Source organism: Paenibacillus eucommiae, from assembly GCF_017874215.1.
Lineage (GTDB): Bacteria > Bacillota > Bacilli > Paenibacillales > NBRC-103111 > Paenibacillus_AI > Paenibacillus_AI eucommiae.
On the sequence record NZ_JAGGLB010000045.1, the window covers coordinates 1 to 57,671 of the forward strand.

The following is a 57,671-nucleotide window of genomic DNA, read 5'->3' on the forward strand; positions in this document are numbered from 1 at the left end:
TGTTCCCGAAGGAACAAATCCGCTCGACTTGCATGTATTAGGCACGCCGCCAGCGTTCGTCCTGAGCCAGGATCAAACTCTCCAATAAAGTTGCGTATGCTGCCGAGGCAACACACGACTTTTTATTCTCAAGCTTAACAGCTCAAAATTCGAAACTGACGAGATTTACATCTCATTTTAAAACTTTTGTGATCACTTGTGCGCTTCATTTCCGTTGGGATCTGAGGCCTCATCAGGCGATCTCTTCTTCACTCGTTGTTCAGTTTTCAAAGAGCAATTTCTCTAGCAGTCTCACTTCTTGTCCAACTCTCTCTCGAAAGCCGGAAGACTAATATACCATATTCATTTCTCTTTTGCAACTAAAATGTTTTGACCGGAAAAACTAACCGATTTTTCATTTTTGTTACTGTCGGGCTTGTTTTAGCGGCGACTTTTTTAATATAACACAGGTACTAAATAAAATGCAAGCTTTTATTTTAAAATTTCTAATCCTTTTTCCTTTATAACGAGTTCACTCTCGCAGCAGCGCCCCCTTGCTGCAACGAAGTACATATCGCTACAGCTGCGGAGCCCAAACTACAAGCCGCCATCCCAACTCAAACATGCAGCTCACAGAGGTTCATAGCATGTCTGAATAGGGATAACTAGCTGATATTATTCGCCTTGTCGTTCACGCATTAACGGGAATAATAAAACATCCCGAATCGACGGTGCATTAGTAAGCAGCATAACCAACCGGTCAATACCAATACCCAGCCCCCCTGTAGGCGGCATTCCATATTCAAGCGCTCTGATGAAATCTTCGTCCATCTCGTGTGCTTCATCATTCCCATGCTCACGCTCAACAATTTGTGCCTCAAAACGCTCCCTCTGATCAATAGGGTCATTCAGCTCGGTAAAGGCATTTGCATGCTCACGAGCCACTATAAACAGCTCAAACCGATCCGTAAATCTGGGATCCAGCGGATTTTTCTTGGCAAGTGGTGAAATCTCCAGTGGATGCCCATAAATAAAGGTTGGCTGAATCAGCGTTTCCTCAACAAAGGTCTCAAAAAATTGGTTAACAATGTGGCCAAAGGTCATATGAGGCTCTACAGGAACCCTATGTTCCTTGGCCAGGCGGTGCGCTTCCTCATCCGTCATCTGAACGCTGAAATCTACACCTTTCACTTCCCTGATTGATTCGACCATCGAGACACGGCGCCATCCCGGAGCAAGATTAACCTCATGCTCTTGGTAAGCAATAGTCGTTGTACCCAGCACCTCTTGTGCAATATGAGCAACCAGTTGTTCAGTGAGCTCCATAATATCTTTGTAGTCTGCATACGCCTCATAAAGCTCAATCATGGTGAATTCGGGATTGTGCCGGGTTGAAATACCTTCATTCCTGTATACCCGTCCAATTTCGTATACCTTCTCAAGTCCTCCAACGATCAGGCGCTTCAAATGAAGCTCGATAGCTATGCGCATGTAGAGCTGCATATCGAGCGCATTATGATGAGTAATGAAAGGACGTGCAGATGCTCCACCCGCAATCGAGTGCAGTGTAGGCGTCTCTACTTCTAAGTAACCACGCGAATCCAGGTAGCGGCGCATCGATTGGATGATCTTAGAACGCAGAATAAAAGTTTCTTGCACATCCTTATTAATAATTAAATCAACATACCTCTGGCGATAACGAAGCTCAACATCCTTAAGACCATGAAATTTCTCAGGAAGAGGGAGCAGCGATTTCGTGAGAACCTCAAGAGAATCGACCTTAATCGAGGTTTCACCTGTTTTCGTCAGGAAAACAACCCCTTTTATGCCAATCATATCTCCTAAATCAAGAATTTTAAAAGCCTTGTACAGATTTTCTCCGACCGCATCTTCCCTGACATAAATTTGAATCTTTCCAGAAAGGTCCTGAAGATGGGCAAAACCAGCCTTCCCCATTCCTCTTTTCTGCATAATTCTTCCAGCAATGCTTACACGCGGCTCCGCTGCATCCAACTCTTCCTGACTTTGTCCCTGATAAGTATCCAGAATCTCTTTCGCCGAATGAGTTCTTTCATATTTCCCGCCAAAAGGGTCGATCCCGAGTGAGCGGAGCTCGTCCAGCTTATTCCTGCGGATAACGAGCAATTCGTTCAATTCCTGATCTTGACTCATGCTTTCATCTCCTAACAAAGTTTGTTTCAGACTGCACAGCTGTATAAAGAGACAAGTAATTTTGAAGACCTATGTTATAAAAAAAGCTTCCCGAAGGAAGCTTTCCCAATATAAGCGGCTGCACTTTACTTCTTAATATCTATAATCTGATATTGGATAATGCCCGCGGGCACGGTAACGTCTACGTTAACGCCCTTTTGCTTGCCAAGAATGGCTCTGCCTACAGGGCTTTCATTGGAAATTTTATTTTGAAAAGGGTCCGATTCAGCTGTACCTACAATATTGTACTCAACTAACTCGCCAAACTCCAAATCCTTCAAAGTAACAATAGAGCCTACACTTACAGTATCTGTATTCACATCGTCGTTGTTAATGATACGCGCGTTACGAAGCATCTTCTCAAGTGTCATAATGCGGCCTTCGATAAATGCTTGTTCGTTTTTGGCATCTTCGTACTCGGAATTTTCGCTAATATCTCCGTATCCGATAGCAACCTTGATTCTTTCCGCAACTTCACGCCGCTTTACAGATTTCAGATGCTCAAGCTCATCCTCCAGCTTTCTCAAACCTTGCTGCGTCAGAATGACTTCCTTTTCGCTCATTCCCTGCTATCTCCCGTCGTGTGAAAAATTTTCATATCGTTGAATCAATACTCACTAGTTCTGTCCGATTCCAAGACGTGCTGATTCAAAGCAGTATGAATTCACTATTACTTACTATATTACCCTCGCAGCTTAATATTGACTGATTATATGGCAACGATATGGAAATGTCAATCTGCACAAGCCTTTTACCAAGCCCTTTTTGCAATTAATGAACAACAACCGATTCCTCACCATCAGGAACTAAAGATTGCTCTTCCATTTGCACCACATATTGAGTCAAAATTGAAACCATTTCTTCCCGTTTCGTGGATTCCATGATAACATCCTTGATTCTGGCAGCCCCTTGCATGCCTTTCAGATACCAAGACAAATGCTTGCGCATTTCTCTTACAGCAACATGCTCTCCCTTAAGATCAATAAGACGGTCCATATGCAAAATGGCAATACGGATCTTCTCTGAGGCCGAAGGCTCAGGCATAAGCTCACCGTGCTCCAGATATTGAACCGTGCGGTAAAGCATCCAAGGATTGCCTAAAGCACCACGGCCTATCATCACACCGTCCACACCTGTCAGGTCCAGCATCCGCTTGGCATCTTCAGGAGTCAATATATCACCGTTCCCGATAACGGGAATCGAGACAGCTTGCTTCACATCACGGATTATATCCCAATCCGCCTTACCCGTATACAATTGCTCACGAGTACGGCCATGCACACTGACTGCACTTCCGCCGCCTCTTTCCACCGCCTTGGCATTCTCAACAGCATATACATGCTCCGAATCCCAACCAATTCTCATCTTAACCGTAACCGGTTTATTCACAGCCGCTACAACTGCCGCTATCATCCCTTCGATCTTATCGGGGCGAAGCAGCCAGCGTGCTCCCGCATCACATTTGGTGATTTTGGGAACTGGGCAGCCCATATTGATGTCGATAATATCAGCATTCGTGTAACGGTCCACCACTTTAGCCGCTTCCACGAGCGTATCTGTGTCGCCGCCAAAGATTTGCAAACTTAACGGCTTCTCACGGTCATCCACATAAAGCATCTCCATACTGCGTGTATTACCATGAACGATCGCTTTATCACTCACCATTTCAGCGCATACAAGTCCTGTTCCAAACTCCTTGGCTATAAGCCTGAAGGCCGGATTGCATACTCCAGCCATCGGGGCAAGAACTACTTTGTTAGGCGCCTCTACATTTCCTATTTTCAACACTGGGCATTCTCTCCTTTCATTGAGCCTTGACTGCTAACAATTCTTCCGGTTGGATGCCTAGTACATTCGAAATCTGATTAATAATTTTACTGTCCGGCGTGCGCGTTCCCCGCTCCAGAGAGCCAAGAACTGCTATCGATATGCCAAGCAAATCAGCAAGCTCATTTTGTGTATGTCCCTTTAATTTGCGGAATGCCCGAATGCGATGCGCTACGGTGCTTTTTTCCATAGGGTGACACCCTCCTTTCCTTCCACCTGCTCCAGCTGCTGCGAGATGGAAGCCATCGTAAGACCTTGCATACGTAAGACTTCAGCTAACGGAACCAGCACAAATGCCCTCTCGGACATTCGCGGATGTGGAATCATCAGGTCTGCACTAGCTATATGCTCATTGCCAAAAAACAACATATCCAGATCTATAGTTCTGGGTCCAAACCGCACATCACGGATCCTGCCCAAGCGGCTCTCAATCGCAAGCATGGTCTTAAGCAATTGATCAGCCGGGAGGCTGGTAGCAACCGCAATCACCATGTTCAGAAACGGGGCCTGCTCCAGGTACCCGACAGGCTCGGTCTCATATATACTGGAACACATCTTCACCTTGATATTGGCATCATCGTTTAATGCAGCTATAGCCTGCAGCAAATAACTTTCACGGTTTTCTATATTGGAACCTAGCGCTATATAAGCTAGTGTATCTTGATGCTGCTGTGCATTCATTCACATTGCCCGCTTTCGATGAATCTCAATAGTCACCCCGTCAAAATGAACGTTGAACGGCGGATGGGGTTTAATAACGCGAACTGTTACTTCGCTGATACTAGTATAAGTAAGTAAAAGCTCAGATGCAATATTCTCCGCTAAAGCCTCAAGTAATTTATAAGTTCGCCCTTCGACGATTTTTTGTATTAAAAAGAAGGCTTCGGCGTAATTGATAGTATCCTCCAGCTCATCCGAACGACCTGGCTTGTCCAGGGGAAGGAAGAGCTCTGCATCTACATAAAACCGCTGCCCAAGCTTGTTTTCCTCAGGAAAAACACCGTGATTTCCAAAAAACTGCATACGGGTGAGCACTATTTTATCCATAACAGCTAAACCCCTTTATTTTATCCTTGAAAATTTGATCTTACGATAGCATCCGTCATCACAGCCACCCGCTTCATTGCTTTCACATCGTGCACGCGCATAATGTCGCAGCCTTGGGCAATCCCTAGAGCCACTGTCGCAGCAGTTCCTTCCAAGACATCATCAGCAGGTAGCTGCAGTGTCTTCTGTATCATGCTTTTACGCGAAGTACCCAGCAGAACGGGATAGCCAAGCTTAACAAGCGTATCCAAATGATTCATCAGCCATACATTATGCTCCAGCGTTTTGGCGAATCCAATGCCTGGATCAAGAATAATATTATCTTGTCGCACACCTGACCGAATGGCCAGCGTAACGCTTTCCTGCAAATCGGCAATGACATCCTCAAGAAAACTTCCATACTGCATATCCAAACGATTGTGCATCAATATAAGAGGACAATCCCACTCCACAGCTGCTTGCAGCAAAGCAGACTCCGCCTTGCCGCCCCATATATCATTTAGAATATGAGCCCCTGCTTCCAGTGCCTGTCTTGCCACCTCACCTTTGTAAGTGTCCACGGATATCGGAACATTCACTTCCCGGCTAACAGCCTGAATCACAGGAATAACCCGCTGCAGTTCTTCTTCGAGGGTAACCTTGGCCGCCCCCGGCCGCGTGGACTCTCCCCCGATATCGATAATATCTGCGCCTTCCTCGACCATTTGCTTCGCTCTATACACAGCGGCAGCAGGATCCACGTAGTCTCCTCCATCGGAAAAGGAGTCAGGCGTTACATTCAAGATACCCATAATCAAAGTTCGCTTGCCCAGCTCAAGCTCATAACCTCTGCATGCTAATTTGCGCTTCATAATCCACTTCCAGTGCTATTTTGATAAAGCTGCATCAATTTGCGTGTACATTCACCAGGAACTCCGTCTCCAACTTGAATGCTCTCCCCGTCCGGTGTGAAAAGCTTAACTACAGGCACGATCTCCTGAATGGAATTCACGAAAAAAATCTCATCAGCAGCCAGCAAATCTTCCCAAGTGAATAAGCCCTGTTTACTGTGAAAATCACTCTGTTCAGCCAGCTTTAAAAGAAAAGCTCTAGTAATGCCAGGCAAAATCCCTGTGTCCAAGGAAGGTGTGCAGCAGCTGTTATTCTTAATGAAAAATAAATTGCTGACAATACCCTCGGCAATAAAGCCTTGTTCTGTCAGCATCAAACCTTCAGCCCCTGCAGCCCAGCCGTAACTTTGGAGTTCCCTTTTGGCCAATATATTATTCATGTAGTGGAAGGATTTAAGGCGATAAGGTCCTTCAGGAGTGTTCCTCCTAAGCTTGAGCAGCTGCAGCGGTTTACCTTTAAGATAGGCAGACTCGTCTCTTTTAGGCAGTGCTTTGACATACACAATCTCTGTAGGATTCTTGTAGCTCGTGGCAGGAAGCCCTAGCAAGTCTACACCAGCCGAAACACTAAACCGAAAGTATGCGTCTTCCAAATGATTTTCTTGGAGTAGACGCGTGGCAAGCTGCCTTACATACGGTTCACTCGTCTGAAATTCAATACCCAATTCCTCGCAGCCTTCCGCAAGGCGGGCGAGATGCTCTGAAAGTAAAAAGGGCTCTCCTCCATACGTACGGAACGTTTCGAATAAGCCCAAGCCATACAAAAAACCATGATCATAAACAGATACGACGGCTTCCTGTTCCTCATATATGCTGCCATTGACGCTAATTTTCATAGCCTAGGCTCCTTGAAACACCTGCCGCGCGATAAAATTGCGGAGCATTTGGTGCCCATGATCGGTAATAATCGATTCTGGATGGAACTGTACACCTTCTATGAGATATTCTTTATGACGAAGTCCCATGATCTCGCCTTCTGCGGTACGGGCGCTGACTTCCAAGCATTCCGGAAGGGTCTCCGCCTTCACAATCAGGGAATGATAACGCGTAGCCGTAAAAGGAGAAGGCAGTCCTTCGAATAAAGTTTTGCCATCATGATAAATAGGGGATGTTTTCCCGTGCATAAGCCGTTCTGCTTTGATCACATCACCGCCAAATGCTTGCCCTATAGCCTGATGACCCAAGCAAACGCCCAGAATGGGGATGCGCCCCTTGAAATGCTCGATCAGCGCAAGGCTGATGCCGGCTTCATTAGGTGTACAAGGGCCTGGCGAAATAAGTATATGATCAGGCTTCATATCTTCAATCCCGACCAGATCGATTTCATCGTTGCGGCGAACCTCTACCTGCTGCCCGATTTCTCCTAAATATTGCACCAAATTGTAGGTAAACGAATCATAATTATCGACAACCAGAATCATTTCAATGCTCCCCTTTCGTTTGCTGCATCAAGCCCTATGCTCGGCTCATGCTGCGCTCACTATGTTCTATTGCTTTCCACATCGCCTTTGCTTTGTTCAAAGACTCCGTGTATTCCTTATCAGGCACCGAATCGATGACAATGCCGGCTCCAGCTTGAATATAACCCACTCCCTGAGCAGCTACCAAGGTACGTATAATAATATTAAATTCCATATTGCCATTATAGTCAATCCAGCCCATGGAGCCCGTATACGGGCCGCGTCTGACTGGCTCAAGCTCTTCAATGATTTCCATCGTTCTTATTTTCGGAGCTCCAGTTATCGTTCCTCCAGGGAAGGCTGCGGCTATCACATCATAGGCATCCTTGTCTTCTCCCAGCTCTCCGACGACCTCTGATACGATATGCATCACATGAGAGTAATACTCGATAACCATGAAGTCCTTAACTTTAACGGTTCCATATTTAGCTATGCGGCCAAGATCGTTGCGTTCCAGGTCCACCAGCATAACATGCTCAGCGCGCTCTTTCTCGTTATCAATCAGCTCTCCGGCTAGCTGCCTGTCTTCCTGCTCATTCTGCCCCCTTGGCCTTGTACCGGCAAGCGGCCGGGTTCTGAGTATACGATCCTCCAGTTGGACAAGCAGCTCCGGGGAGCCCGATACTAGAGAAAAGTCAGAGAAGCGCAGCAATCCCATGTAGGGAGACGGATTTACAGACCTTAAGGACTCATATATTTCCTCAGGTGAAGTTTCCAGCTTCCGACTTTGCCTCACCGAAAGATTAACCTGAAAAACGTCGCCTTCGCTTATATAGGATTGAATCTGTTCTACGGCGCGGATGAAATCCTCTTTCTTGAACGCAGCGCCAATTCCCTTTATAGCTTCAACGTCAATGTTCAACTGATCCCTGGATATAGGATGCGCAGTTTGAGACAGGGGACCAGCCTTATAGACATTCTGTGTGCCGGAACAAATATACTGCCAAGTTTGAAGCATTGCCTGCGCTTTTAACTGCGCCTGCTCATATTTTTGAAGCAATTCCTGCTCATCTAATGATGCTGTATAAGCCAGCGGCATATGAACTGCCACGTACAGATTCTTCTGTTCATGATCGATAATCCACATTTGGTCATACATGCCGAAGCTGTAATCTGGAATGTCCAGGTCGCGATCCGCCACATCGGGAAGCTTCTCAATAGAACGGATGACATCATATCCCCAGAAGCCCACACAGCCGCCCAGGAATTTAGGCGCCCCTTCTACCTTGGGAGACCGATATGGGAGCATCCAATCTTTCACAACCTGAAGGGCTTTGCCACTGACAGTTTTGCAGAAGGCTGCGGCATGCATCTCATCCACTTGGGAAATTTCCGCCTCTTCCCCAGTCCCACGGATGGTTGACCTTGGATTTAACCCCAGAAATGTGTAGCGTCCATCCTTGCCGCTCTCCAGAACGAAGGAATCGGGGGATGCTGATTGCCAGGCAGCTTGCCAGGAATGAACCCGATCCTCCTGCAGCTCAAGCTTAATGACATAAGGGAGCATTGTGTAAGCTGAAGACCAGCTCCGCCAATGCTCCAAAGTTGTAATGATCACCGGGGCTCCCCCCTTATATTATTGTTCCTTAGTATACTCCAACAGCCCCCAAATAAAAAGCCCCCAGCTTGAACGCTGAAGGGCTTCCTCACATGAAACAAGGTATGCAGCAAAGCATGCAATAAAGCATGCAATAAAGCTTGGAACAAAGCATGCAACAAGCTGATTCTTATTGCTCGTCGAATTGATAAAGCGGAGTACTCAGGTAACGCTCGCCGTTGCTTGGGATGATGGCTACAACACGCTTGCCGGCTCCCAGTTCCTTAGCTACCTTCAGTGCTGCGAAAATAGCTGCTCCTGAAGAAATACCGCTCAGGATTCCTTCTTCTTTAGCTACGCGGCGCGCAGTTTCGAAAGCATCATCATTTTCAACAGTAATGACTTCGTCGTAAATATCGGTATTCAGGATGTCAGGTACAAAGCCTGCACCGATACCTTGAATTTTGTGAGGTCCTGGCTTTCCGCCGGATAAAACCGGGGAAGCTGCGGGCTCAATCGCATAAATTTTGATGCCTGGGAAGTTTTCTTTCAGAACGCTTCCTGCACCTGTAATGGTTCCGCCTGTTCCGATTCCGGAAATGAAGGCATCCAGCTTGCCGTCGTGAGCATTAATTGCCTCTACAATTTCAGGGCCAGTAGTTTCACGATGGATTTTTACATTGGCTTGGTTCTTGAACTGCTGTGGGATGAAATAGGAAGGATTTTCCGCTTGAAGCTCCTCCGCACGACGAATCGCCCCTTTCATTCCCTCCGCTCCTGGTGTCAGCACCAGCTGCGCCCCATAAGCACGCAGCAGGTTGCGTCTTTCCAAGCTCATGGTTTCCGGCATTACAAGGATCGCTTTGTATCCCTTAGCAGCTGCTACCAGTGCTAGCCCGATTCCTGTATTACCGCTCGTAGGCTCAACAATTGTATCGCCAGGCTTAATCTTGCCTTCTTGCTCAGCTACTTCAATCATGCTAATAGCAATACGGTCTTTTACACTGGATCCAGGATTCTGATATTCCAGTTTCACATATATTTCCGCGCTGCCTTCCGGAACTACCCGATTTAAACGAACTAGAGGAGTATCCCCAATTAACTGAGTGATGCTTTGAACTAATCTTGCCATAATTCTTTCCCTCCCGAATACATAAAGGTATAATTCCCGAGTGTTTTAGTCGGCATTAATACACTCATCTTATCAAGGCGTGCCTTGGTTGTCAACCAGAAAATGATCAGTCAACGGAAAAATATGACTATTTCATTTCCGGGTCCTTGATGTCAGCATTCCACTTATTACGCAGCTGGACCACAATATCTTTCAACGGAAGGGCATCATGCAGCGCCAGCTCTCTCCTCACATTTTCACGAACAAAGGGAGCTTCCGGATTAGGAACGGTCTTGCGGTCCTTAAGCCTGACGATGAGGAACCCTTGTTCGATAGCAATAGGCTTGCTAAATTCATTCACTTCAAGCTGCTTAGCCGCATTCATAACAGCATCCATAACGAAAGGATCATCTTCAAGTACCCATCCCAGCTCGCCGCCATTGTTAGCCGTAGCATCATCTAGAGAACGGTCTCTCGCCAGAATGGCAAAATCCTCCCCTTTATTGAGCTCCGCTATAACTTTGTTGGCCTGCTCCCGGCTCGACAAAATGATTTGTTGAATATACAGTTCCACATCCGGTTTGAATTCATCGGAATGTTCTGCAATATAGGTGTCAACTTCCTCATCTGATATGAAAATATTCTTAGTAGCAATTCGTTCAAGCAGCAGTTTATAACGAACATCTGCTTTTAAAGCTGTCTCTGACATTCCCAGCTGCTGCTTCATGGATTCGTAGAACTGTTCCTCACTCTCGTAGCCTTGCTGCATACGTTTTAATTCACGTTCTATTTCAGCATCCGTAATTTCAATGCCCGCTTCTATTCCTTCAAGATGCACCGCTTCGCGATCCACCATTTGCCCCAGCAATTCTCTTCCGTATTGACTTACGAGAGCAGTGTGCAGCTCAGACAGGGTAATCTGGCGATTCCCGATAATAGCCATCACTCGCTCGTCTTTCTTCTCATTCTGCTGGTCAGGCGAACTTGACGGAACCGGTGTTTCTGGTTGAATGGGGGAACGGGCGATCAGCAGAATGGCGAGCAAGAGAATACACACGGACAAGCAGCCGATGACTCCCCACAATCGCTTAACGTTCCTCATCCTGTCCCCTACTTTATCTATAAAATGATATTCATTGGATGGCTAAGAAGGATTAATCATCCCTTGGAGGTCATTACTGTCAAAGCGATAGGCTTCATTGCAAAAATGACACACAACTTCAGCTGAACCTTCCTCATCCAGCATCTCTTGCAGCTCTTGCCCTCCCAGGCTAAGCAGCGCTGCTTCGACCCGTTCTCTGGAGCACTTGCAGCGGAAGCTTACTTCCGATTTTTCCATAATTTGAATGGAGGGTAAAATACTTTGTAAAATTTGTTCCACGTTTTTGCCGCTATCAAGCAATGAAGTCACAGAAGGAAGCTTTGCCAGAACCTCCTCCAACTCCCCGATCTCACGATTAGTCAGCCCAGGCAGTAGTTGGATAATAAAACCTCCGGCTACCTTCACAGTATAATCGATGTCAACCAGGACCCCTAAGGCAACTGCAGATGGCGTTTGTTCGGATTGGGCGAAATAGTAGGTAAAGTCTTCAGCGAGCTCCCCCGAATGGATTGGAACACTGCCTCGGTAAGGTTCTTTTAAGCCAAGGTCTTTGACCACATACAGGAAGCCGTCTGTTCCCACCGCACCGGATACGTCCAGCTTGCCACTAGCTTTAAGTGGGAGATCCACATCCGGATGATCAGCATAGCCTCTTACTTCACCCTTGGCATTGGCATCCACCACGATTTGTCCGATAGGGCCTCCGCCTTTCACCTGAAGTGTCAGCTTCTCTTCTCCCTTAAGCATAGCGCCCATCATCAATCCAGCTGCCACTGTTCTGCCTAAAGCCGCTGTTGCCGTTGGTGTAGTTCCATGACGCTGCCTTAACTCTTCCGTAATAGCAGTTGAAATAACTGCAAAAGCTCTGACTTTTCCCTCCAGGGCAGTACCGCGAACTAAATAATCATTCATGTTATGTAAGCCCCCTATACCTATCCTTTATGCATTCTTCTCATAGATCATTTGCAGCCCCTGAAGAGTAAGCAATGGATTTACCACTTGAATCATTTTCGATTCACTTGCTATAAGCTCAGCTAATCCTCCGGTAGCAATAACCGTCGGGCTTATTTCAAACTCAGCCTTTATGCGGCTTACGATTCCATCCACTTGTGCTGAAAAGCCGAATATGATGCCGGACTGCATCGCAGAAACGGTGTTGCGGCCAATGACGCTTTTGGGCTTAATGAGTTCTATTCTTGGCAGCTTGGCGGCCTTCTGATATAAAGCCTCCGTAGAAATGCCAATCCCAGGCGCAATGGCGCAACCAACTAGGTGTCCGGAAGGATCGATGTAATCATAGGTACTAGCCGTGCCGAAATCAACAATGATGCAAGGAGCCCCATAGAGCTCTAATGCAGCAACCGCATTGACGATTCGGTCGGCCCCCACCTCTTTGGGATTGTCTACCTTGACATGAAGCCCCGTTTTGATACCAGGACCCACGATAAAAGCAGTCTTCTTTATATATTTTAAACAAAGGTTCTCCATTACAAACACTAAGGGAGGAACTACTGAAGAAATAATGACGCCATCTACCTGCTGGAAGGAAATCCCTGAATGCTCGAATAAATTTTGAAACATCATTCCGTATTCATCTACAGTAGCGGATCGGTTCGTGCTAACTCTCCAATGGTGAAGCAGCGTCCTGTCCCGGTAGAGACCCAGTACAATATTAGTATTTCCCACATCCACCGCAAGGATCACAATCCGCTCTCCTTCCGCTCGTTAAGATCCAAGCTGATGTCCAGAGCAGAGACCGAATAAGTTAACCTGCCAACAGAAATAACGTCAATACCCGTCTGTGCCAGCGCTTTAATGGTTTGCAGCGTAACTGAGCCCGAACCCTCTACTACAATATGCGGCGCTTTGCTTTTAATTATCACAACAGCTTCGGTCATCGCTTCCGGACTCATATTGTCCAGCATAATAATGTCCGGCATTGCCGATAATGCTTCATTCAACTGAGTGAAATTCTCGACTTCGACCTCAATCTTCATGGTGTGAGGAATTTGTGAGCGGGCCGCTTGAATCGCCTTGACTATTCCGCCAGCGCCTTTGATGTGGTTGTCTTTGATCATCACGGCATCGTACAGACCGAACCGGTGATTATAGCCGCCGCCGACCCGAACCGCATACTTCTCCAGCAGCCGGTGTCCTGGCGTTGTTTTCCTAGTGTCTACCAGGCGCGTAGGGAGCCCTTCAAGGGCGTCTACATATTCCCTCGTCCTAGTGGCTATTCCGGATAAACGCTGCATTAGATTCAAGCTCAGGCGCTCTCCGAGAAGGATGCTGCGCGTGCTTCCTTCGACAACAGCAAGAATGTCCCCTTTCTTAACAGACGTTCCTTCCTGCACTTTTGGTTCAAATAAAAGATCCGGGTCCACTTCGGCAAATACAGCCGCGGCAATTGGCAAGCCAGCGACAATGCCATCTTCTTTAACGTGAACAATACCTTTAGATCTTTGATCTAAAGGTATTGTGGTCATGGTCGTCACATCGCCGCTGCCGATATCTTCTTCCAGCCAAAGCTTGATATTTTTGCGTACAAGTTCTCCATTCCACTCAAACATCCAGAATCCACTCCTCAACCCTATCTTCCCCACGTTGGAACACAATATGCTTCTTCCAATGCAGGTCGTCCCGTTCCGGGAAATCCTCGCGGTAATGCCCTCCACGACTTTCCTCGCGGCCAAGAGCCGCCCTAGCTGTCAGCAGTGCGCACGTTAACAAATTAGCGAACTCGTATTCCTCGCGCTTAGCCATATGAGTTTCATAAAAGGGAAGCTGCCTGGAAAGCTCCTCCAGACCTTTTTGCAATCCTTTTCCTGACCGCTTGAGTCCTACATAACGGAGCATGATCTTTTGCAGCTTTAATCTTTTTTCAACAACAGCTTGTTTAGGATTGCTCATTTTCTTCGTTATCTGCTTCAACAGCGGCTGCTTGTCCTGCGGAGGAAGCTTCATAACACGCTCGATAATTCTTCTGCCGAACACGATCGCTTCTGATAAAGAATTGCTGGCAAGCCGGTTGGCGCCATGCACACCTGTTGAGGTTACTTCTCCACAGGCAAACAGCCGGCGCACGCTGGTCTCTCCGTAAAGATCGGTTTTAACTCCGCCCATCATATAATGAGCAGCCGGGGCAACCGGGACCCAGTCCGTGCATAGATCAAGGCCATAATTCAGACAGTATTCATAAATAGTAGGAAAACGATGTTTAATGAGTTCATCCTTCTCATGGGTAATATCAATGTAAACAAAGGTGGACTTCGTATTTTCCATTTCGCTGACGATTGCTCTGGCTACGACATCCCGCGGAGCTAGTTCAAGCTGAGGGTGATATTTCTCCATGAAACGCTCCCCTTTAATGTTCCTCAGGTAAGCGCCCTCGCCCCTTACTGCCTCTGAAATTAGAAACCGCGGCGCTCCCGGGTAACAAAGCGCAGTTGGATGGAACTGAATGAACTCCACATCCTGAATGTGAGCTCCAGCCCGGTAAGCAATGGCAATACCATCACCAGTAGCAATGTCTGGATTTGTCGTATAGCGAAAGAGCTGCCCCGCTCCTCCTGAGCATAGGATCGTCGCATTTCCCCGGACAAATACCTTCTGCCCGTCGGGCTTTTGCACAAGCGCTCCATAGCATTCCCCATCATCCGTAACCAAATCAATCACAAAATGGTCATCCCATAGCTCAATATTAGGATCCAGCTTCGTCCTCTCAGAAAGAGCTCTGACAATTTCCGCACCTGTGGCATCGCCATGGGCATGCAAAATCCGACGCTGACTATGTGCGCCTTCCTTGGTTAAAGCAAATACACCATCTTCCAGATCGAATTTGGTCCCCATCCGGATTAAATCGTTAACCCCATTGGGCCCTTCGTGGACAAGAAGATCAACAGCATCAGGAGAACACAATCCCGCTCCCGCAATGAGTGTATCCTGCTTGTGGTATTCCGGCAGATCCTCATCCGAGATAACTGCAGCAATCCCACCCTGTGCATAGCGGGTATTGCTATCGAGCAGCGACTTCTTCGTAATCATTATAACCTTCTTGCTTTCACTGGCCTGGATCGCGGAGAATAGACCTGCTATTCCCGCTCCGATCACGATAACATCTGTATGTACGTGAGGAATAGAATGGAGGTCCACATCTACGAGATATCTGGGAATCATGGCATTGTCACCTGTTCTTTACAAAAGAGAGTAGCGCACGCTACTTAACTTGTAGCATGCGCTCTAAGGATAGTCTTGCTTTGTCTGCCACATCTGTAGGAACGTATATTTCAGGCTGCATGGTTTCCAAACAGCGAACTACCTTTTTCAAGTTATTCACTTTCATGTTTGGACAAACCAGGTACTTAGTGGCAAAGTGAAACTTCTTGTCGGGGCTGTCCAGACGCAGCTGATAACCAGTCCCGTCCTCTGTACCCACGATGAATTCCTGACAATCCGATTCCTTGCAATATTTAATAATTGCAGTAGTGCTGCCGATGAAATCCCCTAGTTTAGCAACCTCCGGCCGGCATTCCGGATGAACGACAAACTGGGCATTAGGATACTGAGCCTTCATCTCTTCTACATCTTTGACGGTCAACATATCGTGAGTGTTGCAGTAGCCTTCCCAAATAATCATTTTTTTGTTTGTGAATTTTGACACATAATCTCCCAAATTTTTATCCGGAACCCAGATGATTTCGTCCGATTCAACGGATTCTATCACCTTTACCGCATTAGCGGATGTGCAGCAAATATCTGTCTCCGACTTTACATCAGCTGAAGTATTGATATACGCAACCACTGTAGCCCCAGGATGCTGCTTCTTTAATGCGCGAAGCCCTTCGACATTGACCATGTCGGCCATTGGACAGCCTGCCCGCTCATCGGGAATAATTACCCTTTTGGTCGGAGCCAGAATTTTGGCGCTTTCACCCATAAAATGCACACCACAGAAAACAATGACATCAGCGTCAGTTTGTGCAGCCTTCTGGGCAAGCAGGAACGAATCCCCACGGAAATCAGCTACTTCCTGTATCTCGTCCCGTTGATAATAGTGGGCCAAAATAATAGCGTTGCGCTCCTTCTTCAGCTGAAGCAGCCGTTCTTTCAATTCGCGGTTCTGTTCGGCTTTTCTTTCTAGTGCTAGAGCTTCCACCCGAGGCACCTCCTTGGTGAATTGTGTAAAATCTCGTTACATGTACGACCCCTTAAACAAACAAGTTTTACAACTAATTTACACAACCTCAACCCCCCTGTCAATGTTCAAATCAGCCGGAAAATAGAGAAAATCCGGGTACACCAGAGGTGCTACCCGGATTTACATACTATATGGGAATTACTCTTCGATTTTGTCCGATTCAGGATTTCTTTTCTTTTCTAGGCTCAGCTTATTGCTGCCATTGTCCTGATCTTGCCCTTGAATGGTTACTTTCACTTCTTCTTCAGGAGCTTGTAAAAAGCCCTTTTCAAGAAGATGAATGATTTCATCCTTATCAAGTGTTTCTTTTTCAAGTAATACCTTGGCAATCAGATGGATCTGATCCGCATGCTCGGTAAGAATTTCCTTGGCCCGATCATAACAGCTGCGGATAATGCTCTGCATCTCTTGATCAATCTCATAAGCAATCGCATCACTATAGTTCTGCTCATGCCCGATATCTCTACCCAGGAACACCTGACCCTGACTGCTTCCGAATTGCAAAGGTCCCAGCTTGTCGCTCATCCCGTATTCCATAATCATTCTACGTACAATACCCGTAGCCTTCTGGAAATCACTATAAGCACCTGTTCCAATTTCTCCGATAAACAGTTCTTCAGAAACGCGTCCACCCAACAGTCCGGTAATTTTATCCAACAGCTCATTCTTAGTTTGCATCATCCGGTCTTCGCCTTCTTTAGGCAACATCATTACATAACCGCCAGCACGTCCTCTTGGCACGATTGTGACTTTATGTACCATGTCCGCATTCTCGGCGTAGTATCCGATGATTGCGTGTCCTGCTTCGTGGTAAGCAACAATCCGCTTCTCACGCTCGCTGATAACACGGCTTTTCTTCTGAGTACCTACAACGATCCGGTCAAAAGCTTCTTCAACCTCACTCATCGATATATCCTTGCGGTTACGACGGGCAGCAATTAAAGCTGCTTCGTTCAATAAGTTCTCCAAATCGGCTCCAGTAAATCCGATTGTATAGCGGGAAAGTGATTCCAGCTTCACATCCTTGTTCAAAGGCTTGTTGCGTGCATGTACCTTAAGCACAGCTTCACGGCCCTTAACATCAGGACGGTCTACAGTAATCTGACGGTCAAACCGGCCTGGACGCAATAGCGCAGGATCAAGAATATCCGGGCGGTTCGTTGCTGCAACGATAATAATACCTTCGTTAGCACCGAAACCATCCATCTCTACAAGCAATTGATTGAGCGTTTGCTCACGCTCATCATGACCGCCACCTAAACCGGCTCCACGTTGGCGTCCAACAGCATCGATCTCATCAATAAAAATGATACAAGGCGAATTCTTCTTCGCATTCTCAAACAAGTCACGTACACGAGACGCACCAACACCGACAAACATTTCTACGAAGTCGGAGCCGCTGATACTGAAGAATGGAACTCCTGCTTCTCCAGCAACCGCTCTTGCAAGCAGCGTCTTACCTGTTCCTGGAGGACCTACTAGAAGCACACCCTTAGGAATTCTTGCGCCTACAGCTGCAAACTTACGAGGGTCCTTCAAGAATTCAACGACCTCTATAAGTTCCTGCTTCTCTTCATCCGCGCCCGCTACATCCTCGAAGGTAACGCGCTTCTTCTCTTCATTATATAATCTGGCGCGGCTCTTACCAAAGTTCATCACTTTGCCGCCGCCACCTTGAGCCTGATTAAGCAGGAAGAAGAACAGAATGAAGATAATAACAAACGGAATAATGGAGGTAAGGAAGCTGATCCAAACGCTGTCAGTCTCCATTTTCTCATAAATTTCCGTTGGTACGGCATTGGCCTCAATAAGCCCGATAACCCTTGTGTCAAAAGGAGCATGTGTCACAAAGTTCTTCTTGTCGGCACTTGGGGGATTGAGGTATTTACCATTGACTAAATAGGTGTATCCGTCAAACTTCAAGGCTACGGATTCGACATTCTTATTCAAGACTGCTTGGCGGAACTTGTCGTAGGAAATTACATCCTTTTGGTCGTTCTGGGTGCTAATAAAATGAACTATACCCACAGTAACCAAAAATATAAGTAAATAAAAACCGGTATTCCGGATAATTCTATTCATCCCCGCGCCTCCTCTCTAACAGAACACTTTTTTCATTCTAACATACCTGACTCAAGCATCACAACAAATGGCCCCCGGCAAACACATCATAAAAAATATCTAGCGGGTATAAATCGCTGGCTTTAATACACCGATAAAAGGCAGATTCCGATATTTCTCCGCATAATCAAGCCCATAACCGACAACGAACTCATCCGGCAGAGCGTAGCCTAAGTAATCGGCTTCAAGCTCCACTACCTTGCGCGCCGGCTTGTGAAACAAAGCAACAACCGATATGGATAAAGCGTTTCGCCGCTCCAAAACATCGATTAAGTAGCTCAAAGTCAATCCGCTGTCGATAATATCCTCGACAATCAGGATATGGCGTCCCTCAACGGAAACATCCAGGTCCTTTACAATCTTGACAATACCTGAAGACTTTGTAGATTGACCATAGCTCGATACTGCCATAAAATCCAACTCAAGCGGAACCGTAATTCGTTTAACCAAGTCCGCCATAAAAACAAATGCCCCTTTAAGCACACAAATCACAAGTGGATTACGCCCTTCATAATCACTAGAGATTATTTCCCCTAGCTCCTTAATTTTGGCTTGAATCTCCTCTTCGCTGTAAAGAATTTCTTGAATGTCACTGTGCAAGGATGAACCCCCTAGATTATATTATGAAACCTTATAAATTTACATTCTAAAGAATGAAATTTACGCTATTAAGAAAGCAGCTTCATATGCACTACATGTACGGTATCCGGGCCGACTGGGGCGTGCTTCGAAATGCGCAGCCTTGGAATCCAGATTACCCGCCCCTTGGCGTCTACCACCAAAGGCACTGCATCACGCTTGCTAGGAGGAATCTTGGCATCAATGAACATATCTTTTACCTTTTTGGTCCCGTTTAAACCGTGCGGCTGTATACGGTCTCCTTCAGCCCTGTTCCTGACTGTAAGCGGAAGCTCGAGCAGATCAAGATCGAAGAAGGCCTCTATGCATGAATTAGCAGAAGGAGATATGGACTGGCGGCCAGCCTCTGAAGGCTTATAAATCGCAAAGTCAATCTTCACATCCGCTGATGGAACATAGAGTTGTTCGTCATTCAGCAGCATAACCGGATATGAATAAGCAGCAGTTCCCACGGACGGCATTTGAAAGCGAATCTCGTCGTATTCCCTGACCAAACAAAGATGTTCCATAATGTCCAATTTCAAATTGGAGGTTTGCTCTTGCAGGATGGCTGCACGAAGCTGCTCGACCCTTGCATAGTCAACATTTTCCAACCCTAAAGCGAGATAGTTTAATATTAGTTTAATCAAACGCCTTTGTAAAGCGACATGCAGACGGGCAAATTCAACTCTGGAGAATCGCAAAAAGAGGGAGCTGGCGGTAACTATCCCGGAAAAAGCCTGTTTGGCTGCTTCCTCCATGTAATCGTCCTCAGCACGCATCATTTCAGCCAGCCGATTTAATGATTCCGGCAATTGCTCATTATAAGATCTGAGCATAGGCATGATGTCCAGCCTGACCTTGTTGCGAAAATATTTGCGCTGTTCGTTACTGCTATCCTCACAATAGGCAAGACCGTGATGCAGACAGTGTTCTATGATATCTGATTTGTATATACGTATAAAAGGACGGATGAGTTCCACTTTTTTTTCAGTTCTTCGTTCGGGCATACCTTTAAGACCAGATGGCCCTGTTCCACGGATGATTCTCATCATAATGGTTTCGGCCTGATCATCAGCGTGATGCGCTAAAGCAATCCGCTGGGCGGCGTATTTTTTAGCCACTGTGTGCAGAAATTCATATCTTTTTTCTCTGGCTGCAACCTGTGAGTTCATCGCCATCTCTGAAATATACGCTGGAACGTCAATTACGCCTATCTCGCAAGGAAGTCCCCATCCCTTCGCAAGCCGGGCTACAAAGTCGGCCTCATCATCGGATTCCTCTCCCCGAAACTGATGATTCACATGGGCTACAACCAGCCTCCACCTATAACGCTCAGAAAGCAAAAAAAGGATGTGCAGCAGCGCAACCGAATCAGGTCCCCCCGATACCGCTACGACTACAACATTTCCTTCATCCAGGAGCTGTTCTGTTTCGATGTTGTGATGCACTTTCTCTATCAGGCTCATTGGACGTTCTTTCCCTTCCATTCCTTCTCAGCTAGTATAACAAATACCTGTAAACGGTAATTCCAAAAAGCAGTAAGGAAGCTGCCAGGCTGACCTTCAGCCATGGTGTTCGGACCGGGTGCAGGCCAGAACGGCCTCTACTCTGCACAATCAGCGATTTCCACAGGCGAAACGCTTCCCTGGAGGAAGAAATTTCACCTGTTAAGGCTTTAGTTAAAAAAAGTGACACGGTTCTCGCGTGCGGATTCCCCCGAATCATTTCCAGCAAGTCGTCCTTGTTCCTATTCTGAGGAAGTGAGTTCCGATAGGAAGCAAATCGGTTTTGCTTATCCAGCGCATTAAGAATAAGAATGGCAAAAGCAAACAAATCATAGCTTTCCTCAGCAACCCTACTGCCCATTCCCCAATATCCACGATCGTACACTTCCGTCAGCTGCTTGATGCTATTCCCTTTGGGGGTAACTCCCCCGAAATCGATGAGCTCCACGTCCCCATAGCCTGAAATCAGCATATTCTCCAGCTTCAGATCGCCAAAAACAAAACCGGCCCCATGAAGCTCAGTAAGCTTCTTAAGGAGCTTGGTGCCAATTACAAATATCCAATCAGGACCATTCTTTTGCAAAAATGTCGAAAGCGTAGCCCCGTCGATGTAACGCAGAACACTAAAAGGAATCGTTTTTCCTTGGTAAACAAAATCATCGACATCCACTAAATAATGTCGAAAGGAGGTTTCGCCACCCGACAAAGTCTTCAGCACATTAATCTCCGATTGATGATCGATTGTCTCAAACCCTGCTTTTAAAGCATACTGCGACCTGCCTCTGCTTACAAGCATTACCAGTCCATTGGCGCCAGCGCCCAGTTGTCGTTCTACGATGTACACTCGCCCGTTCCATTTCCCTTCAATGCGAGAACCAGTACGGAATGCATTTTCATACAACGTAGTCACTTAGCATCCCATCCTTGACATTCTGTGAAAAGGGTTCCCCTGCTACAAATCTTACTGTTCGAAGCAATGCGGGACCTGTTGGTGTTGTACCCTTCATGTTTATTTTATAGAACATCTTGTCCAAATTTGCAAGTTCATTGGTCCAATCCAGATCCATGACAAGCTCTTCCTCACCATTTATGGATCCCGGAAAATGAAAAGCGGCAAGCTCGCTTTTACCTGAGCGCGCTCTTAAACTTAGCAGCAGATCGGATATCGCTTCTTTGACGGCTGCCAGCTTAGGCTTCATACTCGCGCTTGTATCTATTAATAAAGCCACTCTCAAAGTGGTCGTTTCACTCATCTGATCAATAACCCTGACAACTTCAGCACGCTGTGTAGGAGGCAGCTGCTCCAGCTGGGAATGCCCAAGAATTTGCTGCAGCTCTTGTCCTACTGCTTGCTGAATCGTGTGTGCAACTGTTTTGCGGGTCATCATTTGTACAGTATGTGAAAGCTGCTGTGAATTAACAATACGGCTCATGCCCCCACCCGCTTCGGCAATTTCACGAATTTCCTCAGTGCCGAGCAGTCCAAGCTCGCCTTGATCAATTACGCCTATCACATTTACGATGATTCCCTCTGTCTTCGCCTCGGCAGCAGCTATAACGGGACTAAGCCCGACATTTGAACAACCATCAGTAATTAACAAAACCTGCTTCATCATAAAGAACAGCCTCCCTGGCATTCGTAATAGGCCATAGGCCCTCTATTAGCGTTCTCTTCTAGTTTCGCCAAGATTAAGAGAGTCTAACCGTGATCATGCCAGGTAGCTACAATCGCACGAACACCACGCTCAACAGACTGCCAGCAGAAGTTTCATTCCTGAGGCAAAGGGATAGTGAACATAAGACTGCATTAGTCTCACCTGTTCCGAATACGCTATATCCCTAACGCTTTACCGCTGCAATGCAATTAAAATTTCTAAATTGTCAAAAAAGACCATCCGGATAAATGGATAGTCTTCACCCTTGCAAATTGCATAGCTGCACCCTGATCACTGCCCACCTTTCCAAACCTTCTACACGCTAACTTACCGTCTTCGGACGCTCAATCCGGCTTATTCCCGGCCAATGGAAGGTTGCCCATTCCGGCTGACGCTTGTCCACTCTTGCCACTACAACCGTCATATCATCCCCTATATGGCCGTGCATGTTACGAAAGATTCTCTCGAGCAGGCATTCAGCGAAATCCTGAGGCTGGGTAACTTCAATTTCCTGAATGATCCGCTTCATCCACATCTCCTTATTGACCGCATGTCCTGGGGCATCGTAGATGCCATCAGTCATCATAATCAGCATGTCTCCAGACTCTAAGCTCGCCGAAACAAGATCCACATCAATCTCCTGTAAAATTCCGACCGGCAAATTATTCGCCATAACAGAGAATACTTCGTTGCCACGCTTAATAAAGCTCGGTGACGAACCTATTTTCATAAAGGTTGTATCAGCACTGTAGAGATCAATAAGCGCCATATCGACCGTTGCATACATCTCATCGGGAGACCGGAGCATAAGCACGGAATTCAGTGATTTCACCGCAAGCTTCTCGTCCATTCCGGACTGCAGAAGCTGCTGAAGAATAGCAAGCGCAGACGAGCTTTCCTCACGGGCACGGCCGCCGTTGCCCATTCCATCGCTTAACGCTACGGCGAACTTGCCGTTTCCTAGCTCTACCATACTGTAGCTATCCCCAGATAGCAGATCTCCTCCTTTAGCCACCGCAGCGACACCGGTTTCAATATCATATTCTTTGGCTGAGCCAAAGCTTACCGTACTGTAGCCATCCCCTTTCGCAAGCATTTTCTCATTTTTCACTGCGACGTTTTCTCCAAGAATTTCGCTGAGCAAGGGAGCGATAACCTTGCGGCACTCATCAAATCCTCTCGTATATTGATGGATAATTTCTATTTCAATATTCCCCTCGTCCAGACTAATAATATCGATACTGTGGATCGATAAGCCTAATTCCTCAAGCGTAGAGCGAATTTGCTCCTCCTGTATAAACATCTCCTGTCCTTCCCGCTTTATTTCTGTTGCAAGGTCCTCCATCACCTGAGAAACGCCGGATAGCTGTTCAGCAACCAGCTGGCGGCTGTCCATAATTTGCCTTTTCCAATGCCTGTCATTCTTATGCAAGCCATACTGCTGCTTCATCACCTCCAGCACCAGGTCTGTTCGGACACAAACCTTCTTCCACTCCTGCGGAATATCCTTCTTCGCCATGTTCTCTTTCTGTTCAATCGCCCCCATCATATCTGTCATATAGGTATAAGTTTGATATAGCCGCGTGTCCCAGCATTGTGTCTTTTTCCAGCAGCCATCACAGGTCTTATTCGCCACCGCATTTACAAAATGCTGAGCCTCCTCTTCCTTGCGGTTACCCTGGGTTTCGCTCGTCAGCTGCTTAAAGCTTTGCGAAAGCTGCTGGAACACCTCAGAGAACTGCTGTACTCTGCTGGCCGTGATATCCCTGACACGCTTTGCATAATCCTGCTGAGATTTCAGATTTTCCTGAGTACCTGGCACGTATTTGGCCAAGGTTTCTATGAAACTGCGGGGAGTGAGCAGGAACAGCGCTACTGCCGCGAGAGACTCCCAGGTAGAATTCATAATATCGGTCTGACTGCCCATATATATAGATAAAATGGAGGAACCCAGCAGCATCCCGAGGGCGACAGCCAGCCGGTTGCCTTCTTTCAGCAGGCCTGCAAGCATTCCTGAAAAAGCGAGCAAGCTCATTTGATAAATGGCATTCGAATTAGCCAGGCTGAGAATGAGCCCTGTTATGACACCTACTGAAGCTCCCAAAGGCGCCCCGCCTACTAATGCAAACAATAGAATCATATAACGGGATAACACATGCTCCATCGTAACGGGTCCGATTAACCAGCCTACCGTCCCTGTCATCACAGATCCAAGTAAAATAATGAGACATATGATCTCCTCATTTTTTAAGTGATAATTTTTGCGGGTAAGAGTAAAGACCGGGATCGCCTGAATGAAGATCAGTGTTAATATCAAGCTGAGGAAGGACTCTACAGAAATCATCATGATAGAGTACCAATTCAGGTTCGCCTTCACCAGTACCGCAAACAGCTGAACCAGAAAGGTCACTCCAAATACAATCCACGGAGCCATTGACAGCTCTGTTCGTCCATACCTCCCAAGTGCTTTATGGATTAGGAGGAACACCAAAATTTCCGCGACAATATAGCCGGTATTCGGAGTCACAGCGAGCAAGCTTCCTGCAAAAATCGCCACACCTACCCATGGGATCAAATCCTTGCGCAAAGCATATACAACTGCAAAATAGGCAAGCGCAAACGGAGAAAGCTGCTCTAATATCATGGCCCTCCCAAGCAGAAACCCCATAATCACAAGAAGAAGCGCCCACTTCCTTACCAAAAAGGCTTGTACGACTTTATTTTCTGACGTCTTGCCCCAAGCACTTGCACTTGTTTTTTGCCATACGTGCAGCCAGCTTCCTCCGAACATTGCGACTATGCTTCGTTTCTCCATTTTAGAACACCTTCCATTTCTCCCTTATTTGTTTCTCTAGTATAGGGACAATCTTCCAGAAAGTTTGTCGCAATACGTGGGTAGACAAAAAAAAATTTCCGACAAGCGGAGGCTTTTTTTGTCATCCGCTCTTATCCTATACGGGGCTTTGCTTTTGCGGGAAACCCATCTGTTAAAATGTGCCTTCATCCCGAAATATATTTCGGCTGCGCGCATAATTCCAAAATAATTGTATGTCGATTGCTATCCTAACTGTTGTAAAACAGCAAAAAACCACACCCGCTTTCGCAAATGTGGTCCAAATTTATTTATATATTAATCTCTTCTTCCGCCTCTACCGCCGCGCTTGGATTCAGTATTCTTCTTCAGAGACGAAATCCGTTCCTCACTGTCTTTCAAGAAGCGGGACATCTTATCCTCGAATGTTGGCTTGATGTTGCCCTGTGCCTTGAAGCCACCACGTCCACCGCGATCTCCGCCTCCACGATTGAAGCCTCCACCGCCTCCACCAGGACGGCCTCCACCACTCTGGAAACCACCACGGTCTCCTCCTCCACCGGGCCGACCTTGATAGCCGCCTCCGCTTGGTCGCTCAGGTCGAGCAGGTCTTTCCTCAACAGGCTTATCCACCGTCTGCTTAATTGATAGTCCGATCTTTCCATCCTTGTCCACGTTAATCACTTTGACCAATACTTTGTCTTCCAGCTTTAAATGGTCGTTAACGTCCTTGACATAATTGTCCGCGATCTCAGAGATGTGAACAAGACCGGTTACTCCTTCAGAAAGCTCGACGAATGCGCCGAAGTGAGTAATCCCTGTCACTCTTCCTTCTAACTTGGTGCCAACTTCAATTGCCATAAAGTAAAATGTTCCTCCCTTAAAATGTTGAAAAGACTGGCTACGCCGATTATACCTGATGGGGAAACCTGCGGTCAATAAGGCGATTTCATTAAAAGCAGAGTTAGGCTACGGATTTGTCTTCGGAACGAAGAAAAGCGTCTCTCCCGGTTTCGTATAATGCAGATCTTGGCGAATCTTTTGTTCAATATATTCTGTATCGTTCAAGCGAGCGATTTCGCGTTTCGTATCCGCATTCAGCTTCGAAACATCCGAAAGTTGTAATTTAAGCTCCTCGACTTCAGAGCTCTTTGCATTCAACTTGCCGAACTGGTCCCAGATCGTAACGCCTGCCCAGCTCATAAAGCAAAGCAGCAGAACCACTAGAAAACGAAGCCTTCTCTTGGAGCCTTGTGGGCTACTTTTTGTTGATTTTTGGGCTGCTTTCGTCTTCATAATGGGAAAAGCCTCCTTACTTTCATTCATAATAGCCGACTGAAATTAAAAGAACCGGCGAAAAAAGCCTGCAATATTCTTTATCCATTGTGTCGGTATATGCCAAAAATGAAGCTTTAGCAAGGGCTGTATGATCCAGAGCAGCAGTCTCCACAAAGGATAAAGCAATTGTAACACAATTTTATATAGGAATACAGCAACCGCAAACAAAAAACCAAAAATTACAAGTGTCAACCTGTATATACCCACAATTGGCTTGATTAGAAACAGCTCGACCATTTTTTTTGCAAAGCGATACAGGGAGACAGCAATACGAATGAAAAGCAGTATGAGCCATATGATCCAATGACTAAGCAAAGCAAAGTAACAACAAATACCGATGCCTATTCCCAAAAAGACAAACACCCGAACCTGTCCCTCATTGCTGTAAAGCAGCAGCCAAAAAACCAGACCAGTCGCCACAACCCAAAACACAATATCTGCAAACGGAAGAATGAAACGAGGAAGTCTCAGCTTTCCGAAAAGCACGCGAAACACATCGAAGAGGGTACCCAAAGCCAGTCCGCTGCAGAACATCATGAATATGGTGAAGAATTGTACGTGTAAAGTCACTTGAACAGCTTACCTAAGAAGCTCTTGGTCTTATCATGAGCATCGGCATAGGTGAGCCCGTTCACAGTACCCTCAATGACGACCAATCCTTGCTCCAGGCTCAGGTTTTTAATGTGCAGATTCTGTCCCTTAATCGTCAGGAAGCCCAGCTCTGTCTCCAGAACAAACTCCTCACTGTCAAAGCTCTCCACATTCAAAACTCCGGATATTTCCAGGAGCTTGCGATTCAGCATCTTGATTTCCTGTCGCTTCGTTTTAACGGGATCTATCACGGCATGTCCCCTCCTTCTTCTACCACTACCATATGGAGAAAAGAGGGCTTTTAGAACAGAAAAAAAGAGACTAAATGACTTAGTCTCTACACATCATCTTTTTGAAACGGTTCTTCCTTCACCAATGTGTACATCCCTGCGGCGTCATCTTTCCGCGTAGACTCAGTTAAAGCTTCCACCTTAACGGTAACCTTTTTTTGGCCGAATTGAATGGAAAGCTCATCACCGAGCTTCACGGTACTGCTTGCTTTAGCATCTCTTCCGTTGATCCAGACACGCCCCTGATCGGATACATCCTTAGCGACCGTACGGCGCTTAATCAAACGGGAAAGCTTGAGAAACTTGTCAAGACGCATTACTTAATGGCTTCTTTTAGCTTGTTACCCGCTTTGAAAGCAGGAACTTTGGATTCTGGGATCGTAATAGCGGTGCCCGTTTGCGGGTTGCGGCCGGTACGGCCGGAACGCTTGCGGGTTTCGAAAGTGCCAAAGCCGATTAACTGCACTTTATCGCCCGATGACAAGGCGTCAGTCACTTCTCCTAAAAAGCTGTTTAGTACGGACTCTACGTCCTTCTTAGTCAGGCCACTTTTCGTAGCGATGTTGTTAATTAAGTCTGTTTTGTTCATAGGTTTTCGTTACCTCCTAAATGTGTGTACAAGATCTTAAACTTTGAACCTTACACATGAATATGTATTCTTTCTTTTTCAGCAAAATCCTGCCATCAAGTTTGATTTTTTACAATTTTTTTTGCTTCCTGCCAATAAGTTTCCAGCTCTGGTAACCCAGTCTGCTCAAAAGAAAGGCCTTTTAAACGTAACTGCTGCTCAATATAGGAAAATCTCTGGAAAAATTTTGCGTTGGTGAAAGCCAGTGCTTCTTCAGGATCAATATTTAAAAAGCGGGCCAGGTTCACGATAGTAAACAGCAGATCTCCCAGCTCTTCCTTCTGATGCTCCACAGCCTCTGACGTCCCGGCTGATCCACTGCCTGCGTCATGGCCTACTGCCTCCTGCAGCTCGCGAAGCTCCTCTTCCACTTTTTCGAACACACCTTTAATTTCTGTCCAGTCAAAACCAACGCTAGCGGCTTTCTTCTGCAACTTCCAAGCCTTCATCAAGCCAGGCAAATCCCGCGGAACTCCGGATAACACGGATAAATGTGCAACGTCCACCCCTTTCTCCCGCTTCTCCTCTGCTTTCATCTCATTCCAATTCGCGAGCGCCTCTTCTACATTACCCGCTTTATTCCGTCCGAAAACATGTGGATGACGACGAATCAGCTTCTCGTTAAGCTTTTCAATAACATCAAATATCGTGAAGGCTCCGGTCTCCTCCTCGATCTGGGAGTGCAGCATAGCCTGAAGCATCAGATCACCCAGCTCCTCACACATGGCCGTTGGATCATCATCATCGATAGTTTCCAGTACTTCATATGTTTCTTCAATGAGGTTTTTGCGAAGACTGGCATGCGTTTGTTCACGATCCCACGGGCAACCGTCAGGACTGCGCAAAATGCCGACAATTTCATGCAAACGTGCAAAAGAACGATTATGCGGCTCCTCACGTTCACTGCGCGGCACCCACACTAAAGAGAGATTCCCAAACCCCTGAACCCGGTCCAGCTCGTAAAGAGGAACCTCTATTTGCTTTTCTTGTCCAGCCACACCAAGTGCATGCCCCACTACGACTGTATAATCGTCAGGATACACCTCCATTAAGCTAAGCTTAACCTCGGAAGCCGTATAGGTATCATAGACTTGTCCAATGACTGTATGCAGCAGCGGATTGAAGCAGTAACGATTCAGACTCGTTGCATCTAGCAATTGAAAGCCTTCGATAGGATCAATTCCAAAACTCAAAAAAGCCTGGTCCAGAAAGCTTTCACCACCAAGCAGCTCTAGCGAAACATTGTCCTGCGAACATTTTTGCTTTAAAAGCTGCACAGTAAGCTCAGCAACCATCGGATGGCCAGGAACCCCGTAGACGATTTCCATCTGACGGCTCTTGGCAATGGCTATCAGCTCATTCGCAATTGCCTCATACACCTCTTCAAACTGATCATGGGCCTCATAGAGCTTATCAAAGGTCTCATAGCGAATCTTGTTCTCGTCCAGAAAGCGAACCACAGGATGCTCTTGCGTACGCAGATAAAGCCCTGAGGCGCTCTGCAGCTTTTTCCATACACCCAGGGTGAGCTGATTTTCGTCACCAGTCCCTAAGCCAACCACCGTTATTTGTGGTGCCATTTGTTATTCCTCCTTGTATTTTGCAAAGCTTGTTAATATGTATATTAAATCACGCGGCTTCCGAAAGCCAAATATCACAGGCCAATATCATAGCGTTAAATATCATAAGGACAATATCTTAAGGTCAAGACCAGGGGGAACAGGGGTTACTCCCCAATCCGAAGCGGACAAATGTAGGCGGAAAACAAAACACATTTGGCTGGCTCAACCTGACAACATTGGGGTTACTCCCTGGCCTTGGGCAGCAGCTTATATTTAGTCAGGATCGGCGTGACCTTCCGATCCAGCTGCGGAAACAGCCGCAGGTCCTCCCGGCTGATGCTGCCGCTGCGCAGCAGCACTACTACGTAGCAGGCTGCGCCGCCTGCTACGCACAGGAGAGCGATGGCGCTGTACGCCCATCGCTCCGGCGGCAGGAGCCAAGCCGGCACGGCCTTGGCTCCTAGCTGCAGCGCTGCGAGGCAGCCGCCCATAAGGCCCACGGCCAACGTGGGCCCCGCGGCGTACTGCCGCAGCGCAAAGCGCGCACCGGTGCAGCGTGCCGCCTGCACCAGCGTTAGCCCCGCCGCAGCGGCGAAGGCTATGACCGCGCTAAGCGCGGCGCCTTCGATGCCCCAGCGGGGCATGAGCAGCACATTGCCGAGTGCTTTCAGCACGATGGCAAGGAGCAGGCTCAGCGCGGGCGTACGCACCGCGCCGATGCCTTGCAGCACACTGCCTGAGACAGTGTTCAGAGCACTGAACAAAGCCGTGAAGGCTATGATCGCCATCGCCCAAGACGCTTCGTCCGTCTTGTACAGCATGATGTTAATCGGCACGGCCGCAAAAGCAAGCCCAAACGAGGCCGCCAAGCCGACCATCCAGGTCAGCCTGACAGACAGCTCAGTCCGGCTGCGTATCAAAGCCGTCTGCCCCTTAGCCTTAGCTTCCGCGATAGCAGGAACAAGCGCTACAGACATCGCCGAGACAATCATCGCTACGAGCTGGACCAGTGGAAGTCCACGATTGTAGAGTCCGAACTGCCGCATTGCCTCAGCTTCCGAAAAAGGTGACACAGCCAAAAGGCGAGGCATCGTGAAGGTATCCACCAGCGTTAAAATAGGTACAGCAATCGTTCCTAGACAGATAGGTATCGCATATGCTGTAATCTGTTTAACCAACCTCCATGTGGATACCCCTTGGATAGTCCCCACCGCTGCCTTTTCCAAAGTCGCGCGTTCTTTCTTTCTTTCCAAGGCTCCCCGGCGCCAATAAAACAACATTACAGCCAGCCCGGCCGCTGCTCCTGTAACAGCCCCAAAGGTTGCACCAGCTGCAATCCAGTCCAATGAATATTCGAAAGAGACGAAATAAAGCAATAATGCTACCATCGTTATGACACGCACAAGCTGCTCCAGCACCTGGGAAACAGCCGTCGGCTTCATATTCTGATAGCCTTGAAAGTATCCTCGCAGCACCGCCATCACAGGAGTAAGCAGCAGCGCAAAAGACACACTACGGATTGCCCGTTCCGTCTGCGAAATCCCGATCCATGCCGCAAGCTTATCCGCACCAAAATAAAGCAGCAGAAAAAAAACCAGCCCGCTCCCAAACAACAACAGCGAAGAAATCTTTACAATTCGCTTAGCGCCCTGGAAATCGCCAACAGCGGCCCTTTCCGACACAAATTTCGACACGGTAATTGGAAATCCCGCCGTTGCCAGGAAAAGAATGAGTATATACAAGGGATAAACAGCGTTATATATGCCAAAAGCACCATCTCCAGCCATATTTTGCAAGGGAATCTTCTGCAGAGTGCCCAGCAGCTTGGAGACTATAGCTGCCCCAGCTAGGAGTACGGTACCTTGCAAAAGCTTTGACCCGCTGTATGGTAAATCTTTGTCAGATTTAGTCGTATTTGACTTACTTTCTTTCATTGTCTTACGGATATTACCGCCCCTCTCATCCTCCAGCGCTTGCTTTACTTACTTTCTTTCTTACTTACTTACTTTCTTACTTACTTACTTACTTACTTACTTACTTACTTACTTACTCGCTTGCTTGCTTCCTTGTAGCTTGCGGCTTGCCATATGTACACTGATTATAACGAATTTCTAAGATTCCTACAAAAAAAGCTTCCCCTTCGCAGATTTCAATCCACGGTGAGGAAGCTTCCTTATGCCAATTACAAAAAACGCTATTGTTCCATTTGCTTAGCTAAAAATCCTGCAGCTGTTTCCACCATCTTCTGTTCCATTTGTCCCATTTTCACGTTCTCGCCCTTGCTGACCAGCACGACAGATCCGATAGGGTCTCCACCAGCAATGATTGGCGCCGCTACGTAAGAACCGTAAGTCTCTGATACATCCTTAATAATCTCGTACTCACCCGATCCGCTGTCCATGACCGTTTTTCTGCTCTCCATACAAGCTTCCAAGAGAGGGCCGATGGATTTGTCCAAATAGTCCTTCTTTGATCCGCCCGCCATAGCAATAATCGTGTCTCTGTCCGAAATCATAGTCAGGTGATTCGTGCTTTCAAAAAGCGACTCCGCGTATTCTTTGGCAAAATCACCCAGCTCCCCAATTGGAGAATATTTCTTAAGAATAACTTCTCCGTCACGATCAACGAATATTTCAAGCGGATCCCCCTCACGAATTCGTAATGTTCGACGAATTTCTTTCGGGATCACGACTCTTCCTAAATCATCTATCCGACGGACAATTCCAGTTGCTTTCATACTCTAGATGCCTCACTTTCCTCTGAATAAGTTAGATACGACTTGAGGGAGCTCGATGTCTACCCATAGTATTCTTCAGTTCCCATTAATCTATACAAAAGCTTCCTTATGATTAGCAATCATTTTACTTAAATTTCAAAAATTACCCGCCACCTCATATTTAACTGATAGGGTGCCAAGCTACAATTTGGTCACACCCCCATTCTACCTGGCCATTCGCCCTGGTTCTTCTGAGTAAAGGGGATAGTGGAGATAATATAAGAATAAACACTTTGCGGCGTCCTTTGAGGTCCGTGTTCGTGACGTGGGAGCGTTGCGGAGGTAAGGGGTGTGGCTACAGCCGCTGTTAAAGATTTGTTCCCTTAGGATATAAATGAGGAGGTAGGAACAAATCTTTAAAGGCGGACGCTACCGCTCTTCCACCCACACCCCTTCCCACTCTTTAGCTACAATCACACGAACACCAAGCTCAAACGGACTGCCATCAAAGCGGTCAAAGGCACGTGGAAGAAAAATGGAGAAGTTCTGCTACTTAACGATGTTTTTCATCGCTAAAAGTACCAGATCGTCTCTACAACCTTACTTTAACGATGAAAAAACATCGTTAAAATCCCTTTCAACCACCCACAGAGGCCATTCGTCCACTTTTAACGATGAAAATCATCACTAACGTGACGAATTGACCTGGGACACTCGCTTTAACGATGAAAAACATCGTTAAGTAGAGCACAGGTTCCATTCGGGGCTCGGGGGAGGCGGGCTGCTCCGGGGTATCCCTCTTTTATACTTTTGCACTGTAAAGCGCCCAAACTTTCTTAATATATAAAAAAACCAGGAGCCCTAATATTAGGGTATCCTGGTTCTGAAATATAATTACTTTGCTTCTGGTGAAGCGGCTGGGCTCGCTGCTGGACTTGCAGCAGGGCTAGCGGCTGGGCTAGCAGCCGGTGTAGGTACTGGTGTTGGTGTAGGAAGAGTGTTGGTTTCAATTAGACCTGGCAGCTCATTCTTATAGAAGTCGCTGAGTAATTGTTGACCTAACTGTTCCTTGAACTTGTCTTTTACTTCTTCAAGCGGTGTTGTTCCTCTGCTGGAAACCTTCATTACATGGTAACCGAAAGTAGTTTCAACCGGTTCACTAACTTCATTCAATGGAAGCTCCATAGTTGCTTCTTTGAAGCCCGGAACCCATTGGTTCACATTAGCATTTTCGTAAGTGCCGCCTTTTTCTTTAGAGCCAGGATCATCGGAAAACTCCTTGGCTAATGCCGCGAAATCTCCGCCTGCTTTCAGCTTGGCAACAACATCTTTAGCTATTTTGAGAGCTTCTTCTTTGGTGCGTAGTTCCTTTTTCGTTTCCTGATCGGTCAGACCGATAAGAATGTGGCTTACAGTAGCGATATCTAATTCATGATTGGCCAAACTCTTATCATAAGCTTCTTTCACTTGCTGATCGGTAACTTGGCTATCCACATACTTCATTGTATAGAAGGTAAGACGCATAAGTGACTCAATATCCTTGAGCTCTATGTTATTATCCTTCAATTGCTTGTCCATTCCGCCTTCTTGCTCAGCCATGTAAGCGGTGAATTGCTTGATTTGCTCCTCAACCAGCTTGTCCGCTTCAGCTTTAACTGTTGCATCCGCTTTGTCGGAATAAATCTTATAGACAATCAGCTGCTGGAGAATGTTTTGTTGAACCGTAGGATCCTGAGCATATTGTGCCAGGTTAGGATCAAGCATTTTGTTAACATTAACAAAAGAATCAAATTCAGCCCTAGTGACCTTGCCATTCTCTTTATAAGTGGCGATAACATCACCAGGCTCTCCAGTAGTAGGAGCAGGTGTCCCTGTTGCTGTATCCGTTGCTGCAGGTCCTGGTTCTTCAGTCTTCTTGCCGCACGCGCTTAGCGCGAATACGGCAATCATCAAGGCCACCAATGTAATAATCCATTTATTCTTATATATTTGTTTATTTTGCGACATCTTGCAATTCTCCCTTCGTTTTTAAAGCCTCCTTGTATTGTACCAGAAACCGCTCCACTAAATCTATGGATGCTTCTGGCTGCAGCCCCTTGCAGCGGACAAGGATGTTAATATTAGCCCCCGCCACAAGCTTTACCCGGCCTTCAAAACGATTTGACAAGGTGAACAGCTTCTGTCCGTCAAGCTTGTCGTTCTGATCAGCATGCATCTTGATCTGGAAATCATCCCCTTTTTGGCTGATCGTTTCTATCCGGTATTCCGAACCGTATGATTTCAAACGAGCCACTGCTAATAAATTATCCACAGCTTGAGGTAAGTCACCGAATCGATCTACAAGCTCCTCATGTAAATCCGCCGCCTCTTCAAGCGTACGAATTGCCGCTACCTTCTTGTAGATTTCAATTTTCTGCATGCTGTCATAGATGTAGTCTGAAGGTAAGTAGGCATCCAGATGAATATCGATCTGTGTATTCCATTCACGTTCCGGCGCTTTCTCTTCTCCACTCATTTCTAGCTTGCGCTGAGCAATTTCCTCAGCAAGCATTTGTGAGTACAGATCGAAGCCGACGGAAGCGATAAAACCATGCTGCTCCGCACCTAGTAAATTCCCAGCGCCGCGGATAGCCAAATCCCTCATCGCAATTTTAAACCCTGATCCTAATTCTGTAAACTCTTTTATCGCCTGCAGCCGTTTCTCCGCCACCTCAGTCAGCACCTTATCCCGCTGATAGGTAAAGTACGCATACGCGACACGATTCGAGCGTCCGACACGGCCGCGTAGCTGATACAACTGCGACAGGCCCATACGATCGGCATCATGGACAATCAGTGTGTTCACATTTGGAATATCAACGCCTGTTTCTATAATGCTCGTACTGACCAGTACATCATACTCTCCATCCAGAAAATCAAGGATGGTTTTCTCGAGCTCCTGCTCGCTCATCTGACCGTGCGCAACCGCCACACGGGCTTCTGGAACGAGTGCAGAAATTTGATCGGCCATTTGATTAATCCCTTGTACACGATTGTACAGATAGTAAATCTGGCCCTCCCGGGCAAGCTCACGCTCAATCGCTTCCCTGACCAAGGTGAAGCCATGCTCGATCACATAGGTCTGTACGGGAAACCGATTTTCAGGTGGTGTCTCAATTACGGACAAGTCTCTTACTCCCAGCATGGACATATGCAAGGTCCGCGGAATTGGAGTAGCGGTAAGAGTCAGTACATCCACATTCGTTTTAAACCGCTTGAGCTTTTCTTTGTGGGAAACACCAAAACGCTGTTCCTCATCAACAATGAGCAAGCCTAAATCCTTAAACTGCACATCCTGGGAAAGCAAACGATGGGTGCCAATGACAACATCGACTACGCCTTTCTTGACGCCCTTCATAACCTCATTCTGTTCCTTCTTGGAACGGAAACGGCTGAGTACCTGGATATTAAAAGGATACCCTGAGAATCTTTCTCTAAAGGTCTCATAATGCTGCTGCGCCAAAATAGTCGTAGGGACCAGTACAGCCACCTGCTTGCCGTCAATAGCCGATTTAAAGGCAGCGCGGATAGCAACCTCAGTTTTACCATACCCCACGTCACCGCAAAGCAAACGGTCCATTGGACGTGGTTTCTCCATATCCACCTTGATCTCCTCGATTGCTCTGAGCTGATCAGGGGTTTCATCGTATGGGAACATGCCCTCGAATTCGTTCTGGTAAGCACTATCCTGGCTGAAGCCATAACCTGTAGTTGCCTGGCGCTCGGCATAGAGCTTGATCAGCTCATCTGCGATATCCTTGACAGAGGTTCGCACTTTGCCTTTAACCCTCGCCCACTCGGCTCCCCCGAGCTTGTATACCTTTGGCTCCTTTTCCTCGGAACCAACATACTTTTGAATCAATTCAATCTGATCAATAGGGACAGAAAGCTTGTCGCCCCCGGCATAGACGATATGCAGATAATCCTTATGAATCCCGCTTACCTCTAACGTGCCTATACCTACATATTTACCGATTCCGTGATTAACATGAACGACATAATCGCCCACCTTGAGCTCTTGATAGCTTTTGATCCTCTCGGCATTCTCCAGCTTTTTTTCCACCTTGCGGACTTTGCGCTGCTTCTGGGTAAAGATCTCCCCTTCCGTGATGACCACAAGATGGATAGATGGCAGCTCAAAACCCGTTTGCAGATTTCCGTCGACAATGACAGGCTCCTCAATCTGGTAGTCATGAAGGACCCGCTTGACGCGTTCTCTGCGCTCCTCGCCATTGGCCAGCAGAATGACATTGCTGCCATTTTTCTTCCAGCGCTCCATCTCCGATTTCAAGAGATTCATTTGACCGTGAAAGCTCTGCATGACGCGGCAGACGAAATTAACAATATTTTGTGGCTGAATGCCGCTCACCTGCCGTAAAAATAAGGACAAATAAAGCGTAGGGAAAGGCCTGCGGTGCAATAAAGTTTCGTAAGTTTTGGACAGCACAAATGCCGGCAAGCTCTTGCCTTCTTGGAGCGCATGAGTCATCCATTCCGCTTCATCGCGTTCCAACTGCTTTGCCGTTTCAAGAAGCCTTGCAGGTTCATCAACGATTAAGACCGTATCCTGCGGCAAATAATCGAAGAGCGTATGTCTTTCCGGATACAACAAAGAAATATATTTGTACAAACCAGGAAAAGACTGCCCTTCACGCAGCAGTTCAACGTCGTGTGCAACAACTTCTAACAGCTTATCCTTCGCCTGCCGGTCAGACATCTTCTCAAGCTGTGCTTGCAGCAGCTCATAAGCGTGCTGGGCAGCTGACTGTAATCGCTTTCTATCAACGGGAATCTCTCTGCAAGGAGTAATTGTAATAGTTTCTAATTTATCAATGGAACGCTGATCACTAACATCGAAGGTTCTGATCGAATCCACTTCCACATCATACAGCTCAATGCGGACAGGCGAAGCAAAGGTCAATGGAAAAAAGTCAATAATTCCACCCCTGACGCTCATCTCACCCTTGGACTCAACCCGCTCAGTCCGTTCATAGCCCAGCTCCGACATCCGGGCAAGCAGATCCTCAAGCCCAATCGTATCACCAAGCTTAACCGTAATTTGCGAATCCTCGAAAATACTTTTTACGGGCAAGTACCGTCTTACACCCGCATATGGGGCTACAATGATGCCGCGATACCCGCGCGAAAGCTTGGTAAGCACGTCAATACGCCGCGCAAGCATTTCCGGACTTGCTGACGCCTCTTCCGTAGCAAGCAGCTCTTGCGAAGGGTATAGCAGCACATCGTCTTCTGACAGGCATTCTACCAGATCCTCGGCAATCTTCTGAGCAGCAAACATATTATGGGTCAGGATGCATACGGGACGCTGTAAATCCTGAAATAACGAAGCAATCATTACTTGTCTCGAAGAACCTGTAAGGCCTGCTATGAGCTGCTCTTTCATCTCGGACCGTATGCCGGATACTATCGTTTGGAAGTCTGTATCCGCTGAAAAAGCTTGAATTAAAGCTTGCAAACAACTACACTCCTCTCACGAAAAGAAGCCTCGGCAATCCTGCCTAGGCATAAGCAATGAAGGTGAAAAAATAAATCCGACTCAGGTGTGTTACTGAAGAGGGCTGGCTATTAAAGATAGCTCAGGGTTTGCTTCTAAAGCTTCTCTGCAATAATCACATACAACCTTAACGGTTACATCTCCATCCATGTTATACGATATTATATCTCTCCGTTCATCAGGGGTCAAGAAATGGAAGCCCAACTGCTGCTCGGTAACCGTTCCCGTGCTGATTTCCCCAATAAATGTATGACAGTGACGACAAATATACTTAGCTGACATCTATGTGTATGCCTCCTTTGGCTGCCCTATTACACTCTAGTATGACCAATTCCAAATGGAATTAGCCAATTCAAGGGTAATATTTGAGCCTTTTTAGAAGCTACGCATTAAATTTAGCCATCGTCTTCTCAAAGGATTCCTTCAAGCTGAACTCCATGGCATCACAAGTATGCTCAATCGTCTTTTCCAGCTCTGCTGACTCACCCTTGGCAAAATTGGAAAGCACATAATCCACGATAGGATAGCCAGGTGCCGGCCTGGAAATTCCGATCCGAATCCGATTAAAAGCTTGTGTTCCCGTGTGCTGTATGATCGACTTGATGCCGTTATGGCCTCCCGCACTGCCTTGGTAACGAAGCCGGATTTGCCCGAATGGAGTGTCCATGTCATCGTAAAGAAAAATTAAATCCGCTAAGTCAGCCTTGTAAAAATCCATAAAAGCCCGGACCGCTTCGCCGGATAAATTCATATAAGTCATAGGCTTTAATATAAAAACCTTGACTCCATTTACATTTCCTTCTCCAAGAAGCGCCTTGCCTTTATTTTGGAAGGAACGAATGTTACATTTCTCAGCAAAGCGATCCACAGCCATAAAGCCTACATTGTGACGGTTATGTTCATATTGTTTTCCAGGATTCCCCAAACCAACAAAGCATTTCAAGATAAAAGATCCTCCTATAAAAAGTGATTACTTTTTGTTACTATAGTAATGTGACAAAGCAAGCTCAGCTTTCCGCCCTACTTTGTAGTATATTATAAATTTTGAACCGCAGGTGAGAAACATCTATGTATGATAACGGTCAAGAATTGATCACTGACTTGCATTTTCAAGCTCACATGGATGCCGATATCCCCGTCCAAGTATACTATCAAAATAAACACAAGGATATAGGATATGTGGAATATTTTACTCCAAGTTATATTAAAATCAACAACACCTATTATAATCGCTATTTGTATACCTTTGTTTCCCGTCCTGGCTATTAATGCTGCAGCAGGGTATGCTGGCAGGAAGTAAGACAGCACAGCCGCCCTTAGAAGGACGGCTCGTGTGTGTATCGGTTATACTAAACGGTTTCCGCAGGAGCTTCCGCTGCTTCTGGACTATCCTCAGTCGGTTCATCCGGGGCGGTCTCCTTCTGTGGAGTTAGGATGGTAACCAACAGTTCTCCGGGGTCGGTCTTGATTTCAACATCCGATGGCAGCGTAAGATCACTTACCAACAAATGATCACCCATTTTCAAATCCGAAACATCCACCTTGATGGAAGCTGGAATCTGGTCAGGAAGACACCTGATTTCCAGCTCATGCTGCTGAATCTGCAGAATTCCCCCTTCGCTCACACCCACAGCTTCACCGATAAATTCTATTTGCACAAATGATTTAACTGGCTCATCCATGTTGATTTGATGAAAATCAATATGGAGCAGCTCACGATTCACTTTGCCCCTCTGTATTTCATGAATCATCACAGGGTGCTTCACTCCGTCTGTCAGCTCCATCTCAATAATCGCGTTAGGATTGCTGCGAAGCAGCGCCTGCAGCTCCTTCTGATCGATCGCGATAACCGTACTGCCTACCTTTTTGCCATTTACGACTGCAGGCACTTTACCGTTTGCGCGCAGCTGCTTAATCGTCGACGCTGTATTCTCCTTGCGGATTTCCGCCTTCAATGTCAACATGAAAAAAGAACCTCCTTCTATGGTTAGACCGCTTATAAATCTGGACGCTTTTATGCCAGTCTTATTAGCCAGTATTTCCAATATGTAGAGGTTCCATCCTGATTTTCTGCTGATGCTGTATTACTCTGCTTTGCCGCTTTTGCGTAATTTCATACGGGCTTTGATTTTGTCGGCATAACCTGGTTTATTCACTTGGCGTTCTCTGGCAATAGCCATATCCCCTGCTTCCACAGCATCGGTAATGGTTGAGCCGGCAACAACGTAAGCTCCTTCACCAATCTTTACTGGTGCTATTAAATTCACATTGCTGCCTATAAAAGCATGATCCCCAATTTCCGTCAAGCTTTTGTTAAATCCATCATAGTTTACCGTGATAGCTCCACAGCCGATATTCACATGCTTGCCAACAACCGCATCACCAATATAGCTAAGATGGGACACCTTCGCCCCTTCATCCAGTGAAGCGTTCTTGATTTCAACAAAGTCGCCGATCTTAACATTTTTACCTAGACGTGCTCCTGGTCGTAAATAGGCAAACGGTCCAATTGAAGTGCAGCTGTCAACAACAGCCTCTTGAAGAACGGATTGCTTAATCGTGACTTCGTCTTTTATAACAGAATCTATAATTTCCGTATGCGGCCCTATCGTGCAGCCTTCCCCTATCCTGGTGCTGCCGCGAAGCAGTGTGCCTGGCAATAGAACAGTGTCCGCGCCAATTTGCACATCACATTCAATATACGTGTTGTCCGGATCGATAAAGGTAACTCCATTCAGCATATGCTGCCGGTTAATCCTTTTCTTCAGCAGCACCTCAGCCTCAGCAAGAGCCACACGATCATTCACTCCTATAGATTCGGAGCTATCCTCCATACAATGAGCCTGCACCACTGCGCCTTGTCTGACCAGGATTCCAATAACGTCCGTAAGGTAGTATTCCTGCTGGGTATTATTGTTGGTAACCTGTGATAATGCTTCAAACAGCTTTTTATTATGAAAACAATAAGTGCCTGTATTAATTTCTTTAACCAAAGCTTCTTCTGGCGTGCAATCCTTATGCTCAACAATTCCTGAGACCTGTCCTTCTGCTTCGCGTATGATTCGTCCATAACCTGCTGGCTGTTCCATATGTGCCGTCAGAATCGTCGCTGCTGCGCCTGTTGCTTCATGAAGGTTCATCATATCAAGCAGAGTCTGCTCTCTAATCAACGGAGTATCGCCGCAAATTACAATAGTGATCCCGTCTTCATCGCCAAAAGCTTCCTTAGCCTGCAATACGGCATGCCCGGTGCCTAATTGCTGTTCTTGGAGCGCATATTCAACCCTGTCGCCCAGATGACCCTTTACAGCTTCGGCTCCAAAGCCGACAATGACCAGCGTTCTTGCTGCGTTTATTTGTTCAAGTGTGTTTACAACATGTTCTACCATAGGTTTGCCACCAATAGGGTGCAACACCTTATACAGCTTTGATTTCATGCGTTTACCCTGACCGGCAGCCAGTACAATTGCCATTACAGTCAACGAAAAGCAACTCCTTTACTTATGTAGTTCAAGTCCTTACATTCTTCACCCAATATAGCCTAATTTTCATAAAAAGAAAAGAGAACCTCTGCTGTTGCTCTGAGGTTCTCCCATTTTTTTCGTTATTAAGCACCTTCTTCGATGACCTCTTCCTCAACAGCAGCACGATCATATTCAGCCAATACAGCAGCTTGAATTTTCTCACGGGTTGTGGAAGAAATCGGATGTGCGATGTCACGAAACTCGCCATCTGGGGTTCGCTTACTAGGCATAGCCACGAACATTCCATTGTTTCCGTCTATGACACGAATGTCGTGAACGACGAATTCATTATCAATGGTAATGGAAGCAATCGCCTTCATTCTCCCCTCGGAGTTGACCCGGCGGAGTCTAACATCTGTAATTTGCACTTGTGTTCACCACCTTTTTGCGTCGGTAAGACTAGGTGTATAATTCCACATTTTAGTGTAAATTCCTGCTGCTTTTTTAATAAATTTCAAATTTTTTCTTATATTTTTTTATATTTAATTTTTTTCGACAGGAATAGCGGCGATCACTTCTATTTCGACAAAAACATCCTTTGGCAAGCGTGCAACCTCAACGGTAGAACGCGCTGGCTTATGATCTCCGAAGTACGAAGCGTACACTTCATTGAGCTCTGCGAATTGATTCATATCCTTGATGAACACCGTCGACTTCACTACATCATCAAAATTAGCTCCTGCAGCCGCCAATACCGCCTTCAAATTAGCAAACACTTGATGAGCTTGTTCCCTTATGCCACCCTCTACAACTTGTCCATCAAGCCCTAACGGTATTTGTCCAGACGTAAACAGCAGATTCCCTAACTGAATCGCTTGTGAATAAGGTCCTATAGCCGCCGGTGCCCCGCTTGTTGAGATCAATTCCATCGTTATTTCTCCTCTTCTTTAATGAAAGTAATTTCCTAGATCCACACTAATTTTTCTCGTTTTGGAATCCACACCATTGAGCTTAGCCAAAGAAACGTAATCCTCGACCAAATGCTCCTCAACCTCACTTGATTCCATAAATACTCCCACGCCCTGAACGGTTCCCTTAAATTCTTTCAATAAATCCATCATACCGTGGATCGTTCCGCCTACATGCATGAAATCATCAATAATCAGCACCTTAGCTTCTTCCTTGAGCGCTCTCCGGGCAAGTGACATTGTCTTAATACGCTTATCCGAACCGGAAACGTAATTAATGCTAACCGCCGACCCTTCCGTCACCTGGCTGTCCCTGCGGACAATAACAACAGGAATGTTCATAAAAGAGGCTGTAGCATACGCCAGCGGAATGCCTTTGGTCTCAACAGTCATAATGACATCGATATCCCGATTGGCAAAAGCAGAAGCGAAGGTTTTCCCGATCTCATTTAAATAATGGGGCTGCCCCATGATATCCGACATGTACAGATAACCACCAGGTAGAATGCGCTCCGGCTCCTGCAGCTTCTGACACAGATTCTGTATGAAAGATAAAGAAGCTTCCTTAGGCATCTTGGGCGTAAACTTCACTCCACCGGCTGCACCTGCCAGCGTATGCAGGTCTCCCAGGCCCTCTTCCTCGAATACTTCCTTAATAATGACCAAGTCTTCGCTGATAGAGGATTTAGCAGAGCTGTAACGCTCGGCAAAAGTCGTTAAAGGAATTAGTGTATGCGGACGAAACAACAAATACTGCGTCATTTCCACCAGTCTGGCGCTCCTTTTCAACTTTTTCATCAGCTCACCTCCCCAAAACACGAATAATATACTGAAAATATATCATTGTTATACGTATTTATTCAAGTATCACTTGAAATCCAAGTTTCTTCTGCCACTATATTCTGCCATTATAAATAGACATAAAAAAAGGATGCAACCTTAGGTTAACATCCTAACCGCATATACGTCTTTGCAAAACCCGCGCAAGCCGTTATAAATCCGGGGAACCTTGGCTTCCTTGGAGACCAAACCAAAAACTGTAGGGCCGCTGCCTGACATCAGCACACCGTCTGCTCCAAGCCTTTGCATGCATTCCTTCAGATGACGCACCTCCGGATACGAATGAAGCGTTACATCCTCGAGTACGTTTCCTAGTCCTTCACAGAGCTTATCGAAGCTTCTGTTCTGGATTGCAGCCAGAATATTAGGTGTAGACGGTTGTCTCTTTATCTTCTTTGCATTAAACTTCCCATAAATCTCTGCGGTTGACACGTTGATTGGCGGCTTAGCCAGAATAACCCAGCACTGCGGGGGAGATGCTATAGGCTCAAGCTTCTCACCACGGCCTCTAGCCACGGCTGTCCCTCCGCTGATGCAGAATGGAACGTCAGAGCCAAGCTCCGCTCCCAGCGTCTGCAATTCCTTTTCAGGGATTCCAAGCTTCCAAAGCCGATTCAGCCCTCTTAGAGCTGCTGCAGCATCGCTGCTTCCGCCCGCTAACCCTGCAGCCACCGGAATCTTCTTGTTCAAATGAATGTATACGCCCTGCTTGACCTCGTATCTGTCTTTAATCAATCTAGCCGCTTGAAAAGCCAAGTTCTTCTCATCGAGCGGGATATATCCGGCCTGACTTGAAATGATGATGGTATCCCGGGGAAGCTCCTGCATTTCAATGCGGTCTGCCAGATCCACCATGGTCATAACCATCTCTACTTCATGGTAGCCATCTTCTCTTTTATATAAAACATCTAGGGATAGATTGATTTTTGCTGGTGCTTTCTCAAAAATCTTCATGCTCCACCTTCTTTTGCTCGTTTGCCGTCAGCATATTATAACAAAAGAGCAAGAGAAAAGCTAAGAACAAGTGGAGAAATCGATCAAATCCATGACTATGTCGAACTTCATTTCAGAATCTTGTGCCGCTAAGGCTGTCTGAAGTTAGAATTCTGTTTAGCCAGATGCTCCTGGGCAATTTGAACGGCCCGCTTCACCATGTTGCCAGCATCTTTGGTTCGTATGCCTTCCCAGCCGTCCCTCTGAACAACATCATAAAATCCAAGATCCTTGGCCAACTCGGATTTGAAGTTCTCCGACATTAAGCCTCTCCTTCTTCTTCCCATAGGTAAGCCTCCCTTTGTTTGATTCGGCTTATTATGCTACATAATCTCAACATCCATACAAAACAAAAAGCAGACCCTGAGGTCTGCCGGTATTTCCAACGTGAATATCCGTTAATGTTGAATATAAGTGATCTGAACTTGTCCGTCATCATTACAGACGGTCACTTCTACAGATTGCGTAAGTATATCGGAGTAGCTGTAAGACACTCTCTTAAATGCATGTTGTTCCTCATCAAGCTTCACAATAAAAACAGAAGGGTAGGTTTCTTCTAAAACACCGGAGCGTTCGATGGTCTTCCTGCGGCCACCATTTGCTCTTAACATGATCTTCTGCCCAACATGGGGCTCCAAACTGCGTTTGATCTCCAATAGCGCATTTTTTGCCATTGTCAACTACCACCTCTTTCCTTATTGATTATAACCTAGAAACACATTATTGTCAAATTTGAGGACCAAATATTATATCAGTACGACAAACCCATTGTCAACGGCATATCTGACTAATTTTCGAATTTCCATTCTCTTCAGGTTGTCACCTTTGCCTGGAAAATATTCAGCATTTAATCAGCACATGAAAAAAAGCCCCTAACTCCTGCTAGGAGATTAAAGGGCCCGCTTAAGCAAATATGTGTATTCCTAGGTGTTTCAGCTTCTTTCAGACCTATCATGCCTTTAATTCCACAGGACGTATGCCAGGAATTCCCACCCGATAGCATCCTTTGCTCTCCACACCGCCAAGTCCGTCCAGACCTGTAGCCGTAAGATCCATCACATCAAGCATGGATATTGTATCCTTAATCGAAGTGTAGGCCGTCTTGGCTGCAATGCAAAGAGGATCAAGCGCATGAATCAACACTCTTGCCGGAGAACTGGCAAAATTGGCTCCAGCCTGCAGCAAAGCTTCAAAATGTGACTGGCAAGCACCCGCGATAATCGTTAACGAATCACGGTCGCGATCATATTGACGGGCGACCTGCACTGCATTTTTGAAGTGCAGCGAATTTTTGTAGCTGCTTAACTGGTTCATATCCCCGTTTCTGCGATGCTTAAGAATACCGTCATGGCCGGTTATAACCAGAATGTCCGGCTTGACCTGTGTCAGGAGGCGGTATATCACTTCCGGCATCTGAGGCTCCGGGACATAGAAGCCTTCAGCTGGCACCCTCAGCTCTCCGTAGAGCTGCATGCATTTACGTAAATAAGCCGGGTCTCCGTCCAAATGCAGCACTTTGCCAGGCATTTCAAAATAGGATGAGCCTGCGAGCTTTTTTAGCTCAAAGGCATGCTGATTCTTTTGCCGCATTTCTGCTTTGGAAAACTCCAATTTGCGCAGCGATTCCCGAAATTGCGGGGTGATCGCCCTCGGATGCTCATCGGAAAATCTGGATTCGGCGATCACCAAATCCGTCAATGGCGAATCGGCAAGCAATCGAAAATCGACGCCGCGCAGCATGGCCTGGAGCCGCTCTACCTGCTCAATTCTAAAAAGGATGTCACCGCCATAGGATTTCCGGGTAACAATGTCGCCTTGCCTCATTGCACAATCCCCTCCTTGACTATCCTATGGCAGGAGTGGGCAAATGGTGCGGGTGCCTTTAATGGCCGCTCAGCGCCGCTGCAAGACGGGCATACTCTTCCATGCTGAGTGTCTCGCCACGGCGAATAGGGTCAATGCCGCAGGAGAGGAGAAGCGCTTCAAGCTCACTCTTGGTTTCTTTGCTGAAAAACCGTACCAGCAGGTTGTTGTAGATGGTTTTGCGCCGCTGTACAAAGCAGGCCCGGACAACTTCGAAGAAGAAATCGGCGTCTTCTACCTGCACAGGCGGGTTCTCACGTACCCGCAGCCGGATAACGGCTGAATCCACATTCGGCTGCGGCACGAAGACCGTGCGCGGAACGATGCCGACCAAGGTGGGCTCGCAATAGAACTGCACAGCGATGCTCAGGCTGCCATAATCTTTGCTTCCCGGCTGGGCGGTCATACGTTCCGCCACTTCTTTCTGAATCATCACGACAATATTTTCCAGAGGCAGCTTCTCCTCAAGAAGCTTCATGATAATCGGAGTCGTGATGTAGTAAGGCAGATTGGCCACAACGCTCACGGAGGTCATGCCTTCAAAATGCTGGCGCAGCAGATCAGCCAGATCCAGCTTTAATACATCGCCATGCATAACAGAAGCATGGGGGTACGGCGACAGCGTCTCAGCCAGCACAGGAAGCAGCCGGCGGTCGATTTCGATGGCCATGACACGGCCGGCAGTCTTGGCCAGCTGCTGCGTCAGCGCGCCAATGCCTGGCCCAATTTCCAATGCGCCCTTATCTTTGCTAAGCTCCGCAGCGGTTACGATCTGATGCAGCACATTTTGATCAGTTAAAAAGTTTTGCCCCAGGCTTTTTTTCAGGACAATTCCGTGCTTTTTTATTATATTCTTTGTATTTTTGGGTGTGGCCACATCCATGGGTACTACATCCACAGGTACTATTTCATCGGATTCATTCATCTTTTAGCCCTCTTCTATCCAATTGTTCTACTGCGGCTTCAAATTCCTCGCGGGATATTTGAAATATGGTGCAGCGTTTGTAGAATTGTTTACCGTTACAATAGCCTATGCCGAGCGTTTTGCCCACTTCCAGCCTTCGGGCAGCCGCATCAGGATGCAGCATCAGACCAGCTTTTATCAAATCGTCAAAAGCTAGCTGGGATACTGCCCCCTGGTACTCTGACTTCACATTCGCCAAAGCATCCCTTATCGCCTCAGGTGAGGCATTCTCGATTCCTATGTCCCCTTTATGCTCTGCCAGCTCCTGTATAATAAAGGCGTGCTTGCAGCCAGGCACCCGAGCGGCTACGATCTTCCGTATACGTTCACCGGCATGATCCGGATCCGTGAGGATGATTACACCCCTCCGCTGCTGCGCTAGCATTATTCGCTGCAGCACTGCAGCTCCAATTGCCGAACCACCGGTTTCTATCGTTTCAGCTTCTACAGCTCTATGTATAGCCGCGGTATCACTCTTACCCTCAACAACAATGATTTCTTTAATCAATAGATGCACCTCTTCCCTCTACGGGAGGTAAACAGCCTCGATAGTTAATGCCCTATACCATGCAGAAAAAGAAGAGGGGTCCCCTCTTCTTTCACCTTTACACAGACCATACTTTATTTCTATCCAGTTTGCCCGGAAGGAACATCAATTACCCATTTTTGCATGGACAAATCATCCATTTAATTCTGAGTGGGTTTCTTGGGTCCTATTACATAAACCTTATATCCGCGTTTCAAACCAAATTTATTGGCATATTCATGATTGTCGTAATACACGTCAATCTTCTTTCCCTTTACAGCGCCGCCGATATCCTCAGCTCTGCGGAGACCGATTCCCTCGATATACACCCACCAGCCTAACGGGATAATCTTGGGGTCAACAGCGATTGTCCTTCCTTCACTCACCTTGGTCCCTGTGAATGTTATTCCAAAACCCGGGCTGCCCTCTGACTTGCCCGTAGAAGCCACATCAGCTGAGTAGGCAGTTAAGGTTACATTATTCAAAACTTGCTTCACATCAAAGGTCACACCATTCTTGGATACCTTCGATACCTCTTGCCCGGCATCGGAAGAGGCCGATAACGTGACTACCGGATTTTTTGTGCCAATAGCAACTATTTTTTTCACGCTTGCGGATTGAACCTTTTCGTCAACAATGCTCTCTGAAACAAGTTCTCCATCTTCAAACACTTTTTCTTTTTTCTTTACGAGGACCCCGGGAGCGCCTTCTTGCACAATCTTTTCTTTGCCTTTCAGCAGCTCAGCGTCATTCTTCTTCTCTGTTTCAAACGCAATGGGTTCTGTGATTTGCTCTATCTCTTTTTTGACCCTCACAATTTGTATTGGTAAATTCGCCGAAAGTGCAGTATCCGGCTCCTGAGAAATTCGATCCAACTCGCCAATAGTAATATTTAAATCAAGTAAGGCACTTTCTACCGTTCTTGCAGTTGTGTAAACGGTTGAGGTCTCTCCGTCGGCAGTCAGTTGTATTGGGGTTGCATGATCGATATAAATTTTTTCTCCCCCCTTGAGCTCTGCAGTCAAGGATGCTGAAACGTGATCGTGCTCGCCAATCTTTATGGCTTGTTCATCCAGTAGGCGTTGCAGGACCCATTGCTTCGTTTGCACAATGGTTTCTTGTCCATTCACAACTACGGATACGCTCTTGGTAGCCGTACCGTACAACAACACCAAAAACATGAAAGTCATTACGAATGAAATAGCAGCTAGTGTTAAGATCAAACGCAAGTTTTCATGCTTCCATCGCAATGCGAAGGACATGCTGGATGATCGTTTTACATGGGTATCCTGATAGGAAATAAGGCCCACTTCTTCGGTCCTCCTTCAAAGCCTCGCCGTCGAGTGTAACGCATGATAGATATGACGCGACTAAGTTTTATTTGGATAACTTAATGACCCTCCAGCTTTGCAGCGGGGTTCTTACAGCAGCACTGCCGGTCCATTACCGACATTGCCCTGGAAGTGCACCTCCTTTGCTATCATCCTATGAGTCCCTTACTGAAAATATCCAAGTTTTTGAGAAAGCAAATAAAGAGCCGCGGAAAGAGGACTCTTCCCGTGGCTCTAGTTGGCATGTGAAATACAACATGAAATACAACAAGGCACGACAATCGTTCCCTCTTCGTACGCTTACGGGGTTAGCTGACGGATTCGGACGTGAGAGTCGCCCTACTTCATACGCACAAACTTGGATCAGTTCGTCGTAATCGGATTCACCCCTGATAAACATTCTGCTGGCATCCGAGTCGACGTGACGTCACTCTCGAAGCTTCACAGCGGTTCCCCCGTTTCCCAAAAAAAAAGAACTCAGCGAATGGAAAATTGGCAAAGGTTATTAAGTTATTATGAAAGTATATTACGCTGTAATGTCCCACCTGTAAAGGTATCGAATCTAGCTAAAAACGACGGAAATCAGGAAAAATGGAGATATTTCAGCAGTAATATAGGTTATTGATACGTTTATCTCACTATAACACATCCGTTTGGCGTTTTTCATGAGCAATGCGACTAAATTATGATTTGTAAGCGAATTCGTTTATAATATTCATGGTTGAAAATACCATGGAAATGTAAATTTTTTGCTGAAAAGGGAGGCGAATAACATGATTCCCATTTTGCAGGTAGACACCCTTTATGGGGGCTATATTCCGCGTAAGCCTGTGCTTCACGACATCACTTTTGCCCTGCGTCCAGGAGAAATGATCGGCTTAATCGGCCTGAATGGAGCAGGTAAAAGTACGACCATCAAACATATTCTCGGACTGCTTCATCCCCAAAAAGGAACGATTCGGATCAACGGATTAACCTTAAAAGAAAGTCCCCTTCCCTATCGTGCTGCTTATGCTTATGTGCCTGAAAGTCCTGAGCTTTATGAAGAGCTTACGATCAAGGAACACCTGGAGCTAACAGCCTTGGCTTACGGGCTGTCGAAGGATGTCTACACGGCTCGCTCCGATGCGCTTCTTGCCGAATTTCAGATGAAGGACAAGCTGAACAGCTTCTCCAGCCATCTCTCCAAAGGCATGAAGCAAAAGGTAATGATTATGAATGCTTTTCTCATTGAACCTTCACTGTACATTATTGATGAACCGTTCCTGGGACTGGATCCCCTGGCCATTCGTTCACTGCTTGAACTGATGGTGCGGATGAAGCGCAAGGGCGCCAGCTTCCTAATTTCCTCGCACATTCTATCGACAATCGAGAAATATTGCGACCGCTACGTTGTCCTGCATCGCGGTCACATAGCGGCCCAGGGCGATTTGGATGAAATCCGTCTGCAAACTGGGCTGCCCGGAGCGTCACTTGATGATCTGTTCTACAGCCTCGTTCAGGATGAGGGCGGTGCGACATGAAAGCTTTCGAGCTAAACCTAAAGAACCTATGGAAGCAGCGCTTCGATAGGTTCGCCAAAGAATCTATAGGCTACTGGCAGTATGCGGTAAGAAGTAATTTCCTCTTATTTTTGCTGCTTGTAGTCATTGTTACTTCCTATTATTATACCAAAACTTTACAGCGGCTTCCGACAAATTATCCCTTTATCTGGATTGTTGAATTACTCCTTGCCCCTCTGCTAGTTCTCAGTCCCATTCGCACGCTCTTAAGGGATGCGGACCGGATGTTCCTGCTTCCAACAGAGCTGAAATTAGGAGCCTATTTCCGTGGCGGGTTTGTGTACAGCTTGATCGTACAAAGCTTCTTCACCTTCATCGCGCTGATTGCGCTGTGGCCTTTATACCGGCACTGTGCAGGAGAAGCCACCCAGTCCTTCCTGCTGGTGCTGTTATTCCTGATCCTAATAAAAACAGCCAACCTGCTGGGAGCCTGGCAGGAAAGCCGTTTCGTTTACAGAAACACAAGGAGGGCAACCTCACTCTGCCGCTGGATAGCGACATTGCTTATCATCTGGACGCTGTTTCTGCATAGCGCGCTTATAGCTGGAGGCGTCGCACTTCTATGCATCTGCATATGGTTTGCTGCCACCCGTTCCATTAACCAATATACGGTCGGCTGGGATTATTTAATCGAGAAAGAGAAGCAGCTTCAGGCCAGGCTGTACGGCTTTTTCAATTGGTTCGTTGATGTGCCCCAACTGCCCGCTCAGATTCGGCACAGAAGCTGGATAAGTGGAATTACGGCCAGGCTGCCGTTTCAGCAAGCTTCCACTTACATATATATATACACCAAAACATTGCTGCGGACAGAGCTTTTTGCCATTTTACTGCGGATTACTCTCATTGCCGGGCTAGCGATTTATGTGCTTAGCGACGATGCAGCCAAGGCCGTAGTTCTGCTGGTCACCTTGCTGGTAAGCACCATTCAGCTATCTACATTGGGGCAAGCTCACCGGTACACATTTTGGTTTGAAATGTACCCGCTGGACAAAAACCGCAGAGCGGGATCTCTGGCGAAATTAATTTGGACAACATTGGCAGTACAAACCTGCTTATTGACCATTCCGCTCCTTTTTACGGCTGCGCTCATTTATGTGTTAGTACCTTTGCTCAGCCTAGCACTTTGCACGTATATATGCGGGGTCGTTTTACGACGGAAATTCCAAAACTTATAAGAAATTTTGACTGAAAAAAGTTGTTTTTAACGAATTCCAAGCAGCTTGATGGCGTTCTGTGTCGTTATTTGCGCCAGCTCTTCCAGACTCATTCCCCTTATTTCTGCGGCGGCTTCAGCCACAAGCCTGACATACGAGCTTTCATTGCGCTTGCCACGATGAGGATGGGGAGTCAAGTAAGGCGAATCGGTCTCAATTAAAAGACGGTCCAAGGGAACCTGTGCAAGAACCTCCTTGGGCTGTTTTGCATTTTTGAAGGTGACAGGTCCCCCGAAAGATATATAGAAATTCATATCCAGGCACAATTTTGCCGTCTCCCAGCTGCCTGAATAACAATGCATGATGCCTCCTACCTCCGCAGCTTTCTCCTCACGAAGCACCTGAATGATATCATGATGCGCATCCCGGTTATGAATAACGATCGGCATGCCGATTTTTTTGGCCAAACGAATTTGTTCGCGGAAGACACGGTCCTGGGTCTCCTTGGGAGAGGTATCCCAGTAATAGTCCAGCCCAATCTCCCCGATGGCTACAACCTTTTCATGCTTGCATAGCTCCTCTATCCACTCCAGATCTTCTGGACGCATGTCCTTGGCATCCTGCGGATGCCAGCCAATCGCGGAATAAATAAAATCGTATTTTTCTGCAAGCTCCATGGACGTTGGAATGGTCTCCCGGTTAAATCCTATATTTACAATCCGGGTAACCCCGGCATCCACTGCTCTTTGAATAACTTCTTCCCGGTCTTCATCAAATTGGGCAGCATTTAAATGTGTGTGCGTATCTGTTAGCATAGGTGTCTCCTTCTGTGTTTCTTCTATATATAGGGTACTTGGTGTAGATGTTTTAAGGTACTTGGTACAGGTTACTTTTCACTTGCGTTTATTTAATAATTCAGCTACATCCGTATATTCAGTCTGGTTCATACGCTCAAGCAGCTCTTCCGGATAGTAAAGGTGATAACTGCCGATATGAATGCCGCTTATTGAACGGACGATATCGGATTTATGCGAAATTTCAGTCAGCCCTTCCTTATTATCAAGCAGCAAAATAGGCAACTTCTCATCACTTTCACCAGGACGATAAATATCATAGGATTGGTCCGAGGGGAAATCCACTTCCAGGTAACTATCCGGGTCAAACCCGGCATCCAGCAGGGCGCTATTCACCCTCTGAAGCAGAGCATGTGACGGCTTCTCCATGGTTGTATATTTCAATAAGCGGCGATTCAGGAAGCGACTGCATAAATCAGCTAGGACGGGGTCCTTCTCCGAGCACCAGAACATCAGCACAGTCTGCATCACCGCTTCGTCGAGCAGGAAATAATCATCGACCGTCAGCCGATTCTCCAGCAAGCTCAGTATGGGAGGAAGCATAAAGCCAAAGCTGTATTGTTCTTCGAATAAATGTTTGGCGCGCTGAAATATTTTTTGCAGCAAAATTTCTGCACTCCGGGTAACCGGATGAAAATATACCTGCCAGTACATCTGGTAGCGCGACATGAGATAATCTTCCACGGCATGCATGCCGCTCTCTTTTACAACGATATGTCCTTTATAAGGTCTTACAACTCTTAAAATGCGTTCTAAATCAAACGTTCCATAATTGACACCGGTAAAATAGGCATCCCTCAATAAATAATCCATGCGATCAGCATCAAGCTGACTTGAAACCAGGCTGACCACAATTTCTTTATTGTACGATTTGCAAATAACACCTGCCACATGCTTTGGAAAATCGGGAGATACCCGGCGCAGCACTTCGTTCACTTCAGTATCGCCCAGAACGATCCTGCAGGACCACTCCTCATGATGCGTATTAAAAGCTTTCTCAATAGAGTGGGAAAAGGGCCCGTGCCCCAGATCATGCAGCAGCGCGGCGCAAAGGCATAGCAGCCGTTCTTCCTGCGGCCAATCCTCATATCGGTTACGCTCAAATTGGGAAATAATTTTCCGTGTGATTTCGTATACGCCTAACGAATGAGAAAATCGGCTGTGCTCAGCACCATGAAAGGTCAGGAAGGACGTTCCCAACTGACGGATGCGGCGTAGACGTTGAAACTCACGAGTATTAATAAGATCCCATATCGTTTTATCCTGTACGTATATGTATTTATGAACCGGGTCCTTAAACACTTTTTCTTCTTTCATGCTACACACCTTCCTTTTGAATGAAATAATGAATATGGGAAATTGATAAAACAATTACCAGCTAAACTCATTATATTCGGAATTACTGCACGTCACAATTTAGACAAAAATAAAATGTTAAATGATGTCGAAAATGTCGAAAATCTTGTCGAATAATGTCGAATTCAATTTTCTCATTTTCCAATAATAATGGGCACCCATAGCGAGTAAGAATAAGCACTTTGATCCTCTTTGTCTGTTGTATAGGTCTTACAAACCCTTGCTATTACTGCTATTTCAAATCTTGCTCCAAAATAAATAATCATTTTTTTTGGAAAAAAAAGTCCCATTTAGCCAAAATAAAGGTTGACTATTTTGGGAATCGTTGGTATCATAATCAAGAAAAGAATGTCGAATTATGACGATTAAAATTTTCATTTTTAGGAAGGGGAAATTCATATATGATGAAATCAACTGGTATTGTTAGAAAGGTCGACGAACTGGGCCGCGTTGTGATTCCAATCGAACTTCGCCGCACTTTGGGCATTGGCGAAAAGGATGCATTGGAAATTTACGTGGACGGCGAGCGCATTATGCTTAAGAAATACGAGCCTGCTTGCATTTTTTGCGGCAATGCAGAGAACGTTACTTATTTCAGAGGAAAAATAGTTTGTAATGTTTGCCTATCTGAAATGACAACCCCTGTGACAAATTAAGAAAAATAGGTTATAATAAAATTATTCATTCCATTAGGTAATTCTAACCTTTTTCATATCTCCTTTATCTCTAATCTATTGGCTGTTTTCAGCTGTATGGATTAGAGATCTTTTTTTGTCTGGAGACGGTCAGGAATCTTATTTTCCAAGTAAAGCGTTATACACATCCCGCTTGGGCACATCCCTGTCAGCGGCCACTTTTTTCGTAGCTTCCTTCTTGTCTAAGCCCTGCTCCATATAATGGTCTACATGCTGCTCCAGGGTCAGCGCTTGCCACCAGGTAGCGGACTCTTCTGATGATCCGTTGTCACCTTCGGCAATCAGGCAGTATTCGCCTTGTGGCGGATGCTCCTCTAGATGCTTTAAGCACTCCGCAATTGTCCCCCGGGCAAATTCCTCAAATTTTTTGGTCAATTCCCGAGCCAGACAAATGTTGCGCTCTGCTCCCCACACCTCTGCCATACGCTCCAGTGTCTTCACAATACGGTGCGGCGATTCGTAGAACAGTAGCGTTCCCTGTAGAAGCCTTAGCCGCTCCAACTCCTGAGTCAAGGACTTCTTCTCTCTAGGCAGAAATCCAATGAACGTGAAGCGTTCTGTGGACAGTCCCGATGCGATCAAGGCAGATAGCGCTGCATTCGCTCCAGGAATCGGTACTACTGGAATGCTGCTCTCTAAAGCCATCCTCACCAGATCATAGCCTGGATCAGAGATGGCGGGAAGTCCCGCATCGCTGACAAGGGCGATGCTCTGCCCTTCAAGCAGCAGCCGGACCAGCTCCGGGCCGCTGGCCTGCTTATTGTGCTCGTGATAGCTGACGAGCCGCGCAGTGATTTCGAAGTGCGTGAGCAGCTTGCGGGTTTGCCGGGTGTCCTCCGCGGCAATAAGTGCTACTTCCTTAAGCGTGCGGATCGCACGGAAAGTTATGTCTTCCAGATTACCAATAGGTGTAGCAACCAGATATAGCGTTCCTGGAGCTTGTCCGCCCGCAGACGCTGCATAGCTTTTTTGTAAGTTCAACAATTCTACAATCCCTCTTTACATAATAAAATAATTTTAAAGGGAGGTTTTCCCTCCATAATAAATTTCCATCAGTTCTTTGCAATACTGGTTGTGCTCGTCATATACGATTAGAGGAGGAAGCGTGCGAATCTCTGGCTTTCCATCCTTCATGCCTTCTATAAGTACCATCATGGCCTCTTCCCCTGCTCTAGCATGCACATAGCGAATGCGTTTAGGCTCCAAACGGAACTTCCTCATGAAATACACGATATCAACAAGCCTTGTCGGCCGGTGTACCATAGCAAACTTGCCCCCTGCTCTCACCTGCTTAGCGCCTGCTGCGACTACCTCTTCAAGCGTACAATAAAGCTCATGCCTCGCAGCAGCCACATGCTCGTTGACATTTTGCTCACCCGCTGGAACTGGCAGATAGGGAGGGTTCACTGTTACAAGATCGAATTGTCCATGTCCCAAAGTTTGGTGAATCATCTTTAGATCACCTTGAAGCATGTGCAATCTATCCTCAAGCCCATTAAGCCTCACGTTGCGATTGGCCATATCTGCAAGCCTCTCTTGAATCTCAACTCCCCAAATCTCTGCTTTGGAACGAGTCGTTAGAAGCAGCGGCACCACTCCATTACCTGTACATAAGTCCAGCACCCGCCCTTTTGGCGGCATACTGCAAAATCTGGCTAATAGTATCGCATCCAGTGAAAAACTGAAAACTTCTTCACTCTGGATAATATACAAGCCATGCGTCAGCAAATCATCGATTCGTTCTGCTGCCGTTAACGGTACCTCGTTCATCCGAATCCCTTTCTGCACTGTAATGGAAAAACCGTAGAGAGAATCCCCTACGGCCATTCATGCTTTATTTATTTAGAAACGATAAGCAGAACAAGCAATCCCCTTCCGTGCGAAGGTGCCCGTAATATACATTGCATATATGGAAGCCCTCCATATACAGCCTGGCCAGGTTATCATAGCCCTCACCTATGAGAGGTGCGGCTTCCTCGATATTCCCCGACTCATTTGCTGTGGAGCCCTCTTCCTGTCTCATCAGCTTTCGAAGCTGCTGATTTTCGATACTCAGTCGCTTGTTCTCTTCAAGCAGTGCTACAATTTTCTTTTTTAGGTCGCCAAGCTCAGCATGAGCAATGCCCATACGCTCTTCCATCTGATCAATTTGCTCAAAAATATCGGGTTTATTCACGGTTTCACCTCTAGCAGCCATTTCCTGCTACTCTTGTTCTACTACATCATCAAGCGGCAGATCCATTACTTTCTTAAGGTCGAACAGTTGTACTTTGGCAGTGCGATCATTCATATTCAAGCCTAGAACCTTACCATTACCGAAAGATGTGATAACTTGCTTACCAACTGTAGGCAGCGAATCCTTGGCACTTTCATAATTATCATGCTCATATTTAAGGCAGCACATAAGCCGTCCACATAGACCTGATATTTTCGCCGGATTCAAGGAAAGATTCTGGTCCTTCGCCATCTTAATCGATACGGGCTCGAAATCCCCCAAGAAGGAAGTGCAGCAGAGAATTCGTCCACAAGGTCCAATGCCCCCAAGCATCTTGGCTTCATCCCGTACTCCGATTTGACGAAGCTCAATTCTTGTCCGGAAAATACTGGCCAAGTCCTTTACAAGCTCCCGGAAGTCGACGCGTCCTTCAGCTGTGAAATAAAAAATAATTTTATTTCGGTCAAAAGTATATTCCACATCTACAAGCTTCATCTTTAAGCTATGATCCTTGATTTTCTCCTGACAGGTCTGGAAAGCATCCTTGGCCGCCTTCTTATTCTCTTCGACCAGATCCGCATCGAGATGATCCGCTATACGAATAACCTTCTTTAATGGAAGAACTACATCATTCTCACGAACTTCTTTCTTACCTATGACAACTCTGCCATATTCGACGCCGCGTGCGGTTTCTACAATCACAGCATTTTCTTTCTCTATCGGAAGATCAATTGGATCGAAATAATATATTTTACCCGCCTTCTTAAAGCGGACACCTACTACCGAATACATGTTACACCCCCTGTATCTCAACCAGCATTTTCTCTACTACCAGTTGGGTATTAGCATTAAACCGAAGCCGCTTCTGCAGTTGAACCGCTTGCTCCATCATTCGCACCCAATCCGATACCTCTTTGCCAGATGCAAGAGATTCCATCCAATCGAGCTGATCCATAAAGACCAGCTTGTCTCTGCGTCCTAATCGCAGCTGCACCATATCTTTAAACCAGAGAATCAGCAGGTCGAATATATTCGACATGTGTTCGGCCAGTTCTGTTTTTATCAGCTTTTGCTGAACGGTCACTATAGATGAAGGAAACCTAGTTAGAGTCTCCTTTGCTAATTGTAACAC

The 57,671-nt window shown here is 46.5% G+C and carries 58 protein-coding genes, 1 rRNA gene and 1 riboswitch (1 of these 60 running past the window's edge); of the genes, 3 read left to right on the forward strand and 56 right to left on the reverse strand.

Translation table 11 applies throughout. From position 1 onward, the window contains the following. From J2Z66_RS37445 to J2Z66_RS37685, 49 genes are all read right to left on the reverse strand, one after another. Positions 1-88 (reverse strand): 16S ribosomal RNA (locus tag J2Z66_RS37445); the annotation flags it as partial. Between the two features lie 566 nt (positions 89-654). Further along, the gene (gene lysS, locus J2Z66_RS37450; RefSeq protein ID WP_209978284.1) at positions 655-2,151 is read right to left on the reverse strand and encodes a lysine--tRNA ligase; all 1,497 of its coding nucleotides are present in this window, start codon (positions 2,149-2,151) and stop codon (positions 655-657) included. A 125-nt stretch (positions 2,152-2,276) separates the two neighbouring features. Continuing rightward, complete coding sequence (gene greA, locus J2Z66_RS37455) at positions 2,277-2,753, reverse strand: transcription elongation factor GreA (protein WP_209978287.1); 477 nt, start codon at positions 2,751-2,753, stop codon at positions 2,277-2,279. 208 nt (positions 2,754-2,961) lie between these two features. After that, entirely contained in the window at positions 2,962-3,978 is a 1,017-nt protein-coding gene (gene dusB / locus J2Z66_RS37460) for a tRNA dihydrouridine synthase DusB (RefSeq protein WP_209978289.1), read from the reverse strand. Positions 3,979-3,994: 16 nt separating this feature from the next. Continuing rightward, complete coding sequence (locus J2Z66_RS37465) at positions 3,995-4,207, reverse strand: helix-turn-helix domain-containing protein (protein ID WP_209978291.1); 213 nt, start codon at positions 4,205-4,207, stop codon at positions 3,995-3,997. Then, complete coding sequence (gene folK, locus J2Z66_RS37470; RefSeq protein WP_209978293.1) at positions 4,189-4,698, reverse strand: 2-amino-4-hydroxy-6-hydroxymethyldihydropteridine diphosphokinase; 510 nt, start codon at positions 4,696-4,698, stop codon at positions 4,189-4,191. Before folK ends, J2Z66_RS37465 begins: the two co-directional genes overlap by 19 nt. Further along, complete coding sequence (folB, locus tag J2Z66_RS37475) at positions 4,699-5,064, reverse strand: dihydroneopterin aldolase (protein WP_209978296.1); 366 nt, start codon at positions 5,062-5,064, stop codon at positions 4,699-4,701. It abuts the gene before it with no gap. A 20-nt stretch (positions 5,065-5,084) separates the two neighbouring features. After that, complete coding sequence (gene folP, locus J2Z66_RS37480) at positions 5,085-5,915, reverse strand: dihydropteroate synthase (RefSeq protein WP_209978298.1); 831 nt, start codon at positions 5,913-5,915, stop codon at positions 5,085-5,087. After that, positions 5,912-6,790, reverse strand: a complete 879-nt coding sequence (gene pabC, locus J2Z66_RS37485) for an aminodeoxychorismate lyase (RefSeq protein WP_209978300.1) — start codon at positions 6,788-6,790, stop codon at positions 5,912-5,914. The genes folP and pabC overlap by 4 nt, the downstream gene beginning before the upstream one ends. Positions 6,791-6,793: 3 nt before the next feature. Continuing rightward, positions 6,794-7,375: an aminodeoxychorismate/anthranilate synthase component II gene (gene pabA, locus J2Z66_RS37490; RefSeq protein WP_209978302.1), complete on the reverse strand. Its 582-nt coding sequence runs from the start codon at positions 7,373-7,375 to the stop codon at positions 6,794-6,796. Positions 7,376-7,409: 34 nt separating this feature from the next. Further along, positions 7,410-8,972 carry an anthranilate synthase component I family protein gene (locus tag J2Z66_RS37495; protein WP_312894979.1) on the reverse strand — a complete coding sequence of 521 codons (1,563 nt, stop codon included), beginning with the start codon at positions 8,970-8,972 and terminating at the stop codon, positions 7,410-7,412. Positions 8,973-9,141: 169 nt separating this feature from the next. Further along, the gene (cysK, locus tag J2Z66_RS37500) at positions 9,142-10,083 is read right to left on the reverse strand and encodes a cysteine synthase A (RefSeq protein WP_209978304.1); all 942 of its coding nucleotides are present in this window, start codon (positions 10,081-10,083) and stop codon (positions 9,142-9,144) included. Between the two features lie 127 nt (positions 10,084-10,210). Next, positions 10,211-11,164 (reverse strand): peptidylprolyl isomerase, encoded by a 954-nt coding sequence (locus J2Z66_RS37505; protein WP_209978305.1) that lies wholly within the window; start codon positions 11,162-11,164, stop codon positions 10,211-10,213. A 42-nt stretch (positions 11,165-11,206) separates the two neighbouring features. Next, positions 11,207-12,076, reverse strand: a complete 870-nt coding sequence (gene hslO / locus J2Z66_RS37510; RefSeq protein WP_209978307.1) for an Hsp33 family molecular chaperone HslO — start codon at positions 12,074-12,076, stop codon at positions 11,207-11,209. 27 nt (positions 12,077-12,103) lie between these two features. Further along, positions 12,104-12,868 carry a type III pantothenate kinase gene (locus J2Z66_RS37515; protein WP_209978309.1) on the reverse strand — a complete coding sequence of 255 codons (765 nt, stop codon included), beginning with the start codon at positions 12,866-12,868 and terminating at the stop codon, positions 12,104-12,106. After that, the gene (gene nadC, locus J2Z66_RS37520) at positions 12,865-13,734 is read right to left on the reverse strand and encodes a carboxylating nicotinate-nucleotide diphosphorylase (RefSeq protein ID WP_209978311.1); all 870 of its coding nucleotides are present in this window, start codon (positions 13,732-13,734) and stop codon (positions 12,865-12,867) included. Before nadC ends, J2Z66_RS37515 begins: the two co-directional genes overlap by 4 nt. After that, positions 13,727-15,340 (reverse strand): L-aspartate oxidase, encoded by a 1,614-nt coding sequence (gene nadB / locus J2Z66_RS37525; protein WP_209978313.1) that lies wholly within the window; start codon positions 15,338-15,340, stop codon positions 13,727-13,729. The genes nadC and nadB overlap by 8 nt, the downstream gene beginning before the upstream one ends. 40 nt (positions 15,341-15,380) lie before the next feature. Continuing rightward, a complete protein-coding gene (gene nadA, locus J2Z66_RS37530; RefSeq protein ID WP_209978314.1) occupies positions 15,381-16,319 on the reverse strand; it encodes a quinolinate synthase NadA in 939 nt (312 codons plus the stop codon). Between the two features lie 180 nt (positions 16,320-16,499). Continuing rightward, positions 16,500-18,443, reverse strand: a complete 1,944-nt coding sequence (gene ftsH, locus J2Z66_RS37535; RefSeq protein WP_209978316.1) for an ATP-dependent zinc metalloprotease FtsH — start codon at positions 18,441-18,443, stop codon at positions 16,500-16,502. 99 nt (positions 18,444-18,542) lie between these two features. Further along, the gene (hpt, locus tag J2Z66_RS37540) at positions 18,543-19,082 is read right to left on the reverse strand and encodes a hypoxanthine phosphoribosyltransferase (RefSeq protein WP_209978319.1); all 540 of its coding nucleotides are present in this window, start codon (positions 19,080-19,082) and stop codon (positions 18,543-18,545) included. Between the two features lie 68 nt (positions 19,083-19,150). Beyond that, positions 19,151-20,569, reverse strand: coding sequence for a tRNA lysidine(34) synthetase TilS (gene tilS / locus J2Z66_RS37545; RefSeq protein ID WP_209978321.1), 1,419 nt, complete (start codon positions 20,567-20,569; stop codon positions 19,151-19,153). A 31-nt stretch (positions 20,570-20,600) separates the two neighbouring features. After that, positions 20,601-21,518, reverse strand: coding sequence for a protein kinase domain-containing protein (locus J2Z66_RS37550; RefSeq protein ID WP_209978323.1), 918 nt, complete (start codon positions 21,516-21,518; stop codon positions 20,601-20,603). Beyond that, positions 21,502-22,221, reverse strand: coding sequence for a vWA domain-containing protein (locus J2Z66_RS37555; protein WP_209978403.1), 720 nt, complete (start codon positions 22,219-22,221; stop codon positions 21,502-21,504). The genes J2Z66_RS37550 and J2Z66_RS37555 overlap by 17 nt, the downstream gene beginning before the upstream one ends. A 364-nt stretch (positions 22,222-22,585) precedes the next feature. Continuing rightward, complete coding sequence (gene spoIIE / locus J2Z66_RS37560) at positions 22,586-25,078, reverse strand: stage II sporulation protein E (protein ID WP_209978325.1); 2,493 nt, start codon at positions 25,076-25,078, stop codon at positions 22,586-22,588. A gap of 315 nt (positions 25,079-25,393) precedes the next feature. Beyond that, complete coding sequence (locus tag J2Z66_RS37565; protein WP_209978327.1) at positions 25,394-25,936, reverse strand: S1 domain-containing RNA-binding protein; 543 nt, start codon at positions 25,934-25,936, stop codon at positions 25,394-25,396. A 108-nt stretch (positions 25,937-26,044) separates the two neighbouring features. Continuing rightward, positions 26,045-26,371, reverse strand: coding sequence for an FtsB family cell division protein (locus J2Z66_RS37570; RefSeq protein ID WP_209978329.1), 327 nt, complete (start codon positions 26,369-26,371; stop codon positions 26,045-26,047). Between the two features lie 45 nt (positions 26,372-26,416). After that, the gene (gene yabQ, locus J2Z66_RS37575) at positions 26,417-26,983 is read right to left on the reverse strand and encodes a spore cortex biosynthesis protein YabQ (RefSeq protein WP_209978331.1); all 567 of its coding nucleotides are present in this window, start codon (positions 26,981-26,983) and stop codon (positions 26,417-26,419) included. After that, positions 26,980-27,255: a sporulation protein YabP gene (yabP, locus tag J2Z66_RS37580; RefSeq protein WP_312894980.1), complete on the reverse strand. Its 276-nt coding sequence runs from the start codon at positions 27,253-27,255 to the stop codon at positions 26,980-26,982. Before yabP ends, yabQ begins: the two co-directional genes overlap by 4 nt. A gap of 86 nt (positions 27,256-27,341) precedes the next feature. After that, complete coding sequence (locus tag J2Z66_RS37585) at positions 27,342-27,611, reverse strand: RNA-binding S4 domain-containing protein (RefSeq protein ID WP_209978334.1); 270 nt, start codon at positions 27,609-27,611, stop codon at positions 27,342-27,344. Beyond that, positions 27,611-27,883 (reverse strand): HU family DNA-binding protein, encoded by a 273-nt coding sequence (locus J2Z66_RS37590; RefSeq protein WP_209978336.1) that lies wholly within the window; start codon positions 27,881-27,883, stop codon positions 27,611-27,613. Before J2Z66_RS37590 ends, J2Z66_RS37585 begins: the two co-directional genes overlap by 1 nt. Before the next feature lie 95 nt (positions 27,884-27,978). After that, complete coding sequence (yabN, locus tag J2Z66_RS37595) at positions 27,979-29,502, reverse strand: bifunctional methyltransferase/pyrophosphohydrolase YabN (protein ID WP_209978338.1); 1,524 nt, start codon at positions 29,500-29,502, stop codon at positions 27,979-27,981. Positions 29,503-29,726: 224 nt separating this feature from the next. Continuing rightward, positions 29,727-31,352, reverse strand: a complete 1,626-nt coding sequence (locus J2Z66_RS37600) for a putative polysaccharide biosynthesis protein (RefSeq protein WP_245376140.1) — start codon at positions 31,350-31,352, stop codon at positions 29,727-29,729. 326 nt (positions 31,353-31,678) lie between these two features. Further along, positions 31,679-32,221: a stage V sporulation protein T gene (gene spoVT, locus J2Z66_RS37605; protein ID WP_209978342.1), complete on the reverse strand. Its 543-nt coding sequence runs from the start codon at positions 32,219-32,221 to the stop codon at positions 31,679-31,681. 873 nt (positions 32,222-33,094) lie between these two features. Then, positions 33,095-34,207: a peptidylprolyl isomerase gene (locus J2Z66_RS37610; protein WP_209978344.1), complete on the reverse strand. Its 1,113-nt coding sequence runs from the start codon at positions 34,205-34,207 to the stop codon at positions 33,095-33,097. Further along, positions 34,194-37,715, reverse strand: a complete 3,522-nt coding sequence (gene mfd / locus J2Z66_RS37615) for a transcription-repair coupling factor (protein ID WP_209978345.1) — start codon at positions 37,713-37,715, stop codon at positions 34,194-34,196. The genes J2Z66_RS37610 and mfd overlap by 14 nt, the downstream gene beginning before the upstream one ends. 90 nt (positions 37,716-37,805) lie before the next feature. Then, on the reverse strand, positions 37,806-38,036 hold the full coding sequence (fin, locus tag J2Z66_RS37620) for an anti-sigma-F factor Fin (RefSeq protein ID WP_209978346.1): 231 nt from the start codon (positions 38,034-38,036) through the stop codon (positions 37,806-37,808). Between the two features lie 100 nt (positions 38,037-38,136). Further along, positions 38,137-38,697 carry an aminoacyl-tRNA hydrolase gene (gene pth / locus J2Z66_RS37625; protein WP_209978347.1) on the reverse strand — a complete coding sequence of 187 codons (561 nt, stop codon included), beginning with the start codon at positions 38,695-38,697 and terminating at the stop codon, positions 38,137-38,139. A 406-nt stretch (positions 38,698-39,103) separates the two neighbouring features. After that, positions 39,104-39,718 (reverse strand): 50S ribosomal protein L25, encoded by a 615-nt coding sequence (locus J2Z66_RS37630; protein WP_209978348.1) that lies wholly within the window; start codon positions 39,716-39,718, stop codon positions 39,104-39,106. A gap of 120 nt (positions 39,719-39,838) precedes the next feature. After that, a complete protein-coding gene (gene glmU / locus J2Z66_RS37635) occupies positions 39,839-41,236 on the reverse strand; it encodes a bifunctional UDP-N-acetylglucosamine diphosphorylase/glucosamine-1-phosphate N-acetyltransferase GlmU (protein WP_281068934.1) in 1,398 nt (465 codons plus the stop codon). A 125-nt stretch (positions 41,237-41,361) separates the two neighbouring features. After that, a complete protein-coding gene (gene spoVG / locus J2Z66_RS37640) occupies positions 41,362-41,646 on the reverse strand; it encodes a septation regulator SpoVG (protein ID WP_028557369.1) in 285 nt (94 codons plus the stop codon). 114 nt (positions 41,647-41,760) lie between these two features. Beyond that, entirely contained in the window at positions 41,761-42,147 is a 387-nt protein-coding gene (locus J2Z66_RS37645; RefSeq protein WP_209978349.1) for a RidA family protein, read from the reverse strand. An 18-nt stretch (positions 42,148-42,165) separates the two neighbouring features. Further along, positions 42,166-42,984 carry a pur operon repressor gene (gene purR / locus J2Z66_RS37650; protein WP_209978351.1) on the reverse strand — a complete coding sequence of 273 codons (819 nt, stop codon included), beginning with the start codon at positions 42,982-42,984 and terminating at the stop codon, positions 42,166-42,168. Positions 42,985-43,125: 141 nt separating this feature from the next. Next, entirely contained in the window at positions 43,126-43,980 is an 855-nt protein-coding gene (ispE, locus tag J2Z66_RS37655; RefSeq protein ID WP_209978364.1) for a 4-(cytidine 5'-diphospho)-2-C-methyl-D-erythritol kinase, read from the reverse strand. 128 nt (positions 43,981-44,108) lie between these two features. Next, a complete protein-coding gene (locus J2Z66_RS37660) occupies positions 44,109-44,306 on the reverse strand; it encodes an alpha/beta-type small acid-soluble spore protein (protein WP_209978367.1) in 198 nt (65 codons plus the stop codon). Between the two features lie 111 nt (positions 44,307-44,417). Continuing rightward, positions 44,418-44,693, reverse strand: a complete 276-nt coding sequence (gene veg / locus J2Z66_RS37665) for a biofilm formation stimulator Veg (RefSeq protein WP_090794904.1) — start codon at positions 44,691-44,693, stop codon at positions 44,418-44,420. A 277-nt stretch (positions 44,694-44,970) separates the two neighbouring features. Next, positions 44,971-45,843: a sporulation peptidase YabG gene (gene yabG, locus J2Z66_RS37670; protein WP_209978369.1), complete on the reverse strand. Its 873-nt coding sequence runs from the start codon at positions 45,841-45,843 to the stop codon at positions 44,971-44,973. Positions 45,844-45,901: 58 nt separating this feature from the next. Beyond that, positions 45,902-46,807 carry a 16S rRNA (adenine(1518)-N(6)/adenine(1519)-N(6))-dimethyltransferase RsmA gene (gene rsmA / locus J2Z66_RS37675; protein WP_281068935.1) on the reverse strand — a complete coding sequence of 302 codons (906 nt, stop codon included), beginning with the start codon at positions 46,805-46,807 and terminating at the stop codon, positions 45,902-45,904. Continuing rightward, entirely contained in the window at positions 46,800-47,354 is a 555-nt protein-coding gene (gene rnmV / locus J2Z66_RS37680; RefSeq protein ID WP_209978371.1) for a ribonuclease M5, read from the reverse strand. Before rnmV ends, rsmA begins: the two co-directional genes overlap by 8 nt. A gap of 179 nt (positions 47,355-47,533) precedes the next feature. Further along, entirely contained in the window at positions 47,534-48,682 is a 1,149-nt protein-coding gene (locus J2Z66_RS37685) for a resuscitation-promoting factor (RefSeq protein WP_312894983.1), read from the reverse strand. 302 nt (positions 48,683-48,984) lie between these two features. Continuing rightward, positions 48,985-49,196: riboswitch (cyclic di-AMP (ydaO/yuaA leader) on the reverse strand. A 280-nt stretch (positions 49,197-49,476) separates the two neighbouring features. Here J2Z66_RS37685 and J2Z66_RS37690 point away from each other — a divergent pair. After that, entirely contained in the window at positions 49,477-50,226 is a 750-nt protein-coding gene (locus J2Z66_RS37690; RefSeq protein WP_209978372.1) for an ABC transporter ATP-binding protein, read from the forward strand. Beyond that, positions 50,223-51,440: an ABC transporter permease gene (locus tag J2Z66_RS37695; protein WP_209978374.1), complete on the forward strand. Its 1,218-nt coding sequence runs from the start codon at positions 50,223-50,225 to the stop codon at positions 51,438-51,440. Before J2Z66_RS37690 ends, J2Z66_RS37695 begins: the two co-directional genes overlap by 4 nt. Before the next feature lie 26 nt (positions 51,441-51,466). Here the strand turns inward: J2Z66_RS37695 and J2Z66_RS37700 are convergent, their stop codons facing one another. Next, positions 51,467-52,234, reverse strand: a complete 768-nt coding sequence (locus J2Z66_RS37700) for a TatD family hydrolase (RefSeq protein ID WP_209978376.1) — start codon at positions 52,232-52,234, stop codon at positions 51,467-51,469. A gap of 78 nt (positions 52,235-52,312) precedes the next feature. After that, positions 52,313-53,590, reverse strand: a complete 1,278-nt coding sequence (locus J2Z66_RS37705) for an HD domain-containing protein (RefSeq protein WP_209978378.1) — start codon at positions 53,588-53,590, stop codon at positions 52,313-52,315. A 440-nt stretch (positions 53,591-54,030) separates the two neighbouring features. Here J2Z66_RS37705 and J2Z66_RS37710 point away from each other — a divergent pair, with 440 nt between their 5' ends. Next, positions 54,031-54,285, forward strand: coding sequence for an AbrB/MazE/SpoVT family DNA-binding domain-containing protein (locus tag J2Z66_RS37710; protein ID WP_209978380.1), 255 nt, complete (start codon positions 54,031-54,033; stop codon positions 54,283-54,285). Between the two features lie 138 nt (positions 54,286-54,423). Here the strand turns inward: J2Z66_RS37710 and rsmI are convergent, their stop codons facing one another. From rsmI to holB, 5 genes are all read right to left on the reverse strand, one after another. Next, on the reverse strand, positions 54,424-55,308 hold the full coding sequence (gene rsmI / locus J2Z66_RS37715; protein ID WP_209978382.1) for a 16S rRNA (cytidine(1402)-2'-O)-methyltransferase: 885 nt from the start codon (positions 55,306-55,308) through the stop codon (positions 54,424-54,426). A 33-nt stretch (positions 55,309-55,341) separates the two neighbouring features. Further along, positions 55,342-56,094, reverse strand: coding sequence for a tRNA1(Val) (adenine(37)-N6)-methyltransferase (locus J2Z66_RS37720; RefSeq protein WP_209978384.1), 753 nt, complete (start codon positions 56,092-56,094; stop codon positions 55,342-55,344). A 64-nt stretch (positions 56,095-56,158) separates the two neighbouring features. Then, positions 56,159-56,500: a DNA replication initiation control protein YabA gene (yabA, locus tag J2Z66_RS37725; protein ID WP_209978413.1), complete on the reverse strand. Its 342-nt coding sequence runs from the start codon at positions 56,498-56,500 to the stop codon at positions 56,159-56,161. 27 nt (positions 56,501-56,527) lie between these two features. Then, positions 56,528-57,331 (reverse strand): PSP1 domain-containing protein, encoded by an 804-nt coding sequence (locus J2Z66_RS37730; protein ID WP_209978386.1) that lies wholly within the window; start codon positions 57,329-57,331, stop codon positions 56,528-56,530. Position 57,332: 1 nt separating this feature from the next. Continuing rightward, positions 57,333-57,671: the 3' end of a DNA polymerase III subunit delta' gene (gene holB, locus J2Z66_RS37735; RefSeq protein ID WP_209978388.1), read on the reverse strand. It continues 639 nt past the right edge of the window; only the last 339 of its 978 coding nucleotides appear in the window; its start codon lies off the right edge, out of view — the gene reads right to left on this strand; it ends in the stop codon at positions 57,333-57,335.

Coding starts and splice junctions, on each gene's coding strand:
- spoIIE (WP_209978325.1), bottom strand. CDS start 25,078: ATGGAGAAACGAAGCATAGTCGCAATGTTCGGAGGAAGCTGGCTGCAC.
- ispE (WP_209978364.1), bottom strand. CDS start 43,980: ATGAAGATTTTTGAGAAAGCACCAGCAAAAATCAATCTATCCCTAGAT.
- J2Z66_RS37720 (WP_209978384.1), bottom strand. CDS start 56,094: ATGAACGAGGTACCGTTAACGGCAGCAGAACGAATCGATGATTTGCTG.
- rsmA (WP_281068935.1), bottom strand. CDS start 46,807: ATGAATGAATCCGATGAAATAGTACCTGTGGATGTAGTACCCATGGAT.
- veg (WP_090794904.1), bottom strand. CDS start 44,693: ATGGCAAAAAATGCGCTATTGGAGATCAAACGCAGTTTGGAGCCCCAT.
- lysS (WP_209978284.1), bottom strand. CDS start 2,151: ATGAGTCAAGATCAGGAATTGAACGAATTGCTCGTTATCCGCAGGAAT.
- J2Z66_RS37570 (WP_209978329.1), bottom strand. CDS start 26,371: ATGAAGACGAAAGCAGCCCAAAAATCAACAAAAAGTAGCCCACAAGGC.
- J2Z66_RS37565 (WP_209978327.1), bottom strand. CDS start 25,936: ATGGCAATTGAAGTTGGCACCAAGTTAGAAGGAAGAGTGACAGGGATT.
- J2Z66_RS37590 (WP_209978336.1), bottom strand. CDS start 27,883: ATGAACAAAACAGACTTAATTAACAACATCGCTACGAAAAGTGGCCTG.
- pabC (WP_209978300.1), bottom strand. CDS start 6,790: ATGAAAATTAGCGTCAATGGCAGCATATATGAGGAACAGGAAGCCGTC.
- yabN (WP_209978338.1), bottom strand. CDS start 29,502: ATGGCACCACAAATAACGGTGGTTGGCTTAGGGACTGGTGACGAAAAT.
- purR (WP_209978351.1), bottom strand. CDS start 42,984: ATGAAAAAGTTGAAAAGGAGCGCCAGACTGGTGGAAATGACGCAGTAT.
- J2Z66_RS37555 (WP_209978403.1), bottom strand. CDS start 22,221: ATGAAGCAGGTTTTGTTAATTACTGATGGTTGTTCAAATGTCGGGCTT.
- J2Z66_RS37730 (WP_209978386.1), bottom strand. CDS start 57,331: ATGTATTCGGTAGTAGGTGTCCGCTTTAAGAAGGCGGGTAAAATATAT.
- J2Z66_RS37690 (WP_209978372.1), top strand. CDS start 49,477: ATGATTCCCATTTTGCAGGTAGACACCCTTTATGGGGGCTATATTCCG.
- pabA (WP_209978302.1), bottom strand. CDS start 7,375: ATGATTCTGGTTGTCGATAATTATGATTCGTTTACCTACAATTTGGTG.
- J2Z66_RS37645 (WP_209978349.1), bottom strand. CDS start 42,147: ATGGAATTGATCTCAACAAGCGGGGCACCGGCGGCTATAGGACCTTAT.
- J2Z66_RS37585 (WP_209978334.1), bottom strand. CDS start 27,611: ATGCGTCTTGACAAGTTTCTCAAGCTTTCCCGTTTGATTAAGCGCCGT.
- hslO (WP_209978307.1), bottom strand. CDS start 12,076: ATGAATGATTATTTAGTTCGCGGTACTGCCCTGGAGGGAAAAGTCAGA.
- folB (WP_209978296.1), bottom strand. CDS start 5,064: ATGGATAAAATAGTGCTCACCCGTATGCAGTTTTTTGGAAATCACGGT.
- J2Z66_RS37610 (WP_209978344.1), bottom strand. CDS start 34,207: ATGTCGCAAAATAAACAAATATATAAGAATAAATGGATTATTACATTG.
- fin (WP_209978346.1), bottom strand. CDS start 38,036: ATGTCAGCTAAGTATATTTGTCGTCACTGTCATACATTTATTGGGGAA.
- J2Z66_RS37465 (WP_209978291.1), bottom strand. CDS start 4,207: ATGGAAAAAAGCACCGTAGCGCATCGCATTCGGGCATTCCGCAAATTA.
- spoVT (WP_209978342.1), bottom strand. CDS start 32,221: ATGAAAGCAACTGGAATTGTCCGTCGGATAGATGATTTAGGAAGAGTC.
- greA (WP_209978287.1), bottom strand. CDS start 2,753: ATGAGCGAAAAGGAAGTCATTCTGACGCAGCAAGGTTTGAGAAAGCTG.
- J2Z66_RS37695 (WP_209978374.1), top strand. CDS start 50,223: ATGAAAGCTTTCGAGCTAAACCTAAAGAACCTATGGAAGCAGCGCTTC.
- tilS (WP_209978321.1), bottom strand. CDS start 20,569: ATGAGCCTGATAGAGAAAGTGCATCACAACATCGAAACAGAACAGCTC.
- folK (WP_209978293.1), bottom strand. CDS start 4,698: ATGAATGCACAGCAGCATCAAGATACACTAGCTTATATAGCGCTAGGT.
- J2Z66_RS37700 (WP_209978376.1), bottom strand. CDS start 52,234: ATGCTAACAGATACGCACACACATTTAAATGCTGCCCAATTTGATGAA.
- J2Z66_RS37505 (WP_209978305.1), bottom strand. CDS start 11,164: ATGAGGAACGTTAAGCGATTGTGGGGAGTCATCGGCTGCTTGTCCGTG.
- J2Z66_RS37710 (WP_209978380.1), top strand. CDS start 54,031: ATGATGAAATCAACTGGTATTGTTAGAAAGGTCGACGAACTGGGCCGC.
- J2Z66_RS37660 (WP_209978367.1), bottom strand. CDS start 44,306: ATGGGAAGAAGAAGGAGAGGCTTAATGTCGGAGAACTTCAAATCCGAG.
- J2Z66_RS37705 (WP_209978378.1), bottom strand. CDS start 53,590: ATGAAAGAAGAAAAAGTGTTTAAGGACCCGGTTCATAAATACATATAC.
- nadB (WP_209978313.1), bottom strand. CDS start 15,340: ATGATTCCCAGATATCTCGTAGATGTGGACCTCCATTCTATTCCTCAC.
- folP (WP_209978298.1), bottom strand. CDS start 5,915: ATGAAGCGCAAATTAGCATGCAGAGGTTATGAGCTTGAGCTGGGCAAG.
- yabG (WP_209978369.1), bottom strand. CDS start 45,843: ATGAGGCAAGGCGACATTGTTACCCGGAAATCCTATGGCGGTGACATC.
- ftsH (WP_209978316.1), bottom strand. CDS start 18,443: ATGAATAGAATTATCCGGAATACCGGTTTTTATTTACTTATATTTTTG.
- cysK (WP_209978304.1), bottom strand. CDS start 10,083: ATGGCAAGATTAGTTCAAAGCATCACTCAGTTAATTGGGGATACTCCT.
- nadC (WP_209978311.1), bottom strand. CDS start 13,734: ATGTTTGAGTGGAATGGAGAACTTGTACGCAAAAATATCAAGCTTTGG.
- J2Z66_RS37630 (WP_209978348.1), bottom strand. CDS start 39,718: ATGTTGACATTGAAGGCGGAAATCCGCAAGGAGAATACAGCGTCGACG.